The 56,472-nt window shown below is 57.4% G+C and carries 46 protein-coding genes and 1 pseudogene (1 of these 47 cut by a window edge); 29 read left to right on the top strand and 18 right to left on the bottom strand.

Going from position 1 to position 56,472, the window contains the following annotated elements; translation table 11 throughout:
* Positions 1-175, top strand: partial view of a type II toxin-antitoxin system RelE family toxin gene (locus ACRDD5_RS16750; RefSeq protein WP_438677406.1) — the 3' portion only. It extends 122 nt beyond the left edge of the window; only the last 175 of its 297 coding nucleotides appear in the window; the start codon falls outside the window, past its left edge; its stop codon occupies positions 173-175.
* Positions 156-560, top strand: coding sequence for a helix-turn-helix domain-containing protein (locus tag ACRDD5_RS16755; protein WP_271283507.1), 405 nt, complete (start codon positions 156-158; stop codon positions 558-560). The genes ACRDD5_RS16750 and ACRDD5_RS16755 overlap by 20 nt, the downstream gene beginning before the upstream one ends.
* Here ACRDD5_RS16755 and ACRDD5_RS16760 read toward each other — a convergent pair.
* Together ACRDD5_RS16760 and cstA are read right to left on the bottom strand one after the other, a co-directional pair.
* Entirely contained in the window at positions 557-754 is a 198-nt protein-coding gene (locus ACRDD5_RS16760) for a YbdD/YjiX family protein (RefSeq protein WP_271283506.1), read from the bottom strand. The two genes, ACRDD5_RS16755 and ACRDD5_RS16760, sit on opposite strands and share 4 nt — an antisense overlap.
* Before the next feature lie 58 nt (positions 755-812).
* On the bottom strand, positions 813-2,918 hold the full coding sequence (gene cstA, locus ACRDD5_RS16765; protein ID WP_438677407.1) for a pyruvate/proton symporter CstA: 2,106 nt from the start codon (positions 2,916-2,918) through the stop codon (positions 813-815).
* A gap of 292 nt (positions 2,919-3,210) precedes the next feature.
* Here cstA and ACRDD5_RS16770 point away from each other — a divergent pair, with 292 nt between their 5' ends.
* Genes ACRDD5_RS16770 through ACRDD5_RS16780 form a run of 3 tightly spaced genes read left to right on the top strand, consistent with a single transcriptional unit; the run spans position 3,211 to position 5,518 of the window.
* Positions 3,211-3,927: a nucleoside recognition domain-containing protein gene (locus tag ACRDD5_RS16770; RefSeq protein WP_438677408.1), complete on the top strand. Its 717-nt coding sequence runs from the start codon at positions 3,211-3,213 to the stop codon at positions 3,925-3,927.
* Positions 3,927-4,391 carry a YjiG family protein gene (locus tag ACRDD5_RS16775; RefSeq protein ID WP_438677409.1) on the top strand — a complete coding sequence of 155 codons (465 nt, stop codon included), beginning with the start codon at positions 3,927-3,929 and terminating at the stop codon, positions 4,389-4,391. Before ACRDD5_RS16770 ends, ACRDD5_RS16775 begins: the two co-directional genes overlap by 1 nt.
* A 14-nt stretch (positions 4,392-4,405) precedes the next feature.
* The gene (locus ACRDD5_RS16780) at positions 4,406-5,518 is read left to right on the top strand and encodes a M20 family metallopeptidase (RefSeq protein ID WP_438677410.1); all 1,113 of its coding nucleotides are present in this window, start codon (positions 4,406-4,408) and stop codon (positions 5,516-5,518) included.
* A 210-nt stretch (positions 5,519-5,728) separates the two neighbouring features.
* Here ACRDD5_RS16780 and entH read toward each other — a convergent pair whose 3' ends face one another.
* From entH to entC, 5 genes are read right to left on the bottom strand one after another with little or no spacing between them, the layout of a single operon-like run.
* Positions 5,729-6,142: a proofreading thioesterase EntH gene (gene entH / locus ACRDD5_RS16785; RefSeq protein WP_438677411.1), complete on the bottom strand. Its 414-nt coding sequence runs from the start codon at positions 6,140-6,142 to the stop codon at positions 5,729-5,731.
* Positions 6,143-6,898: a 2,3-dihydro-2,3-dihydroxybenzoate dehydrogenase EntA gene (entA, locus tag ACRDD5_RS16790; RefSeq protein ID WP_271283500.1), complete on the bottom strand. Its 756-nt coding sequence runs from the start codon at positions 6,896-6,898 to the stop codon at positions 6,143-6,145.
* Positions 6,898-7,752 carry an isochorismatase gene (locus tag ACRDD5_RS16795; RefSeq protein WP_271283499.1) on the bottom strand — a complete coding sequence of 285 codons (855 nt, stop codon included), beginning with the start codon at positions 7,750-7,752 and terminating at the stop codon, positions 6,898-6,900. The genes entA and ACRDD5_RS16795 overlap by 1 nt, the downstream gene beginning before the upstream one ends.
* Before the next feature lie 10 nt (positions 7,753-7,762).
* On the bottom strand, positions 7,763-9,373 hold the full coding sequence (gene entE / locus ACRDD5_RS16800) for a (2,3-dihydroxybenzoyl)adenylate synthase EntE (RefSeq protein ID WP_271283498.1): 1,611 nt from the start codon (positions 9,371-9,373) through the stop codon (positions 7,763-7,765).
* A gap of 9 nt (positions 9,374-9,382) precedes the next feature.
* A complete protein-coding gene (gene entC / locus ACRDD5_RS16805) occupies positions 9,383-10,558 on the bottom strand; it encodes an isochorismate synthase EntC (RefSeq protein ID WP_271283497.1) in 1,176 nt (391 codons plus the stop codon).
* A 187-nt stretch (positions 10,559-10,745) separates the two neighbouring features.
* On the opposite strand from entC, the gene fepB reads away from it, so the two are divergent.
* Positions 10,746-11,705 (top strand): Fe2+-enterobactin ABC transporter substrate-binding protein, encoded by a 960-nt coding sequence (gene fepB / locus ACRDD5_RS16810; RefSeq protein WP_438677412.1) that lies wholly within the window; start codon positions 10,746-10,748, stop codon positions 11,703-11,705.
* Positions 11,706-11,720: 15 nt separating this feature from the next.
* On the opposite strand, the gene entS is transcribed toward fepB, so the two are convergent.
* The gene (gene entS / locus ACRDD5_RS16815; RefSeq protein ID WP_271283495.1) at positions 11,721-12,956 is read right to left on the bottom strand and encodes an enterobactin transporter EntS; all 1,236 of its coding nucleotides are present in this window, start codon (positions 12,954-12,956) and stop codon (positions 11,721-11,723) included.
* 258 nt (positions 12,957-13,214) lie between these two features.
* Here entS and fepD point away from each other — a divergent pair, with 258 nt between their 5' ends.
* The 3 genes from fepD to fepC are packed head-to-tail and all read left to right on the top strand — an operon-like array spanning position 13,215 to position 16,005.
* Entirely contained in the window at positions 13,215-14,219 is a 1,005-nt protein-coding gene (gene fepD / locus ACRDD5_RS16820; protein ID WP_271265870.1) for a Fe(3+)-siderophore ABC transporter permease, read from the top strand.
* The gene (gene fepG, locus ACRDD5_RS16825; RefSeq protein WP_438677413.1) at positions 14,216-15,208 is read left to right on the top strand and encodes an iron-enterobactin ABC transporter permease; all 993 of its coding nucleotides are present in this window, start codon (positions 14,216-14,218) and stop codon (positions 15,206-15,208) included. Before fepD ends, fepG begins: the two co-directional genes overlap by 4 nt.
* Positions 15,205-16,005: an iron-enterobactin ABC transporter ATP-binding protein gene (gene fepC / locus ACRDD5_RS16830; RefSeq protein WP_438677414.1), complete on the top strand. Its 801-nt coding sequence runs from the start codon at positions 15,205-15,207 to the stop codon at positions 16,003-16,005. The genes fepG and fepC overlap by 4 nt, the downstream gene beginning before the upstream one ends.
* Positions 16,006-16,149: 144 nt before the next feature.
* Here the strand turns inward: fepC and entF are convergent, their stop codons facing one another.
* Genes entF through fes form a run of 3 tightly spaced genes read right to left on the bottom strand, consistent with a single transcriptional unit; the run spans position 16,150 to position 21,445 of the window.
* A complete protein-coding gene (gene entF, locus ACRDD5_RS16835) occupies positions 16,150-20,019 on the bottom strand; it encodes an enterobactin non-ribosomal peptide synthetase EntF (protein ID WP_438677415.1) in 3,870 nt (1,289 codons plus the stop codon).
* Positions 20,016-20,228 (bottom strand): MbtH family protein, encoded by a 213-nt coding sequence (locus tag ACRDD5_RS16840; protein WP_271283491.1) that lies wholly within the window; start codon positions 20,226-20,228, stop codon positions 20,016-20,018. The genes entF and ACRDD5_RS16840 overlap by 4 nt, the downstream gene beginning before the upstream one ends.
* Positions 20,229-20,239: 11 nt before the next feature.
* Positions 20,240-21,445 (bottom strand): enterochelin esterase, encoded by a 1,206-nt coding sequence (fes, locus tag ACRDD5_RS16845; RefSeq protein WP_438677416.1) that lies wholly within the window; start codon positions 21,443-21,445, stop codon positions 20,240-20,242.
* A gap of 256 nt (positions 21,446-21,701) precedes the next feature.
* Here fes and ACRDD5_RS16850 point away from each other — a divergent pair, with 256 nt between their 5' ends.
* The 4 genes from ACRDD5_RS16850 (at position 21,702) to ACRDD5_RS16865 (ending at position 25,773) form a co-directional block, all read left to right on the top strand.
* Positions 21,702-23,942, top strand: coding sequence for a TonB-dependent siderophore receptor (locus tag ACRDD5_RS16850; RefSeq protein ID WP_438677417.1), 2,241 nt, complete (start codon positions 21,702-21,704; stop codon positions 23,940-23,942).
* A 187-nt stretch (positions 23,943-24,129) separates the two neighbouring features.
* On the top strand, positions 24,130-24,519 hold the full coding sequence (locus tag ACRDD5_RS16855) for a GFA family protein (protein ID WP_438677418.1): 390 nt from the start codon (positions 24,130-24,132) through the stop codon (positions 24,517-24,519).
* Between the two features lie 59 nt (positions 24,520-24,578).
* Entirely contained in the window at positions 24,579-25,019 is a 441-nt protein-coding gene (locus ACRDD5_RS16860) for a GNAT family N-acetyltransferase (protein ID WP_438677433.1), read from the top strand.
* A 283-nt stretch (positions 25,020-25,302) separates the two neighbouring features.
* Positions 25,303-25,773 carry a hypothetical protein gene (locus ACRDD5_RS16865; RefSeq protein WP_099216957.1) on the top strand — a complete coding sequence of 157 codons (471 nt, stop codon included), beginning with the start codon at positions 25,303-25,305 and terminating at the stop codon, positions 25,771-25,773.
* A 15-nt stretch (positions 25,774-25,788) separates the two neighbouring features.
* Here the strand turns inward: ACRDD5_RS16865 and ACRDD5_RS16870 are convergent.
* The 3 genes and pseudogenes from ACRDD5_RS16870 to ACRDD5_RS16880 form a co-directional block, all read right to left on the bottom strand.
* A pseudogene (locus tag ACRDD5_RS16870) lies at positions 25,789-26,560 on the bottom strand (hypothetical protein).
* Between the two features lie 384 nt (positions 26,561-26,944).
* Entirely contained in the window at positions 26,945-27,457 is a 513-nt protein-coding gene (locus ACRDD5_RS16875; protein WP_438677419.1) for a hypothetical protein, read from the bottom strand.
* Positions 27,458-27,597: 140 nt separating this feature from the next.
* Entirely contained in the window at positions 27,598-28,710 is a 1,113-nt protein-coding gene (locus ACRDD5_RS16880) for an HNH endonuclease (RefSeq protein ID WP_438677420.1), read from the bottom strand.
* A 255-nt stretch (positions 28,711-28,965) separates the two neighbouring features.
* On the opposite strand from ACRDD5_RS16880, the gene ACRDD5_RS16885 reads away from it, so the two are divergent.
* The 6 genes from ACRDD5_RS16885 (at position 28,966) to ACRDD5_RS16910 (ending at position 34,684) form a co-directional block, all read left to right on the top strand.
* Positions 28,966-29,397, top strand: coding sequence for a DUF6530 family protein (locus ACRDD5_RS16885; RefSeq protein ID WP_054176804.1), 432 nt, complete (start codon positions 28,966-28,968; stop codon positions 29,395-29,397).
* A gap of 330 nt (positions 29,398-29,727) precedes the next feature.
* Complete coding sequence (entD, locus tag ACRDD5_RS16890; RefSeq protein WP_438677421.1) at positions 29,728-30,372, top strand: enterobactin synthase subunit EntD; 645 nt, start codon at positions 29,728-29,730, stop codon at positions 30,370-30,372.
* A 134-nt stretch (positions 30,373-30,506) separates the two neighbouring features.
* Positions 30,507-31,448: a D-ribose ABC transporter substrate-binding protein gene (locus tag ACRDD5_RS16895; RefSeq protein WP_271283484.1), complete on the top strand. Its 942-nt coding sequence runs from the start codon at positions 30,507-30,509 to the stop codon at positions 31,446-31,448.
* Between the two features lie 11 nt (positions 31,449-31,459).
* Positions 31,460-32,068: a DUF2291 family protein gene (locus tag ACRDD5_RS16900; RefSeq protein ID WP_271283483.1), complete on the top strand. Its 609-nt coding sequence runs from the start codon at positions 31,460-31,462 to the stop codon at positions 32,066-32,068.
* A complete protein-coding gene (locus tag ACRDD5_RS16905) occupies positions 32,068-33,594 on the top strand; it encodes a sugar ABC transporter ATP-binding protein (RefSeq protein WP_438677422.1) in 1,527 nt (508 codons plus the stop codon). The genes ACRDD5_RS16900 and ACRDD5_RS16905 overlap by 1 nt, the downstream gene beginning before the upstream one ends.
* Position 33,595: 1 nt before the next feature.
* Positions 33,596-34,684, top strand: coding sequence for an ABC transporter permease (locus tag ACRDD5_RS16910; RefSeq protein WP_271283481.1), 1,089 nt, complete (start codon positions 33,596-33,598; stop codon positions 34,682-34,684).
* Positions 34,685-34,715: 31 nt separating this feature from the next.
* Here ACRDD5_RS16910 and ACRDD5_RS16915 read toward each other — a convergent pair whose 3' ends face one another.
* From ACRDD5_RS16915 to ACRDD5_RS16930, 4 genes are all read right to left on the bottom strand, one after another.
* Entirely contained in the window at positions 34,716-35,732 is a 1,017-nt protein-coding gene (locus ACRDD5_RS16915; protein ID WP_438677423.1) for an ROK family protein, read from the bottom strand.
* Positions 35,733-35,801: 69 nt separating this feature from the next.
* Positions 35,802-37,139: an apiosidase-like domain-containing protein gene (locus tag ACRDD5_RS16920; RefSeq protein ID WP_438677424.1), complete on the bottom strand. Its 1,338-nt coding sequence runs from the start codon at positions 37,137-37,139 to the stop codon at positions 35,802-35,804.
* Positions 37,120-38,505 (bottom strand): MFS transporter, encoded by a 1,386-nt coding sequence (locus ACRDD5_RS16925; protein ID WP_438677425.1) that lies wholly within the window; start codon positions 38,503-38,505, stop codon positions 37,120-37,122. The genes ACRDD5_RS16920 and ACRDD5_RS16925 overlap by 20 nt, the downstream gene beginning before the upstream one ends.
* A 168-nt stretch (positions 38,506-38,673) precedes the next feature.
* The gene (locus ACRDD5_RS16930) at positions 38,674-39,624 is read right to left on the bottom strand and encodes a sugar-binding transcriptional regulator (protein ID WP_438677426.1); all 951 of its coding nucleotides are present in this window, start codon (positions 39,622-39,624) and stop codon (positions 38,674-38,676) included.
* 317 nt (positions 39,625-39,941) lie between these two features.
* Here ACRDD5_RS16930 and ACRDD5_RS16935 point away from each other — a divergent pair, with 317 nt between their 5' ends.
* From ACRDD5_RS16935 to ACRDD5_RS16980, 10 genes are all read left to right on the top strand, one after another.
* A complete protein-coding gene (locus ACRDD5_RS16935; protein ID WP_271283476.1) occupies positions 39,942-40,772 on the top strand; it encodes a transketolase in 831 nt (276 codons plus the stop codon).
* Complete coding sequence (locus ACRDD5_RS16940) at positions 40,765-41,715, top strand: transketolase family protein (protein WP_271283475.1); 951 nt, start codon at positions 40,765-40,767, stop codon at positions 41,713-41,715. The genes ACRDD5_RS16935 and ACRDD5_RS16940 overlap by 8 nt, the downstream gene beginning before the upstream one ends.
* Before the next feature lie 34 nt (positions 41,716-41,749).
* Positions 41,750-43,168 carry an L-fucose/L-arabinose isomerase family protein gene (locus tag ACRDD5_RS16945; protein WP_438677427.1) on the top strand — a complete coding sequence of 473 codons (1,419 nt, stop codon included), beginning with the start codon at positions 41,750-41,752 and terminating at the stop codon, positions 43,166-43,168.
* Positions 43,169-43,183: 15 nt separating this feature from the next.
* Positions 43,184-44,683: an FGGY family carbohydrate kinase gene (locus ACRDD5_RS16950; protein ID WP_438677428.1), complete on the top strand. Its 1,500-nt coding sequence runs from the start codon at positions 43,184-43,186 to the stop codon at positions 44,681-44,683.
* A gap of 641 nt (positions 44,684-45,324) precedes the next feature.
* Positions 45,325-47,211 carry a hypothetical protein gene (locus tag ACRDD5_RS16955; protein WP_438677429.1) on the top strand — a complete coding sequence of 629 codons (1,887 nt, stop codon included), beginning with the start codon at positions 45,325-45,327 and terminating at the stop codon, positions 47,209-47,211.
* Between the two features lie 282 nt (positions 47,212-47,493).
* Positions 47,494-48,396, top strand: coding sequence for a hypothetical protein (locus ACRDD5_RS16960; RefSeq protein WP_438677430.1), 903 nt, complete (start codon positions 47,494-47,496; stop codon positions 48,394-48,396).
* Between the two features lie 1,022 nt (positions 48,397-49,418).
* On the top strand, positions 49,419-50,606 hold the full coding sequence (locus ACRDD5_RS16965) for a TolC family protein (protein ID WP_438677431.1): 1,188 nt from the start codon (positions 49,419-49,421) through the stop codon (positions 50,604-50,606).
* Complete coding sequence (locus ACRDD5_RS16970) at positions 50,606-52,831, top strand: ATP-binding cassette domain-containing protein (protein ID WP_271283459.1); 2,226 nt, start codon at positions 50,606-50,608, stop codon at positions 52,829-52,831. Before ACRDD5_RS16965 ends, ACRDD5_RS16970 begins: the two co-directional genes overlap by 1 nt.
* On the top strand, positions 52,821-54,071 hold the full coding sequence (locus ACRDD5_RS16975) for an HlyD family efflux transporter periplasmic adaptor subunit (RefSeq protein WP_271283458.1): 1,251 nt from the start codon (positions 52,821-52,823) through the stop codon (positions 54,069-54,071). The genes ACRDD5_RS16970 and ACRDD5_RS16975 overlap by 11 nt, the downstream gene beginning before the upstream one ends.
* Positions 54,072-54,148: 77 nt before the next feature.
* Positions 54,149-56,472, top strand: a 2,324-nt coding sequence (locus tag ACRDD5_RS16980; RefSeq protein WP_438677432.1) for a cadherin domain-containing protein, incomplete at its 3' end; no start/stop codon positions are given.

The following is a 56,472-nucleotide window of genomic DNA, read 5'->3' on the forward strand; positions in this document are numbered from 1 at the left end:
TAAGAAATTATCCTCATCCGAAAACCACTATCGATTGCGAATAGGTGACTACAGAGTCATCTACACATTAGCGTATCAGCAGAGTAATACCTGCCACGTTGTGTCAGTTAAACGTCGAACAACCACCACCTATCTTCACGAGGAGCATACGAAATATGACTGTTCAGATAATTAAGGATGAAGAAGGAAAAGCGCAATATGCCGTCATTCCGTACAGTGATTATTTTCGCATGCGCTTAGCCATGCTGGATTATGACGACGATGACGAGAGCGAATGGGAAGACATCCCCTACGAATCAGATATCTATGACAACGTGGGTTTGCCGGGAGAAGTCTGTAACCTGATGCACAGCGAAAATGTCAGCCTACAGGCCGCCTGGCGCATTCACTGCGGCTTATCCCAACAGGACGTCGCCGACAAACTGGGCATCAGCCAGTCCGCCGTGTCACAGCTTGAGGCGGTAGATTCTCGTCCGCAAAAACGCACCCGTGAAAAACTGGCCGCCATTTACGGCTGTAAGCAGGAACAGATCAGTTTGTATTTACCGAAAGAGGGTTAACAGCACTTCGCGCCGCCCTTGCCGCCATAGCGCGCTTCCTGGCGCTCGCGGAAGAACTCCTCGTAGGTCATTGGAGCCTGGTCAGGGTGGGTGATGCGCATATGCTCGACATAGTTATCGTAGTCCGGCACACCAATCATCATTTTGGCCGCCTGGCCTAAGTATTTACCGGCTTTTGACAGGGTATCGAACATAAGGTTACGTCTCGTATTTATCCCCTCTCCCCGCTGGGGAGAGGGTTAAGGTGAGGGATTAATGCGCCCTTTTCACCTGGGTCACAATCTCTTGATAGTTAGCAGGCATCGGCTCATACGGCGTCTCTTTCGCGGTTGGCTTGTCCTGTTTCAGGGCCGCCAGGGCCGTCTTCACAGAGTACAGCGCCAGCACCACAACCACCACCATAAAGAAGATGGTCAGCCCGGCATCCAGACGGTTGTTGAACACCAGCTGTGACAGCTGTGATTTCGTATACTGCGCCGGAATGTTGCCGCTGTCGATCATCGCCTGGAACTTGTTGGCGATCGCGAGGAAGCCCACTTTGGCATCGGCGCTAAAGGCCTTCTGCCAGCCGGCGGTCAGGGTACAGATCAGCAGCCAGGAGGTCGGTACCAGCGCCACCCAGGCGTAGCGTTGCCGCTTCATCTTGAACAGCACCACCGCACAAAGCATCAGCGCCATCCCGGCCAGCATCTGGTTAGCGATACCGAACAGCGGCCACAAGGTGTTGATACCGCCCAGCGGATCGACCACCCCCTGATGGAGGAAGTAACCCCAGGCCAGCACGCACAGCGCCGTCGCCAGCAGGTTGGCCGGCAGCGATTCGGTGCGTTTCAGCCCCGGAGAAATCACCCCCAGCAGATCCTGCAGCATAAAGCGCGCCGCACGGGTTCCCGCATCCACCGCCGTCAGGATAAACAGCGCCTCGAACAGAATGGCGAAGTGATACCAGAAGGAGACGTCCATCAGCCCGCCCAGCGCGCCGTGCAGAATGTAGGCCATCCCTACCGCCAGGGTCGGCGCACCGCCCGCACGGGAGATAATCGACTGCTCGCCCACTTCGTTGGCAATCTGGGTCAAGGTTTCCGGGGTAATGGCAAAGCCCCAGCCGCTGACTACCTGCGCCGCAGACGCCACTACATCCACCGTTCCGGCCGGAGCCAGCACCGCAATCGGGCTGTTCATCGCAAAGTAGACGCCCGGATCGATAATACAGGCCGAGACCAGCGCCATAATGGCGACGAAGGACTCCATCAGCATGCCGCCGTAGCCGATAAAGCAGGCCTGGTTCTCATTCGCCAGCATCTTCGGCGTGGTGCCGGAAGCGATCAGCGCATGGAAGCCAGACACCGCGCCACAGGCGATGGTGATAAACAGGAACGGGAACATGCTCCCGGACCAGACCGGGCCCGTGCCGTCAATAAACTTGGTCAGCGCAGGCATGGTCAGGGTTGGGCGCATGATCAGAATCCCGATCGCCAGCCCAATGATGGTGCCGATTTTCAGGAAGGTAGAGAGGTAATCGCGCGGCGCCAGCAGCAGCCATACCGGCAGCACCGCGGCGACAAAGCCATAGCCCACCAGCATCCACGTGAGCTGCACGCCGGTATAGTCAAAGTACGGCGCCCAGGTTGGGCTCTCAGCTACCCAGCCGCCCGAGATAATGGCGAAGATCAGGAAGAACAGGCCAATCACCGACACTTCACCGATGCGCCCCGGACGCAGATAGCGAATATAGACGCCCATAAAAATCGCCAGCGGGATGGTAAAGGCCACGGTGTAGGTTCCCCACGGGCTGTGGGTCAGGGCTTTCACCACGATCATCGCCAGTACCGCGAGGATAATCACCATAATCATGAAGCAGGCCACCAGCGCAATCACCCCGGCGGTCGGGCCCATCTCCTCTTTCACCAGCTCGCCGAGCGAACGCCCGTCGCGGCGGGTAGAGACGAACAGCACCATAAAGTCCTGCACCGCACCGGCCAGCACTACGCCGGCGAGGATCCAGATCATCCCCGGCAGATAGCCCATCTGCGCGGCAAGCACCGGCCCGACCAGCGGTCCGGCCCCGGCGATGGCGGCAAAATGGTGACCGAACAGCACTTTTTTGTCGGTCGGCACATAGTCCAGACCGTCGTTATGCCGCACCGCAGGCGTCATGCGCGTGGCGTCAACCGCGAGCACGTTATGAGCAATAAACTTCCCGTAAAAGCGATAGGCAATCAGATAAATACAGACTGCGGCAACCACTATCCACAGCGCATTAATCTGTTCCCCGCGATTAAGGGCGATATAGCCCAACGCAAAGGCCCCCACCACGGAGAGCGCAGCCCAGATGAGGTATTTCCCTGAATTAATCATTTTATGGTTTCCATCATCGCAGAAGTGAGATGTTACATTTTGTATCTATAACACTCGCTTAAGATTTAACAACTCAACTACACACAAAAGCAGACATCCAACCAGTCATTTACATAACATTGTTAAGCCGATCACTTTCACCCTGAACGCGGCTCCCGACACCCGCTCTCCAGCTCACACTTCGCGCAAATTCTCCCTTACCCATCATTACAGAATGATTTACATCAGTTTTTTTATGGGTAATCCCACCAGAATGACCGTGCAAGACCACACATTTAACAAGGAAATGAAAATGAAAAGTTCACACCCTGAGGAGTACAAGGTGGGGCCAGGCGCGTATTTTGCGCTGGCCTTTGCAGCGGTCTTTTTCTCCGGCCTGTTAGGCGGAAAAGAGTGGTACGGCGTATTTGATTTCACCACACTGAACGGCGCATTCGGCAAGGTGGTCAGTAAAGCCAGCCTGGACGATGGCACTTTAACGACTGCCACCAGCGCCTTTCGCGGCACCGGCGGCAGCGGCGCGATGGACGGCTTTTTGTTCGCGCTTGGGCTGATCCCGGCGGTGATGTTTGCCCTCGGGATGATCAACGTGCTGGAGCATTACGGGGCCCTACGTGCCGCCCGCAAGCTACTGACGCCGCTGCTGCGCCCGCTGCTGGGGATCCCTGGCACCACTGGGCTTGCGATGATTGGCAGCCTGCAAAGCACCGACGTGGGCGCGTCCCTGACCCGCAACCTCGCCGATGAAGGGCAAATCACCGAGAACGAAAAAGATGTCTTCGCCATGTTCCAGTTCTCGGCCGGGGCGATGATTACCAACTTCTTCTCGTCCGGCGCGATTCTCTTCACCCTGATAGCCGTCGACGGCACAGCGGCGGTGCCCACCTCCATTGGGGCCTGCATCGCGGTGATGTTTATCATGAAAATCGTCGGCGCAAACATGATGCGCCTGATCGTGAGATTCCAGACGAAAGCTCCGGCCACTAACCCGGCAAAAGGAGAAGCCTGATGAGCGCCCCGCAATCGAACCCCGTTATTACCGATGTTTTTGTCGAAGGCGCCCGCAAGGGCTGGAGCATCGCCACCAGCAGCACCCTGCCGAACGTGGTGATGGCCTTTATTATCATCAAAGCGCTGGAGATCACCGGCGCGCTGAAAGGCCTGGGGCTGATATTCGCTCCACTGATGGGGTTGTTTGGCCTGCCAGGCGAAGCCGCCGCAGTGCTGATTGGCGGCTGGATGTCGATGGGCGGTGGGATTGGCGTTGCCATCGGCCTGTTTGATAAAGGCATACTGACCGGTGAGCACCTGGCGATCCTCGCCCCGGCCATCTACCTGATGGGCTCGCAGGTGCAGTATCTCGGGCGCATTCTGGGGGTAATTGGCACCCGCGCCACCCGTATTCCATTGATGATCGGCATTTCGGTTATCAACGCCTTCTTAGCCATGCTGCTGATGCGCATTATTCTCTGAAAAAGGACGTCCCCATGAATCTTGAACACTACATCGATGAACTGAAAATGCTGGTCAACGTCGACTGCGGCACCAAAACCCTCGACGGCGTCGCCAGGGTCGCAGGCATTATGCAGCGCCTCTGGCAGGCCGAAGGCTGGCACACTGAACAGATTGATTTGGGCGATAAGGTCGGCCCCGGCGTGTTGGTCACCAACACGCCGCCGGCCGACCGCTTTGACGTGCTGCTGGTCGGCCATCTGGACACCGTCTTTGCCCCCGGTACCGTGGCGCAGCGCCCGCTGAGTCAGGATGAGACGCGTCTGTACGGCCCCGGCGTCTCGGACATGAAAAGCGGCCTGCTGAACATTCTGTGGGCAATGCGCGGACTGGATGCGGCAGATAACGCACGGCTGTCGATAGCGGTAGCGATGAACCCCGACGAAGAGACCGGTTCCGTGTACTCCCACCACTGGATTGGCGAGCTGGCGAAACGGTCCCGCTGCGTGCTGGTGTGCGAAGCCGCACGCGCCGACGGATCGCTGGTGAAAGCGCGTAAAGGGATGGCGGGTTACACGCTCGAATTCAGCGGCGTGGCGGCCCATGCCGGCAACGATCCGGAGAAAGGCCGCTCGGCAATCGTGGCCCTCGCCCACAGTATTCTGGCTATCAACGGCTTAACGGATCTGGCGCGCGGCACCACCCTGAACGTCGGGGTGATAAGCGGCGGCAGCGCGGGCAACGTGGTGGCAGACAGCGCCACTGCCGAACTCGACGTCCGTTTCTGGGAAAATGACGAGTGCGATCGGGTACATCAGGCACTGGCGTCTTTGTGCGCCAGGGGCTTCCTCGACGGCGTCACCACCACCCTCACCCGGGTGAATCACAAACCGGCAATGGCCGCCAGCGACGGGACGCGCGCATTGATGCAGCTGGTTGAAAAAGCAGGCAGTGAAGAAGGGATCGCCATCACCTGGCAGGCGGTGGGCGGCGGCAGCGATGCTAACCATACTGCCGCGCTGGGCATTCCTACCCTCGACGGCTTTGGCCCGACCGGGGCCGGTTTCCACAGTCCGGCTGAGTGGCTGGATAAAGCCTCCATTGAGCCGCGGATTCGGTTGTTAAAGCGGGTAGTGTCGATGCTGTAAAGGTCCCCTCACCCTAACCCTCTCCCCATAGGGGAGAGGGAACAGTCCGGTGCGGAGTTTTAGATTGTGCTCGCTCTGCTTTTCACCCTCTCCTCTTTGGAGAGAGGGAACAGTCCGGTGCGGGGTTTAAGATTGTGCTCGATCTGCTTTTCACCCTCTCCTCTTTGGGGAGAGGGCCGGGGTGAGGGGCCCAGAGCGCACAATCTCAACTTACCCCAGCACCATCGTACTTAACCGGCAGGTACAGCAGCGCCGTCCCTGCTCGTCAAACACCACGATTTCCCAGCTCTGGCTGGTACGCCCCAGGTGCAGCGGCTGACAAACGCCGCGCACCTTTCCCTGCGACACCGCGCGGTGATGGGTGGCATTCAGCTCCGTTCCCACCACGCTCTGCCCGTCACGGGTCATCAGAAAACCGGCCATCGACCCCAGCGTCTCCGCCAGTGCCGCGGACGCCCCGCCGTGAAGCAGGCCAAACGGTTGATGGGTGCGGGTATCCACCGGCATCTCGGCTTCAAGCGTGTCGTCGCCAATCTGCGTATAGACAATCCCCAGATGCGCCACCATCGTGTTCAGGCTGGTGGCGTTGAGCGCTTCCAGCGATAAATGCCGTTTCCAGATCATCTAGGCCCCCAGCGTCGAGCCGCCATCAACCACGATATCCTGCAGCGTGATGTGGCTGGCGTGGTCAGAGGCGAGGAACAGCACGGTGCTGGCGATCTCTTCGGGACGGGCGATTTTGCCCAGTGGAATGCCCAGCTTGAACTGCTCGCCAAAACCGCGAATGCGCTGCTGTTCGGCATCATCACTCACCCACAGGGTACGCTGCATGTCGGTATCGGTTGAACCCGGCGACACCAGGTTACAGCGCACGCCGCTGCCCGCCAGCTCCAGGCCGACGGTCAGCGCCAGGCTTTTCAGCGCCGCTTTCGAGGCGCCATAGGCGCTCATACCGATACGCGGCGTGTGCGCGGCATCAGAGGCGACGGTGACAATCGCCCCGCCCTGCTGACGACGGAACTGGCCCATCGTCTGCTGGAACAGGTTGAAGGCCCCGCCAACGTTGACCGCAAAAGTCTGCTGCCAGTCGTCCTGCGACAGCTGCTCGGTGGCCCCCATGCGCAAAATACCGGCGGCATTGACCAGCACATCCAGACGGGTCAGATCGTTGAGCAATCGGCCGCAGACATCAGCCACCTGCTGCGCGTCCGCCACGTTCAGCGTTTCAGTTGCAAACGGATAGCTTGCCTGCGGGAAGGCGATGTCAAAACCGGTCACCTCTGCGCCCGCTTGTGCGAAGGCCTGCGCGGTGGCGTAGCCGATGCCTTTTCCGGCCCCGGTCACCCAGACGGTTTTGCCGCTAAAATCCAGCCCGGCCATTATTTCACCTCGCGGGAGAGCAGTGCCCACCAGGCATCGAGGGTCGGGTTTTTCGCCAGCATCACAAAATCAATGTCGCCGTGCACTTTGCGCCAGCGCGCCGCCAGCGCCATCATGCGCACCGAATCCAGACCGTAGTCGATCAGGTTTTCGTCATCCATTGGCTCGTCGGACTCGTCCAGCAGCGGCAGGATCAGCGCCCGCAGCGCCGCCTTGCTGGCCGGTACCGACGGCAGCAGTTCGTCAGTCATCACCACCCGACCAGAGCGCCCGGCCACGTAGTTGAGCGACATCAGGTGCTCGTCGCGGCTGAAATCTGCCAGCGCATCGGCGACGAAGAATGGCTGGATGTCGCGCATAAAGGCGTCGGTGGCGGTGGTCATGCAGCCGATGTGGGCATACACGCCGGTGATGATCAGCTGGTCGCGACCGCTCTCTTTCAGCATCTGCTCCAGCGGCGAGCGGTGAAATGCGCTGTAGCGCCACTTCACCAGCACGGTATCGGCCTCGTCCGGGGCCAGCGCGGCCACGATGCGCTGCTGCTCCGGCGAGCGGGTCAGGCCCGGCCCCCACATGTCGTTCAGCAGGGCGCGGTCTTCATCGCTCTGCTCTTTTGGCTGGGCGGTGTAATAAACCGGGATATTGTGCTTTTTGGCATAGTCACGCAGCGCCGCGATATTGGCGACCACCTGCTCCATCATCGGGCAGTTATCGCCCCAGAAGTTGAGAAAATACTCCTGCATGTCGTGGATCAGCAGCGCCGCGCGCGCGGGCTCCAGCGCCCAGCTCACTTTATTGGTCGGGAGATCGCTTGCGCCTGGCAGCGCGTAGCCGGTTAATTTTGGAATTGCCATTGTATGCTCCTCAGCCCTGCGCCCGTTCGGCCAGCCACAGGCGTAATTGTTTTTTATCGACTTTGCCCACCGGCGTCAGCGGCAGTGCATCCAGGCACTCCACGCGATCCGGCAGTTTGAATTCAGCCACGCCCTGCTCGCGCAGGAAACGGCGCACCTCGACTGCGCGCAGGGGCTGTTTCACCACCAGATACGCGCAGCTCTTCTCGCCCAGCAGGCTGTCTTCCATGCTGACGAGGGCTGCGTGGATCACCGTCTCATGGCGCAGGAGCAGGTTTTCGATCTCTTCGGCGGCGATCTTTTCCCCGCCGCGGTTGATCTGATCTTTCTCGCGCCCCTGCACGGTAATGTATCCCTGCTCGTCGATGGCGATCAGATCCCCGGAACAGTAAAAGCCGTTCTCATCAAAGGCGCTGGCGTTGTGCTCCGGGCTTTTGTAATAGCCGCGGAAGGTGTACGGCCCGCGCGTCATCAGGCGGCCCACCTCGCCGCGCGGCAGCGGATTGCCGTGTTCATCGGCCACCCAGACTTCATCGTCCGGACACATCGGGCGGCCCTGGGTGTTGGTGATACGCTCCGGGGAATCATCCAGGGCGGTGTAGTTCACCAGCCCTTCAGCCATGCCAAATACCTGCTGGAGCTGGCAGCCGATCTCCGCCGGAATACGCGTTGCCAGGGTCGCGGAGAGTCGCGCCCCGCCCACCTGCAGCAGCTGCAACGACGCCAGTTGGGCGTTACCCGCTCCTTCGTTGATGGCCTGCAGCCACAGGCTCACTGCAGGCGGCACCAGCGAGGTGACGGTGATCTGATGCTGTTCAATCAGCGGGAAGCAGATCGTGGCGCTGGGATCGTTTGCCAGTACCACGCAGCCACCGGCCATAAACACCCCCAGCGAGCCGGGGGAGCTCATCGCAAAGTTGTGTGCCGCAGGCAGCGCATTCAGATAACGGGTATCGGCGGTAATGGCGCAGATCTCGTTACTGCGCAGGATGCTGTAGTAATAATCGTTGTGGGTGCGCGGGATCAGCTTTGGCGTGCCGGTACTGCCGCCTGAAAGCTGGAAAAACGCCACTTCATCAGCTGGCGTTGGGGTGGCGACAAAATGTTCTGACGGACGCGCAATGGCGGCTTCCAGCGCGTACTCGCCAGCATCGCCGCGCAGCAGCACGCTGCGCACAGAGCGGTGTTGACTGACAAAGGTATTCAGAAACTCATCGCCCGCAAACAGGGCGTGGGCGCGATCGGCTATCAGCAGCGTGGGTTCAATCTGCAACGCGTAGGCGTTCAGCTCGCTGCGCTGATGGCTGAAGAGCGCATTGACCGGTGCGACGCCCACCTGCAGCAGGGCAAAAAAGGTGATGTAAAACTCGGCGACGTTGCCCAACTGCACCAGCGCGGTTTCGCCACGCTTCACACCCTGCGCCTGCAGGGCTGCGGCCAGATTGTTGACGGACTGGTGGAACTGACGCCAGTTCAGGTGGCGCTCGCCGTCGACTATCGCCCGCGCGTCGCTGTCGGCGTGGCGGGTCAGAATATCGGTCAGGGGCAGATCCTGCCAGTAGCCTTTTTCACGGTAGCGTCGGGCTAAATCGTCGGGCCAGCGGGTAAAGGGAAGGGTCATGGTTAATCCTTAGTGCAAGCCAAAAACGTTCAGCATGGTGGACAGTTTGACGCCGGTTTCGCGCCACTCGGCGACCGGGGAAGAAGCAGGCACGATGCCAGCGCCGGCAAACAGGCGCACACTATTTGCGTGAATGCGCGCGCAGCGGATCGTCACCACCCACTCGCCGTTGCCTTCGCTGTCGCACCAGCCCACAATGCCGCCAAACAGTTCGCGATCGAATGGCTCCAGCTCGGCAATCAGTTCTTTCGCCGCCAGGTGCGGGAAGCCGCTCAGCGCCGGGGTCGGGTGCAGCAGACAGGCCAGCGTCAGGGCATTTTCATCGTCACGCGCCTCGCCTTCCACCGGGGTTGCCAGGTGCCACAAGGTCGGGGTGTTCACCAGCTGCGGGGAGGACGGCATGGTCAGCTGATGGCTGCGCGGGGTCAGCACCGCGTTCATCGCCTGGGTCACCAGCTCGTGTTCATGGCGATCTTTCTGCGAGGCCAGCAGCTTATTGCCCGCCTCGCGATCGAGCATGTCATCTGGCTGACGACGGGCCGAACCGGCCAGCGGCAGCGAGCTAAAATGCCCCCCCTCTTTGCGCAGCAGCAGCTCCGGGCTGGCACCGAGCAGCACGCCGCCATCTTCCAGCGGGACGTGGAAGTTAAAGCTGGCCGGGTTCTGGGCAATCAGCCTTTCCAGCAGGGCGCTGCTGTCGATGTTCTCAACGGTGGCAATATCAATCAGGCGCGAGAGCACCACTTTATTGACGCGCGGGGTGGCGGTCAGCGCCGCGGCGCGGGCGACCATATCCTCAAACGCCAGCTGGGCCGGGATCTCCGTGCGGGTTTTTACCGTCAGCGACTGCGACTGGCTGGCGTAGCGGGCAGACTGCTGGCGCGCCGGTCGGGCAAAACTCTGCCACTGCTGCGGAATAAACAGCGACGACGGCTGGCGGGTATCAAACGGGATCGCCCCCACCATGACGGGGTTGGCAATGCCGTTAGCTTTGGCGTCGGCAAAGGCCTGGGCCAACTGCTGCTGGAAGGCGCTCGCCAGTGAGTCGCCGTCCACCGCCGGGGCAGAAAAGCGGGCAAAACAGCCAGACGTGGTAAAACTGCGATAAGGCGACATAAAAAAGAAGCTGTCAGATTGCAGCGTGGTCGCGATGTGCTGAACATCCTCAGCCAGTGACGTATCCATATCATCCTCCTGAAATGATAAAAGCAGTAAGAATTATTATCATTTATATTTTCGCTCGCTAACCTAATCCCAGCGCGCGGCGCTGTCAACCGCAGACAGTGCAAGTTGTGCGACTATCGCTTGCATCCATCCGACTCATTTATGAAAATGAGAAGCATTAACCTCAACGAAAACAGGATCTCCCTTAGTGAAACTGCCTGCCGTTTGTCGTAACACCCTGCTTTTAACCGGACTTTTACTTTCAGGATTAACCTCAGCCCTTGCCGCCGACTGGCCGCGCCAGGTAACTGACAGCCACGGAAGCCATACTCTCGAGAGCAAACCGACGCGGATTGTCTCCACCAGCGTCACCCTCACCGGCTCGCTGCTGGCAATTGATGCGCCGGTGGTCGCCAGCGGAGCCACCACGCCAAATAACCGGGTGGCGGACGATCAGGGCTTCCTGCGCCAGTGGGGCGACGTCGCCAGACAGCGTCAGCTCACGCGTCTGTACATCGGTGAAGCAAGTGCTGAAGCGGTGGCCGCGCAAATGCCGGACCTGATCCTGATAAGCGCCACCGGCGGTGATTCAGCCGTGGCGCTGTACGATCAGCTCTCGGCCATCGCCCCGACGCTTATCATCAATTACGACGATAAAAGCTGGCAGGCGCTGTTAACCCAACTGGGCACCCTTACCGGGCAAGAAAGCCAGGCCGCGGCGCGTATCGCAGAATTCGATAAGCAGCTCGCACAGGTGAAGCAGAGGATTAAACAGCCGCCGCAGCCGGTGAACGCCATCGTCTATACCGCCGCCGCGCACAGCGCCAACCTGTGGACCGCCGAATCCGCGCAGGGCAAGCTGCTGCAACAGCTGGGCTTTAGCCTTGCCACCCTGCCCGCTGGATTAAACGCCTCGCAAAGCCAGGGCAAGCGTCACGACATTATTCAGCTGGGCGGCGAAAACCTGGCCACCGGGCTGAACGGCGAAGGGCTGTTCCTGTTTGCCGGGGATCAGAAAGACGTGGACGCTATCTACGCCAATCCGCTGCTGGCACACCTGCCCGCTGTGCAAAACAAGCGCGTCTGGGCGCTGGGCACCGAAAGCTTCCGTCTGGATTATTTCAGCGCGATGCGGGTGTTGCAGCGTCTTAACACACTGTTTGGCTAAGGGTATTGCCCCGGATTAAACCGGGGCAGCTTCCTGACGGAACCGACGTAACTCCGCCAAAACCCATACCAGCATCGCCCCGACAATCGCCAGCACAAAACCGCTGCTGCTGGCCGAAGCCACCGGGGTCATCATCGCCCCCAGCCCGCCCAGGATCGCCGCGCCAATCGCATCGCCGGTGACGTTCTGCGCGGTCCACAGCCCGTTAATACGCCCGAGCATCGCTTCCGGGGTCTGGGTCTGGATCAGGGTGTATTGCAACAGGGAACTCACCGCGCTCAGCCAGCCAAACAGTGCCAGACAGACCACGCCCAGCGCCCATACCGGCATCAGGCTGAACAGCCCAATTGCAATAAACGACGTAAAGGTGGCCAGCAGCATAATCATCCCCGGCCGCGCACTCTGCGCCAGGTTGCCGCTGGTCAACGCCCCCAGCGCCGCGCCAAGCGGAATGGCGGCGTACAGGAATCCAATCTGCGACACGCTCATCTGCCACTCCTGCGCCAGCGCCGGATAGAGTACGCGCACCGCGCTCGCCATCGTCAGCAGGCCACCCAGCAGGGCGATCCCGCCGATCAGCGGGCTGTTGAACAGAAAACGGATCGCCGCCAGCAAGGATTTGAGCGGATGCTCGCGCGGCTGCGGCGGAGGCGGCAGCAGCGGCAGGCGCAGCAATGTTAAGGTGGTGATAAAGGTCCCCGCGGCCGCCAGGCCGTAGTTCCAGGCCACATTGCCGGTGCCCAGCAGCAGGCCGCCGACCATAGGCGAGATAACCGACCCCAGACGCACGGTCAGCATGGTGATGGCGCCTGCCTGCATCAGATTTTCTCGCCCCACCAGCGCAGGCGTCGCCGCCAGCAGCGCCGTCACGCCAAGGGAGGCAAAAAAGCCGTCCCACAGGCCGAGGGCATAAATCGCAATTAATGAGGGCTCAGGCAGCATCGCGTTCAGACATAAGCCGACAAATCCCACCCCGCAGGTGCCACGCGCCAGCAAGATCAGCTTCTTACGCTCGTAGCGATCCGCCAGCACCCCACCGACCATCAGGCCGACAAACATCGCCCCGCCGGTTAAGGTGACGGCAAGCCCCACCAGCCAGCTGGAGCCGGTCATCATCTGGATCTGTACCGGCACGGCAACGCCCAGCAGGCCAAGCGAAAGGATGGAGATAAAGCGGGCGATAAAGACGGCGCGGAACGCCGGGTGGGTCTTCAGCAGGCTCAGATTAAGCAGCCAGGATTGTCGGGTCATTACAAAGCCTTAGAGCCTATTCCAGTAGGCGTCATAGTCGCAGCCAGTTTGAACACGGACAGCGCGCAGCAACCGGAACGTACATGTCGTACGTGAGGATTGCGAGCACTGCCCTGGTTCAAAATGGCAAGTAAAATAGCCTAATGGGATAGGCTCTTAATGGTTTCTTTTATACCAATTCAATGGCCGCACATGCTAACATAGCCAAATAAGATAGATAACGATAATTACTATCATTATCAAATCATGGACGTTGCTATGTCGTACTCCTCTTCCGCGCCACGCGCCCTTGCCGTGCCCGGTTTACTGTTACTGCTCCTCCTTGCGATCGCCCTCAGCCTGCTGGTGGGCGCTAAACCGCTGCCGCTTTCCGTGGTGGTGGATGCCTTTTCTGCCACCTGTCAAAGCGCTGACTGCACCATCGTGCGGGATGCCCGCCTGCCGCGAACCCTTGCCGGACTGTTGGCCGGGGCGGCACTGGGCCTTGCCGGGGCGCTGATGCAAACCCTGACCCGCAACCCGCTGGCCGATCCCGGTATTCTGGGCGTCAACGCGGGGGCCAGCTTCGCCATCGTGGTGGGTGCGGCGCTGTTTGGTTTCTCCTCCCCCAGCGAGCAGCTGGTGATGGCGCTCTGCGGTGCCTTTGCCGCCTCGCTGCTGGTGGCCTTTACCGGCAGCCAGGGCGGCGGCCAGCTCAGCCCGGTGCGCCTGACCCTGGCGGGCGTGGCGCTTGGCGCGGTGCTCGACGGCCTCTCCAACGGCATCGCTCTGCTCAATCCGGACGTTTATGACCAGCTGCGCTTCTGGCAGGCGGGCTCGCTGGATATCCGCACCCTGCAAACCCTGCAGGTGGTGAGCGTACCGGTACTGATTGCCGCCGCCGTGGCGCTGCTGTTAAGCCGGGCGCTCAACAGTCTGAGTCTCGGCAGCGACACCGCCACCGCGCTGGGCAGCCGGGTCGCGCGCACCCAGCTCACCGGATTACTGGTCATCACCGTGCTGTGCGGCAGCGCCACGGCGGTGGTCGGCCCCATCGCCTTTATCGGCCTGATGATGCCGCACATGGCCCGCTGGCTGGTGGGAGCCGATCACCGCTGGTCCCTGCCGGTGACCCTGCTTGCCACCCCTGCCCTGCTGCTGTTTGCCGATATTATTGGCCGCCTGCTGGTGCCCGGCGAGCTGCGCGTCTCGGTGGTCAGCGCCTTTATCGGCGCCCCGGTACTGATTTTCCTGGTGCGCCGTAAGCGCGGAGGTGCCCTGTGATGGCCCCTTCCCGCCGTTTAGTCTGGAGCTGCCTGCTGCTGGTGCTGGTGAGCCTGGGCGTGGCAATCATCAGCCTGCGAAGCGGCGCCGTGACGCTCGATTTCAGCCAGGTCTTTAATGCCCTGACCGGCAGCGCACCGCGCAATATCACCCTGGTGGTGACCGAATGGCGCTTGCCGCGAGTGATGATGGCCCTGCTGGTGGGGGCTGCGCTGGGGATCAGTGGAGCGATTTTCCAGTCGCTGATGCGTAACCCGCTCGGCAGTCCGGACATCATGGGCTTTAACACCGGGGCCTGGAGCGGCGTGCTGGTGGCGATGGTGCTGTTTGGTCAGCATCTGACGGCCATCACCCTGGCGGCGATGGCGGGCGGGATCCTGACTTCGCTGGTGGTCTGGGCGCTTGCCTGGCGCAACGGAATCGAAACCTTCCGCCTGATTATTATCGGCATCGGGATGCGCGCGATGCTGATGGCATTTAATACCTGGCTGCTGCTGCGGGCATCGCTCGAGACCTCGCTCTCTGCCGGGCTGTGGTTCGCGGGCTCGCTCAACGGCCTGACCTGGGCCAAAACCCTGCCCGCCGCACCGCTGATCCTGCTGATGTTTGTCTGCGCACTGCTGCTGGTGAAACGCCTGCGTCTGCTGGAAATGGGCGACGACAGCGCCTGCGCGCTGGGCGTCGGCGTTGAGCGTTCACGGCTGATGCTGATGCTGGTGGCGGTCGTCCTCACCGCCGCCGCGACCGCCATCGCCGGGCCGATCTCCTTTATCGCGCTGGTGGCACCGCACATTGCCCGCCGTCTGAGCGGCACCGCCCGCTGGGGATTAACCCAGTCGGCGCTGTGCGGGTCACTGCTGCTGCTGGCCGCCGATCTCTGCGCCCAACAGCTGTTTATGCCTTATCAACTTCCGGTGGGCGTGGTGACGGTCAGCCTTGGCGGGATCTACCTTATCGTCTTGCTTGTTCAGGAGTCCCGCAAGAAATGACACACATCGCAACCCGCCTGCGCGGCGACGATTTAACCCTTGGCTACGGCAAAAAAATCGTGGCCGAGAACCTGCAGGTGGCGATACCCGACGGCCACTTTACCGCCATTATCGGTCCCAACGGCTGCGGCAAGTCGACGCTGCTGCGCACCCTGAGCCGCCTGATGACGCCCATCCACGGCAACGTGTTTCTCGATGGGGAGCAGATCCAGCGCTTCAACAGTAAAGAGGTAGCGCGACGGGTCGGGCTGCTGGCACAAAACGCCACCACGCCGGGGGACATTACCGTGCAGGAGCTGGTAGCACGCGGACGCTATCCCCACCAGCCGATGTTTACCCGCTGGCGCAAAGAAGATGAAGCGGCGGTCACCCAAGCCATGCAGGCCACCGGTATCACCTCGCTGGCGGCGCAGAGCGTCGATACCCTGTCCGGCGGACAGCGCCAGCGCGCGTGGATTGCGATGGTGCTGGCGCAGGAAACGTCGATTATGCTGTTGGACGAGCCGACCACCTGGCTGGACATCAGTCATCAGATCGATCTGCTGGAGCTGTTAAGCGACCTGAATCGCACCCAGGGATACACGCTGGCAGCGGTGCTGCACGACCTCAACCAGGCGTGCCGCTATGCCACCCACCTGATTGCCCTGCGCGAGGGTAAGATTGTGGCCGAGGGTGCGCCAAAAGAGATTGTGACCCCAGATCTGATCGAGCGGATCTACGGGATGCGCTGCATGATTATTGACGATCCGGTGGCGGGTACGCCGCTGGTGGTGCCGCTGGGGAAACGTGCGGTCTGATCCCCTCACCCCGGCCCTCTCCCCAAAGGGGCGAGGGTGAAAAGACAGCTCCGTGCGATCCTCTCTCCCCAAAGCAGCAGGATGAAAAGACGGCTCCGTGCGATCCCCTCTCCCCTATGGGGAGAGGGTTAGGGTGAGGGGAAACTACCCCAGAATCCCCTTCAGCACCGGTCCAATCGTCTCAAACGCCTGCGGGGAAATGATATCCACGTGGGCGCAATCCTGACGGTACACCTCCAGCTCCCCGACCCATGGTGCCCAGGCGACCTGAGGATCCACCGTTCGCGTGCGTTCGGCAACAAACAGCGTGGCTTTGCCGTCAAACCTGGCACTGTGGGCCGTGGTCAGCAGACGCACTGCATCGGCGTAGTTGCCTTCAATTGCCGTGAACAGCTCGCTGGAGGCCTGCCCCTGCTGGGCGGCAATAAACGCCTGTCGCTCACGTTCAATCTCAGCCAGAACTGCCGGATCGAGTCCGTTGGCCTCTTTTTCGCTCCAGTTTTGCGTCTCCGGCGGCCAGGTATCCAGCAGGCCGAGGAAGGCCACCGCTTCACCCTGTTCGCGCAGACGCGCGGCAATACCCTGTGCCAGCGTCCCACCCAGCGAGTAGCCAAACAGGTAATACGGCCCCTGCGGCTGCTGAGCTAAGAGCGTCGCCAGATGCTCATCGATCACCGCATCCAGCGTGGCGCACTGCTGCATCGGGCCCGTTGGTCGCGGCGACTGAATACCCGTAATCGACCAGCGCGGGCTGAGGTAGCGGGCCAGCACGCTGAACTGCCAGGCAAAACCGGAGGCCGGATGGAAGCAGAACAGCGTTGGGCCGTCACTTTCGCGCAGCGGCAGAATGGTCTCGTAACCCAGGCGCTGGGCCTGCTCGTCGCTCATCCCTGATGCCAGTAAGGCGCTCAGTTTACGCACCGTCGACGCCACCATTACCTGACCGGGCGTGACCTGGCGGGCAAAGTGGCGGCTCAGGCTGGCGGCAAGACGCATCGCCAGCAGCGAGTGACCGCCGAGGGCGAAGAAATCGGCCTCGATATCGTTGATCTCACAGCCAAGCAGCGTGGAAAACGCCGCCGCAATTGCGTGTTCCGCTTCGCTTTCCGGCGCACGTCCTGGGGTTTTAACGGTCAGTTCCGGCAGCGGCAGCGCCTTGCGATCCAGCTTACCGTTGGCGCTGAGCGGCAGGTCGCTGAGTTGCAGCAGCACCACCGGCACCATATGCGGCGGCAGCTGGGTTTTCAGCTCCGCCAGCAGCGCGTCGCGATCCAGCGGCAGGCCGGACTCAGAGACGAGGTAGCCCACCAGCTGGCGGGCATCGCCGCCGGTGGCTGTCGCCTGGTTAATCACGCAGGCATGAGTCACCGCCTGCGCCACGTCCGGCAGGGCCAGCATCGTCCGGTCGATTTCGCCCAGCTCAATGCGCTGACCACGAATTTTTAGCTGATCGTCGCTGCGACCCAAATACTCTACCGCGCCGTTGTCCAGCCAGCGGGCCACATCGCCCGTGCGATACATGCGCTCACCGGGGGCAAACGGATCGGCAATAAAGCGACTGGCGGTCAGATCCGGGCGGCCAAGATAGCCCTGCGCCAGCTGAATGCCGGTGAGATACAGATCGCCCGCCACACCGAACGGCACCGGGCGCATCATTGCGTCCAGAATGCGCAGGCCGGTGTTCCACAGCGGGAAACCAATCGGCACACTGTTGCCCTCGACGGCGGCCAGTTCCGGGCCATATGCCGGATACCAGCTGACGTCCACCGCCGCTTCGGTCGGGCCATACAAATTATGCAGCGCCACCTGGGTGAGCTGTTCCCACTCGCGACACAGCCCGGTCGGCAGGGCTTCGCCGCTGCAGAACACCTGTTTCAGGCTGGCGCAGCAGGCCGCATTTTCCGGCGTCAGCGAGGCGACAAACGCCGCCAGCATCGATGGCACAAAGTGGGTGGTGGTTACGCCGTACTGCGCAAAGAATGCCTGCATCGCCAGCGGATCGCGGTGCGCCTCCGGCTCGGCCATCACCAGCTTCGCACCGGCGATGAACGGCCACCAGAACTCCCACACCGATACGTCAAAACTGCACGGCGTCTTTTGCGCCACCACATCCTGTGCAGTGAGCGGATAGTGGTTTTGCATCCACAGCAGGCGGTTGACGATGGCGGTTTGTCCGACCATCACCCCTTTCGGGCGGCCGGTGGAGCCAGAGGTAAAGATGATATAGGCGGTCTGTTCCGGCGTGCTCAGGTGCAGCGGTTCGCTACCCAGCGCAGGTAATAGTGTGTTGTAACTAAAGCTGGCCAGCGGAAGATGGCTAAAGCGCGCGAGCTGGTCGTCGGTGGCGATCAGCAGCGACGGCTTCGCATCCTCGAGCATCATCTGCAGGCGGTCGTCGGGATACCCGGTGTCCAGTGGCAGCCACGCGGCCCCCGCCTCGACGATGGCATGCAGCGCCAGGGTCAGGAACACCGAACGCGGCAGCGCCACCGCCACGCTGTCGCCGGGTTTGACGCCGCGTGCACGCAGGAGCGTCGCCAGAGCCACCACCTGCTCGCGCATCTGGCGATAGGTCAGGTTGTACTGGGCATCAGCCAGCGCCGGGGCGTCCGGGGTTTTCGCAGCCTGCTCCGCTACCAGCGTGCTCAGGGTGGTGAGCGGCAGCGGGACCGCAGTCTGGTTGATGTTCTCCAGCAGTCCGTACTCGTCATCAGAGAGAGTTTCCGCCTCGCCGCAGCGCAGGTCGCTGTTGGCGGCAAACTGGGCCAGCAGGGCATGCAGGCGTTCGACATGGCGCACCAGAGCGGCCTCATCGTAACGCTGTTTGTTGGCGAGGATCTCAATGCTCAGCCCGCCCTGTTCGTCCGGGAATAGCGCCATTTCGAGATCATTCACCGGACCGGTCGCCAGGGTATGCGTCACCGCCTGTACGCCGTCGAGATCCAGCTGGTAATCGAACACTTTGACGTTAAACACCGGGCCAAACAGCGCTTCATCCCGGGCAGCTCCCCCGCTGTCGCGAACGATCTGCTCGGCGTCGTAACGCTGGTGGCGGCGCATTTTTTTCATCTGTCCGGCCAGCCGCTGGGCCAGCTCCGGCAGGGTTTCCTGCGGGTTGATGTTCACGGCCAGCGGCAGCACGTTGAGCACCGGGCCGGTGGCGGTCAGCGCCGCAGAACCCATTCGGCGCATAAAGATAAAACCGGCAGCATAATCAATGCGCCCGGTCAGACGGGCGAGCCACAGGGCCACCAGCGCCAGGGCCAGATCGGTTGGCTGGGTCTGGCTGGCATGGGTCAGCTTGCTGAATGCGCGGCGGTCAGCAGTCAGCTTCAGGCGCAGAATGTCAGTGGTGGCAGCGCGTCCCGGCAGCGGTGCGCTGGAGAGCGACACCGGCGGCGGCAGATGTTTGCGCTGCTCAGCCCAGAATGCGCCATCCCGGGTATAAGCCTCGCTGTCGCGGTAGCGCTGATACTCTTCCACCACTTCGGCAAACGGGGTAAACGGGGACGCTGGCGTGGTTTCGCCTTGCGACCAGGCGCGGTAAATAGCCACGATCTGGCGGGTAATGGTCGGGAAACTGAAGCCATCCACCACTAAATGGTGATAGCGCTGATACCAGTACCAGCGGTTATCCGCCACCTGAATCAGCAGATGGAAGGCCAGCGGCTGCCCGCTGTCGACGCGCAGATTCTGGTTGAGATCGGCGTGCATTGTCGCCAGCGCGGCACTGTGCGGATCGGCGTCGGCACGCAGATCGACAATCTGCGGCTCCGGCAGTTGGAACGCGTCGTCCACCCACTGCCAGATTTCGCCGTTATCTTCGGCAAAACGGGTGCGCAGGGTATCGGCCTGCATCATGCCCGCCACCACCGCTTTCGCCAGCAGCGGGGCGTCAAGCGGGCCGTTCAGCTCGACGTAATGCGCCACACTCCAGGCATTGGGCAGGTCGGAAAGCTGTTCCGCCATCCAGATCCCCGGCTGGGCGGCAACGAGAGGATGTTGTGCGCTCATGATTTCACCTGTGCAAAATGGGCCGGGATAAGGGTTTGCCAGTGGGCGACAAGCCACTGCTGACACGCCTCCTGCGACTGCGGCTCGCACACCACGCGCCAGCCGTCGGGCAAGGCGCACTGCTGCGGCCACAGGCTGTACTGCTGCTGACCGTTTTGCACAATGGCGAACAAACCCTGCGGATCGTCGAAGGGGTTACTGAATTCCATACCAGACTCCGTTATTGAATAAGCGGCTGCCAGAGAGTCATCAGCCCCTGCGTCAGCCCTCCCCGCCAGCAAAGTGCATCATGTCCACCGTCAACCGGACGCCAGACAACCGGCGGCTGCGCGTGCTGTAGTTCGGCATACAGCGCCTGAGCGGCGCGGTAAATCAGCGGTTCACGTCGTCCCGCCTCCAGCACGATGCGCAGGCCCTGCACCGACAGGTTTTGGTTTTTAAGCTGTTCGATAATCACGCCGTCCTGGTTCGCGCCGCGATGCGGCCACCAGAAGGAGCCCGACTGGCTGAGCACACAGCCAAAGCGCTGGGGCCAGTTTAGCCCGGCGTACAGCGCGGAGAGGCCGCCAAAGCTCTGCCCTGCCACCACCGTGCGGTCGGCGCGGTCGCTGAACGGGGCGAGTGCATGAATTTTTGGCAAAAGCTCTTCCTGCACCGCCAGCCAGAAGTCGGGGTTACAGGGCAGCTCGCGGCTACGGTGGGCGGTGTCGATAACGTCAATTAAGACATAGACGGCGGGCGGCAGTTGATTGCTGTGAGTGAGCGCGGTCAGCGCGGGCCATACCGGCATGCTTTCGGCCCAGAACTGCCCGTCAAGCAGCACCGCCAGCGGGCGCTCGTGCGGGGTTTCATCGCCACTCGTGAAGATCCACACCCGGCGCGTATTGCCCAGTCTTTCGCTGGTCCAGGAGATACACTGGGGTGGCGGGTACGACGCGTCGGGTCGGTCCCAGCCGGGCTGCAGCGGGGCCTGCGGCATTTCGAGCGCCGAGACCGGGTGCCCGCGTCCACCGCGCCAGTGCTGTGGGTTAAGCGGATCGGCAATGGCGTTGGGCAGCAGTTTGCGCCAGCCTTCGCGCAGGGCCATGCGGTCCGGCGGATCGGTGGCAAACACTGACTCAATGAAATCGTCGTCATGTTCGGAGGGGATAAAACAGTAGCTTCCGCGCCAGCTGGGGCTGAACTCACCCTGCCACTGCCAGATGTCAGTATCGGCAATGCGCACCAGCGTCTGCGGGCGGGCGTTGTGGTGGTGATCGGTCACACCTGTGATGTAGAGCCACACCCGTTTGAGCGGCGAGGTGTGCTGCGTTCCACCGGGGTCACGCCACCAGAACGTGACTTTATAATGATCCCCTTCCGGCACCCTTTCGGGCCCTTTTTTTGCCTGCCACCAGGCATTGCTTCCCGCTTCCAGCGTTGTCACCGAGTTAACCCCAAGACCTGTTCTGTTTTTTTGATAAAAGATAAACAATATCGATAATATTATTGATAACTATTTTCATTTGCAATAGCGTATGGGCGCGCTGTGGGAAGCGCAAACAATTTCTTAGCCATGCCCTGCACTGCGTACGGACTCAGGAACGAGGCGTTTTCGCAAATTGCGGGCGATATCATGCCGTCTCCTCACCCGTTAGGGAATGGAGCCATGGGGAATACGGCACCGAAAAGCAGGACATACAATGAATAACAAGCTTCACTCTCTGGCCTTACTGGTCAATCTGGGGATCTACGGTGTTGCACTGCCGGCCATGGCCGCCGACACCGCCGCAACAGAAGATACGATGGTGATCACCGCCGCCGAGCAGAACCTGCAGGCGCCGGGCGTGTCGACCATTACCGCCGATCAGATCCGTAAAAACCCGCCTGCACGCGATGTGGCTGAGATCATCCGCACTATGCCGGGCGTGAACCTGACCGGCAACTCCACCAGCGGCCAGCGCGGTAACAATCGCCAGATTGATATCCGCGGGATGGGCCCGGAAAACACCCTGATCCTGATTGACGGCAAGCCCGTCACCAGCCGTAACTCCATCCGTCTGGGCTGGCGCGGCGAACGTGACACCCGCGGCGATACCGGCTGGGTGCCGCCAGAGATGGTTGAGCGCATTGAAGTGATCCGTGGTCCGGCCGCCGCACGTTATGGCAACGGCGCCGCGGGCGGCGTGGTGAACATCATCACCAAAAAAGTCAGCAACGAGTGGCATGGCTCCTGGAACACTTATCTGAATGCCCCTGAGCATAAAGAAGAGGGCTCCACCAAACGCACCAACTTTAGCCTCAACGGCCCGCTGGGCGGGGATTTCAGCTTCCGCTTATACGGCAACCTTGATAAAACCCAGGCCGACGCGTGGGATATCAACCAGGGCCATCAGTCTGAACGTACCGGTGCCTATGCCGATACGCTGCCCGCCGGGCGTGAAGGGGTCGAAAATAAAGACGTTAACGGCGTCCTGCGCTGGGACTTTGCCCCGATGCAGTCCCTGCAGTTTGAAGCGGGCTACAGCCGTCAGAACAACCTCTACGCCGGTGACACGCAGAACACCAACAATGACAACAGCAGCAGCGGTCTGGTGAAGCAAAACTACGGCAAAGAGACCAACCGTCTGTATCGGCAGAACTTCGCCGTGACCTGGAACGGCGGCTGGGATAACGGCATTACCACCAGCAACTGGGCACAGTACGAACACACCCGCAACTCGCGTCTGGGCGAAGGGCTGGCGGGCGGTCTTGAAGGGCTGTTCAACAGCAACCAGTTTACCGATACCGACCTGTCCGACGTGATGCTGCACAGCGAAATCAACCTGCCGATCGACTTTATCGTGAACCAGAACCTGACCCTGGGCACTGAATGGGATCAGCAGCGCATGAAGGACATGTCCTCCAACGGCCAGGCCCTGCAGGGTGGCGCGGTTCCGGGGATCGACAACAACCGCAGCCCGTATTCCGATGCGGAGATCTTCTCTCTGTTTGCCGAAAACAACATGGAGCTGACCGACAGCACCATGCTGACCCCGGCGCTGCGCTTCGATCATCACTCGGTGGTGGGTAACAACTGGAGCCCGTCGCTGAACCTGTCTCAGGGCCTGGGCGACGACTTCACCCTGAAAATGGGTATCGCCCGCGCCTATAAAGCGCCGAGTCTGTATCAGACCAACCCGAACTACCTGCTGTACAGCAAAGGCCAGGGTTGCTACGCCAGCGCCGACGGCGTCGGCTGCTACATGCTGGGTAACGAGGATCTGAAAGCAGAAACCAGCATCAACAAAGAGATTGGCCTGGAGTGGAAACGCGACGGCTGGCTGGCGGGCGTGACCTGGTTCCGTAACGACTACCGCGACAAGATTGAAGCCGGTTACGCGCCAGTGGGTCAGACCTCACTTGGCAAAACCAAAACGGATATCTACCAGTGGGAAAACGTGCCGAAAGCGGTAGTTGAAGGTCTGGAAGGCACGCTGAACGTGCCGGTCAGCGATGCGGTTAACTGGACTAACAACATCACCTACATGCTGCAGAGTAAGAACAAAGAGACCGGCGACCGTCTGTCGATCATCCCGGAGTACACGCTGAACTCGACCCTGAGCTGGCAGGTACAGCAGGATCTGTCAGTGCAGTCTACGTTCACCTGGTACGGCAAGCAGCAGCCGAAGAAGTACAACTACAAAGGCCAACCGGCGACCGGTTCTGAGCTGGACGAAGTCAGTCCGTACAGCATCGTGGGCATGAGCGCGACCTGGGACGTGACCAAATACGTCAGCCTGACCGGCGGCGTGGATAACGTCTTCGACAAGCGCGTATGGCGTGCGGGTAACGCCCAGACTACCGGGAATACCGCGACTGGCGCGTACATGTACGGTGCGGGGGCTTATACCTATAACGAGCCAGGCCGTACGTGGTATATGAGTGTCAATACGCAGTTCTGATGAGAGCGTTAAGGCAACGTGCGTTGTCATGCTCATCAGTTAAGTATTGAGGAATGATCCCTTCACCTTATGTTCAGCAGAATATAAGGTGAACGGGTGAACCCCTGACCTGCTCCCTCCGCTGTGAGCAAGGAGCTGACGATGCTATCTTTATCACTCTCTGAGCGTTGATAAGGTATCGACTGATATGGAATTGACACTGTCAGGTGGGTGTTTATGTGGGTTTATCAGATTCACAGCGATTAACCCTGCTTCCTCTCATTCCTGCTCCTGCGATATATGCCAGAAGCATTCCGGTTGTCAGACCGCAGTATGGCTTGAATTCAACTCGGCGGACGTTAAATGGACGGGTGAAGGGGGCACGCCTTCTCTGTTCCGCTCATCTTCGACTTCATCCCGAGCATTTTGTGCCAGGTGTGGCAGTTCAGTCGGTGCTATCGATGACACTCCAGTGACTGCGTTGCTAAGCGGTATTTTTGATCACAATGAATGCGCCATGTTTTCGCCACAATCTCACTCATTTCAGGATATGAAACCTGAATGGTGGAGAAAAATCATGCCCGATACCGCTCAATAAATAACGAAGTGCCGCGCAATATTCTCAATGTTTATGTTGTCATACATGGAATGAGACTTATGAATATCTCTACAAGATCAGCTCTACTTTCTGATATTGATAGTATTTTCGACGTTATAACCTCGGTTATCGAGAATCATCTGAGCCGCGAAGAAATGCAGCAGATGGGGATTAACGAAAGCGTCGTTGCCGATCTGATACAACAGAGTCGATGCGCATGGGTTGCAACCGTAAACGACAACGTCGTGGGCTTCTCAATGATTTTGCCGGATGAAGGATGTCTTTTTGCGGCGTTTGTTCTGCCGGAATATGAAGGCAAGGGTATTGGCCGAAGCCTTGTTGAGCTGGCCGAGCATGAATTGTTCAAACATCATGAGATTGCCTGGCTGGAAACGGATAAAAATAGTCGTGCGGCGCGATTCTATTTGCAACTCGGCTGGGGTAATAAAAAGGTTATCAATGGTACTGATATCAGATTAGAGAAATGTCGCAGTGTTTAATCCGCAATAATACTTGTGGTGTCCGTTTCTGGCGCGAGGTGGAAGGAGGTCTGCTGTGAGCGAGGAGCGGACGTTTTTATCTGAGCTGCTCATGAGCATTTGATAGCGACTAGATGTGATCCCTTCCATCTATTGTCCATTGCCGGAGTTTAGGTAACAGCTGCTGCAAAGTTGTTGGTGTCACCCACCATCGATGCACCAGTAGAGCCGCAGAACTGCTGGAAGAGCAGGATCTAAACCTATAATATGGTTTTCCTTCCCTCATTTACATAGGTATGTGTATATGGCTGAATTACTCACAAAAGAAGATATTATTGCTTTGGTTCAGAATGGATTGGAAATCTATAAAGAAAAGGAATTTCTAGAAGCCTACGGCATCTTTATGGGCAAAGCGCAATTGCTTGAATTTGGTCTAAAGAAAGTGCTTTTATCAATGCCAGGCGTTACTATTACCTCTGATAAACTGGAAAAATACACCCTGGGTCGCACACGTGCTGCATTAGAAGACAATAATTTACGTTCTGATTACATTCATTTATTAAAAATATTCGTCGAAAAGCGCAACAATATGGCGCATGATTTCTTGGCAGACTTTGCTCTCACACAACATATTCTTCAGCAGACAGGATTGCAGCATATGTTCATGGGTGATTTGTTCAGAGCCGCATATGAATTAGAACAACTCATAGTGCTATTTGATTACATCAATGAAGCAAATGATATTACTGCGTGGCTCGAACCAGAAGCGCAGTAATACCTTCACAGCCAATCACAGCGGCGTTCGTGATGCTCCTATCGGGAGCGGAACGTCGTAACGGCCATGCTCGCTCTCATATCGACGGATGAAGACGTTCACCTGCCTGTCCAGTAGGTCAAACAGTGAGGTAAGCTCAGCAATAAGCTCTGCCACATAGCCCCCATCAATGACGATACGGTGTCGGATCAACCTAATACTTTTTTTTTGCTTACAGTAGTTTTCTATATCAGCTAGCCGCTCTGCCCTGTGTTTCTCAATCTCACCTTCGGAGTGAACCAGAACATGCCTGATTTGTTCCACTTTCAGCATATCCTCCCATCGTTTCCACAATAAATTTCCCTGATTCATATCAAAACAGGCTTCACGCCTCAAAAATTGACGATACTTTTTAATGCTTACATCATTGAATTTATACTTAGCACTCATATCCTGCGGAAGCAGCATGTTTATTTCGGCGCATAACGTTTTAATCTGATGCTCGAAGAAGTTGTACAGCGTTATCACCATTGCCTTGCGATGTATAGGGGGTAAATATCACCAAACTCCTGAATCGCCTGACTGTAACTATCAACAATATCCTCATGATACTCTTCACTGTTTTTTTCAGTCGTTTGTTTATTTCATCACAAAGCATATCATTGCTTTGTTCAATATTATTTTCTGAGTATTTATTATATGCAGCGTAATTATGAAGGTCTAATGTTGTGAAATGACAAAGATGAAAAAGGGTCGTGCCGAAGAAATCGATAGCATTGGGGTAGCGAAATTCAGTTTCCAGTTCCATGCACATCCTTCATCATATGACAGCCTTAAGCTGTTGCCGGTCGCATCGTTAAAGTACGCATTTATCATAATTCCCGCCCGGATTGGACGTACAGCACTTTCTGTCCACTGCAGGCATTCCGTCACCAGCAGCTGCACGACCATCTGAATTACTGCTGACACAATCCGCCATCGAGACGCCGCTGCGGTGGCTGAACTGCTGGCAAACCTTCCCGTTTACTCAAGATTAGCTCTTCCTGGACGTACAGCGTATTCAGCTCAGACATGCAGAACTGCTACCGATACACCTTCGGAGTTCAAAGTTTCTGACTTGCAGCTTTGAGCGAACAGCGGAAGTTATAATGCCTAATAAACAACTCGTCCAAACTCTCGACATTAAACTCACCTAATAATCACTCGTTTTATATTTACACAGTTCGCTTTGAATTTTGTCCAATAACTCATCGGTTAAACCGTATTTTAGTGCAGCGTTACGTGCTATAGGATAGAGGATATCTTCAACAGAATTAAATAATTCGATTAAATCATTAAGCTCCTTAATCATTTGATCTCGTCCATTTTTATTAATGAAATCTACTGCATGGTCGACAAAAAAAGAGTGCGCTAGCCAGTTTCTTTTTTTTAAGGTTGTTGAAAGCATAACTTCAATATTACTATCAAGAAGTTCAAGTTTTCTAATCAGGCCTAAAAGCTGCCCCATTGTTTTCTCAGACAATACCTTATCAAACTTGTCAAACTCTACTTCCCATTTATCGCGGGTAGTAAATGTGGGCACATTTTTTGTAAAAAAATCGAAGAAAATGAGAAGTTGAACTATCGACTGCTCTACACATTGTGCTCTATACATCGCAAGACCAAAGTATGCGTAGACCTCTTTACAGTGTTCAGAAGTATCCATGGTGTGACCTTGCCTAATCAAATTATCTTCATTCTGTGCACTAACATAGCATGATGTTAGCAACTTCTGCTCCTGGCACGGAGCGGACGAACCAACTGAGTTGAAGATCCGCTATGAGCGAGATGCAGACAGTAGTAGCGTTAAGCACCTTCAACATCATTACGATTTTCAATCCAATATTGCCGATGATTTATCAGATGAGTTGTTAACGGCCAGTTTTGCTTATCTTTAGGTAACCTGAGATATCGGCCATCTAACTCTGCATATTCTGTCCCGGCCAACTGTTCTGATATCCTTATTTTCAACTCGGTATCAATCCAGAGCAAACCACGGTCAAATAGAGTATGGATATCTGTTTTCAGTAACAGGCCATGCTGAGCACGGGTATGCCAAGCTCCTGCGTAGGGGGTGATATGTGCAGCTTCAAGCAACACTTGGATTGAACAGCCCGTTACTGCGCATTTACCCTCATAAGCTTCAATGAGCTTTCGTCTAAATACTGGTTGCCCTTCTCGAATAATGACCTCACGTAGTGCTTTGAGGCGAAAGTCACCTTCATCGTCAGGCAATTCATTGAATAATTCATCTCTCGCTTCAACTACCATCCGATCGCCTGGCCTTGGGGCGGCAATCTGAATTGGCGTCCTACTATCATCGCCAATGTCCCATATGCCATGCAGCTCCTGCACATACTGTTCATACCGTGTATTTCGTAGGTTTCCGCTACGAAATAACAAGTCGTATGGGCTACCCAAGTCAGTTCGGGCGCTTTTTCGGCTACCAAGATATCGATATCGGGAATTGCTATTAACGGTTAATGCATCCAGTTGGATACGAATCTCGCTCTCTTTCAGGGGGGCGTTGCTGTTACGGATCCACTGAACAATATTTTTAGCAGAAGCGGAATTTAGTTGTGTCACGGCATACCATACGCGGAGATATTGCGGATAATGCATTTCTTCAGGAATTATACCTGGAACATCAACAACATACGTTGATAAATTATGATGACGCATCCACTCTCCCCACTGGCGGGAATGGGTGCTAATACCTATGCGATGAGGTTCGCGTTTGCCAATTTCATCATTGAATTCCTGTCGCGAGGGTGCTCGACCTAGTTTCTGATAAAGCTCATCACAGCAGTCCCACACAGCTCGTACTAACGGGCCCTGTGGGTATCCATCTTTGCTCTGGTTCAAAGTATTCTCCGTCAACGAACATATCATGAGAATAGCATTATCCAATTCTGACACTAAATCCCCCGCATAGCATCAGGCGGTTATGAGCGAGGAGCTGACGTTGCGCCTACCGTCCTAAGTCATCATAAATATTCTGAGCGTCCTGTTCAGGCCAAAGTAACTCACAAGTTGCTTCGGCCTCAATCTTGACAGGAATTATAACTATCTTTTTGATAAAAAATAAAATACATAAATTGTTTCATTTACTAAATTTACTAATTAAATAATTTATATATTTTATTAATCACCTAATCATAGAATGAGATTTACATGAAAATCCCGGCGCATTTAAAACACAAACCTATTATTCAGGTTGAAAACTATGACCGCATTGATGGCCCATATGCTGATGATACTGATGCCATGGGCCTATCCGTTGGTATTGCTCAGTGGAACGGTCCAGGCTGGACAGAGCTTTCAGCCAAAGTCTGGCGGAACACTGGAGAAAAATGGTCACGTCAGTCTGAAGAACTCCCCCTTCACCGGGTTATCGACCTGGCAACACTTATCTGCATCACAATGGACTACAGCAAAAATGGCAGATTGTCTTCGAGTGATGACTTTCCTGTAACCCGCTCAGCAGATAACGCTGATCTAACTCATCACATTGGGTTAATGAAAAAGGAGCTGAAAGAAAATCATGAGAGTCTTGATCAAAGCCTCAAGCGACTGTCGTTAGAACTTAAAAGACTCGGGTACTAACTCATTTTATTGAGTATTAGGCCGCTTGAGCGGCCTTCTTAATGATACGTTCCATAGTATCCCTGACCTGTTCCCTGTTAATGACATATCTCCCATGCAACAACTTCCGCTTCTGGCACAAAGCAGACAGACTCAATTCGCACCGATTGACGTACCGGCCTCAGTAAACGCGGCCTTAATCTCTGTGGTTGCGTCCACCGCGGCTGTACTGAACCCTGGCTCCTGAACGTTGTATCCAGCGTCGGGAGGTTTTAAACGATGAAATACCCTGTATCAGCCCGGCAGGCATTGCTAACATAGCTCTCCCCTTTTGTCCGTTACGAGAAGCCCATGCACACCACTCACGTCACCTTTCTTCTCGCCGGAAAGACTGTTCACCGCATCACCTTCGATCCCTCGACCTTCAACGACGCCGATCTGCTTTGGCTCCCGCACTATCATCAGTTGGCAGACGCCGGGCGCAAGCGCAAAGCCGATCACCTGGCCGGGCGCATCGCCGCCTTTCATGCTCTGAACGGGCAGACCGTTCCTGGCATTGGCAACAATGGGGAACCGCTGTGGCCGACAGGCATCACCGGCAGTATTTCCCATAGCGGCACGCAGGCCGTGGCGATATGTCGCCAAAATGGGCTGGCAGGCATCGATTGCGAAGCGATCATTGACGAAAAAGAATCGCGTGAAATTCAGGACGGCGTAATTAATCCGCAGGAAGCGCAGCTGCTGGCTCAAAGCGGTCTGCCTTTCGATCTGGCCTTTACTCTCACCTTTAGCGCCAAAGAGAGTCTTTTTAAGGCGCTGTTCCCACAGGTGCAGGCGTGGATGGGCTTTGACAGCGCACGCATCACCGCGCTGAATGCCGACACCTTGACCCTCACCCTGACCCGCCCTCTCCCGCCCTTTGCACAAAATCAGCCATTTACCCTGCACTGGTGTCGCCTTGACGCGATGGTGGTGACCCTGATTTGTGATGAATAACCGCTCAGGATCGTGATCGTTTTCTCCTTTTAAGAAATTAGCTGCCTAAACCGTAGACAGTTTAATCAGGCAGACTTATCGTTACATTGAATAATAAATCATTATTGAATAAATATTCAATGTGGAGAAAAAGAATGAACAAGACCTTTGTAAAATCCGCTTTACTGGCCTCAATGATCGCCGCTTCCGGCTCCCTGTTTGCCGCCGATAACGGACTCATTGCGATTATTACCCCTTCTCACGACAACCCGTTCTTCAAGGCTGAAGCCGACGGCGCGGCGGCGAAGGCGAAAGAGCTGGGTTACACCACGCTTGTCGCCTCGCACGACGATGACGTGAACAAACAAAACCAGCTGATTGAAACCGCCATCGCCCGTAAAGCGAAAGCGATTATCCTCGATAACGCCGGGGCAGATGCCACCGTCGGTCCGCTGGAAAAGGCCAAAGCGGCGGGCGTCCCTGCCTTCCTGATCGATCGTGAAATCAACAAAACCGGCGTCGCCGTGGCGCAGATTGTGTCGAACAACTATCAGGGCGCGCAGCTCGGTGCCGAGAAGTTCGTCAAGCTGCTGGACGGCAAAGGGAAATACGTTGAGCTGCTGGGCCGTCCGTCGGACACCAACGCTGGCGTGCGTTCGCAGGGCTACCACGACGTTATTGATGATTATCCGGACATGAAGATGGTGGCGCAGCAAACCGCCAACTGGAGCCAGACTGAAGCCTTCACCCGTATGGAAGCCATCCTGCAAACCAACCCCGATATCGTGGGCGTGATCTCCGGTAACGACACCATGGCGCTGGGTGCCGAAGCGGCGCTGAAAGCCGCCGGGAAAAACAACGTGATTGTGGTCGGCTTTGACGGCAGCGACTACACCCGCGACTCGATCCTGAAGAAAGGCAACATCAAAGCCACCGTTCTGCAGCCGGGCTGGCAGCAGGCGCAGATGGCCGTTGAGCAGGCAGATTACTACCTGAAAAACGGCAAAGCGCAAAAAGATGAGAAACAGCTGATGGACTGCGTGCTGATTGATGAGACCAACGCCAGCAAGTTGAATCTGTTTAACCTCAGCAAATAAGCGGAGGCAGTATGCGTTTAACACAATGGGGCGCTGCGCTGACAGGCGCAGCTGCCCTGTTGCTGACGGCCTGCACGGTGGTGGACCTGGATGAGAACGGCAAGCCGATAATGCCTGCCGATCCCAATGCCAAAGCCAGCTTTGACAACCAGACCCCCGAGCAGATCGCGCAACAAACCTGGCAGCCCCGGATCCTTGATGCCGCCAAAAATCATGCGCTGGACGCCAGCGCGCTCTCCACCCAGCTGAACACGCCCTCTGAGAAACCGCAGAGCGTCTTCGTCCGGCTGACCGGTAAGGTCGAGCGCGTGGATGCCAGCAGCGAACGTGAACAGAAGCTGGTGATGACGGTAAACGGTCAGCCACTGGCCATCCAGGCCGGGTCGGTGATGCGCGGCAACGCCATCCGCGATGCCGCCGGATTCCGCTTCGATGAATTTACCAACCAGGTGCAGTATGCCCAACTCTCCCGCGCGTTAAATCGCGAGGCGGTGAAGCATCTGCCGAAGATCGATGACAGCTGGAGCGGGAAAAATGCCACCGTCCTGTTCGCCACCACCCTGACAGCCGGGAAAGCGAGCGAGGCGACGGCGCTGGAACTGAAACAGGAGACGCCGTGATGAGCGACAACCCGGCAGAGGACATTATCCTCAGCACCCACGGCATCTCGATGCTGTTCCCCGGCACCGTGGCGCTGGACAAGGTCGATTACCGCGTCTGGCGCGGCAAAGTGAACGTGATTATCGGCGAGAACGGCGCCGGAAAATCAACGCTGATGAAAATCCTCGCCGGGGTACAGCAGCCAAGTCTCGGCGAGATGTGGCTGAACGGCAAGCAGGTGAAGATCGCCAACACCCGCGATGCCGCCGCGCACGGGATTGGCATGGTGCACCAGGAGCTGAACCTGTTTGAAAATCTCAGCGTGGCGGAGAACATCTTCCTTGGCCGCGAGCTGCAAAAAGGGGTGATGCCGATTAACGAGGCCGAGCAGGAGAGCCGCGCAGCGGAGCTGCTGAAACGCCTCGATCAGCCTATCTCCCCGCGCGAGCTGGTCGGCAATCTGAAAGTCGGTCAGCAGCAGCTGATCGAGATCGCCAAAGCGCTGGCCGAGGACGCAGACATCCTGATCCTCGACGAGCCCACCTCGGCGCTGAGCAAAACCGAAGTCGATATTCTGTTTCGGGTGATCCGCGAGCTGACCCGCCAGGGCGTCTCCATTATCTATATCTCCCACCGGCTGGAAGAGCTGATGGCGATAGGCGATGTGATCACCATTCTGCGCGACGGCAAATTCCAGGCCGAGGCGAAGGTGCAGGACATCGACGTGCCGTGGATTGTGCGCGAGATGCTCGGCAGCGACCCGGTGAGTAACTTCCTCGAGCCCGGCCGCACCTTCGGTGCCCCGGTGCTGGAGGCGGAACACATTACCTGCGTCAACGGGGCCGGCAATACGGTGGTTAACGACGTCAGCTTCCAGGTGAATGCCGGAGAGATTGTCGGGATCTACGGCCTGATGGGCGCCGGGCGTACCGAGCTGTTCGAGTGCATGCTCGGCACCGAACGCAACTATCTGGGCAAGCTGTGGCTCGACAGCAAGCCGGTGCCGCAGCGGCTGACCACCGCCGAGCGCATCCGCATGGGGATGAGCCTGGTGCCGGAAGACCGTAAACGCACCGGGATTTTCCCGGGCTCGTCGGTCGCCAGCAACCTGACCATCGCCAGCCTGTGGCGGCGTCTGCAGCGTGGCTTTGCCATCGAGCAAAAAGCCGAGCAGGAAGTTGTCGCCAGCACTATCGGCAACCTGTCGATCAAGGTCTCGGCCCCGGAGGTGGAGATCCAGGCCCTCAGCGGCGGTAATCAGCAAAAAGTGGTGATTGGCCGCTCGCTGCTGACCAACCCGAAGGTGCTGTTTCTGGATGAACCGACGCGCGGCATCGACGTGGGTGCCAAAGCGGACGTGTTTCGCATGATGGTGCAGCTGTCGCAGGAGGGGATTGCGGTGGTGTTCTCCACCTCAGATTTGAAAGAGATTATGGCGGTATCTGACCGCATTCTGGTGATGTCCGGCGGCAAACTCACCGCCGATATTGTTCGCGATCGGGCCGAAGAATCGGCACTGGTAACCGCAAGTGCTCAGGGGTTCTGATATGAAAACAACACAATCTGTCGCGCTGATGCCGCAAAAAGGGGCCGCGCCTTCCCGGGAAAAATTACTCCTGCTGTTGCTGAAGATGCGCACCTTCATTGCGCTGTTTTTAATCGTCGGCTTTTTCACCATGACCGTGCCCGGTTTTCTCTCCCCGGGTAGCCTGGTGATTATGATTAAACACATCGCCATCAACGCCTTCCTGGCACTGGGGATTACCTTTGTGATCATCACCGCCGGAATCGACCTGTCGATTGGCGCTACGCTTGGGCTGTGCGGGATGATCGCCGGGTGGATGATCACCAAAGGCATTGTGCTGCCGATGTTTGGCATCGCCATCTTCCCAAGCGTGTGGGTCATTGTGCCCATCGTGCTACTGATTGGCGCCTTTATCGGCTCGATAAACGGCTGGATCATCACCCGCTATAACGTCGCGCCGTTTATCTGCACCCTCGGCACCATGTACGTGCTGCGCGGTGCCGCGATGCTGACCTCCGACGGGCAGACCTTCCCGGGGTTGTCCGGCAATCCGCAGTTGGGCAATACCGGTTTTGATGAAATAGGCGCGGGAACGCTGCTCGGCATTCCGTGGGCCATCTGGATGATGATTGTGCTGGCGCTGGTGATCGCCTATATCGCCCGCCGCCTGCCGTTTGGCCGCCACGTGTACGCCATCGGCGATAACGAACGCGCGGCGGAGCTTTCCGGGGTGCGGGTCAAACGGGTGAAAATCCTGGTCTACACCCTGTCGGGTTTCTGTGCCGCCATCGCCGGGATTGTGGTCTCCGCCCAGTTGCTGGCGAGCCATCCGGCCAACGGTACCGCCTTTGAGATGAACGCCATCGCCGCGGTGGTACTGGGCGGAACGTCGCTGGCCGGCGGGCGTGGCACCATTCTTGGCACCCTGATTGGCGCTTTTGTGATTGGCTTTTTGGCCGACGGACTGGTGATGATGGGGGTCAGCGAGTTCTGGCAGATGGTGATCAAAGGGCTGGTGATTATCGTGGCGGTGATCATTGACCAGATGCAAAACCGGATGCAGCAGAAAGCGGCGGTGGTCGCGCAAAAGGCGGTAATGGAGGGCAAATAGCGACTCTGTGCGGCGGGGCACTGCCCCGCCGTTACACCAGTAGATCGGTAATGCTGTCGGCACTGAGCTGAACCAGCCCCTTCACCCCATAGTGATAGCCCGTCTTATAGTGACGGATGCGAATCTCACTGATGTGCCGATCCGAAGAGTTGTCCAGCATACTCTGCGCCAACGGCAAAATGGCATCACCGTAATCTTCGAACAGCTCCCCGGTGACAATAACGGTTTTGATATTATGTACCGGCGCGGTGCAGCAAATCGCGAAATAAAGCGCTTTGGCGGTGGTGAGCAGCGTCTCCTGCTGGCGATTTTCATCGACGTTAAACGCCTGCTCAATCCCCCCTTCCCACGGCAGATGCACGATTTCCGGGTAGAAGCCGTTTTCCCCAAGCCCGGTCTGGCCATTCATGCAATAGCCATAGCCCAGGCTGCCAAAGCCGGGCATAAACGCCACCCAGGACATACCCGGAGAAAGCTTCGCCAGCAGATAGGTGGTGCAGTGGGCAATGTTATATACCCGGGTCGGGATGCCGGTGCTCTCCTCCACTAATGCCCTGAGATTGACGTTGTTATCAACAAACAGCGGGCAATAGCGCACAACGCCGGTGAAATGTTCAATGCCCCCCTGCAGTGCCACGCTCACAACCTTGATTCTGGACATCGGCAGCTGCGACGATTCGCACAGGGCTTTCACGCACGCCACCAGTTCAGCGGTTAACCCAGCCGGGGTCATCACCTCTGGCAACATGCGGGTGTGGGTGGTCAGGGGCGGGAGTTGGGTGTTGTAGTCGTTGAGGCTGGCCTGCACATTGCCTCTGCGCAGCATGATGTTGACGCTGTACCAGGCGTAGCTTTTAACCGCCAGCATCTGCTGCGGACGGCCAAAGGTGACGTCTTTCACCTCCCGCTCCTCGATCAGGCGCTCTGCCAGAAGATGGGAGGTGAGTTTAGTAATGTATGCTTTGGTGACGCCGAGTCGGCGGGTCATTTCCGCCCGCGACTCGTTTTCACTGTGCAGGATATTGAGGATCTGCTTTTTATAATCCATGACGTTAAGCCTCTGTGCGCGTCAATGCCTCATCGCGCCGCTATCATAACATCATGGAGCACGGCAACTTCAGTTCTCTTTTTTGCTTAACACCAGCACCCAGTCCGTCCCGGTATCAGGAGGATCGATACTGAGGAAAAAGGTCTCCGAGATATCGCTGCTAACCCGGTTCATCACCCCGTAGCGGGGATCGAACCAGCTGATGGTAAAGCCACTGTCGGCAAAATCCCGCACATCGACCACCACGTTTTGTTGCTCGGGGATGTAAACCGCAATCCAGCCCCGCTGGCTATCACGCATGGCGCGACAGTGCTTGTGGTCGGTGGGGTTGGCGTTCAGCAGCAAGGCTTGATCCGGCTCACGTTGCCACCAGCGCGGCAGGGATTCGATAAACCGGCGCAGAGTGCCAATATTGAACGCCCCAGGGTAATTGAGCACCTCGAACCAGTAAGGGATGGTATCCCCCTGATAGGTACTGGCAGCACTTTCCGGGATGGCGACAGCGTCATCTTCCGGGCGGCGCATCTGCCACAGGCTGTAGCAACCATAGGTAATGCCCGCCCCACCGGCAAACACGGACCAGTAGCTGGTGCGACGCACTTCGCGGTCGGTAAAGCGGCTGGCATCCTGCGAACGTTTGAACTGGTGCTGGCACATCACCGGGTGGGCTTCGTAGCATGGCTCGCTGTCGAGTACCGGCTTTTGCTGGCGCTGATAATCCATCTCAATGGGCCGCCATGACGGATAAGCCTGGCCCATATGCCCGGTTTGCCAGACCACAAAATCGTGCCACGGACGATCGCCTGTCATATCCAGCGTGCTGCGCCCCCCCTGGCTGTGAACGGTGATTGGCGCATCTCCGCTGCTGCCCGACCGCAGACCGCTTGCCATCTCCTCCAGCAGCTGGCGTTGGTCATCACCGGCTATCGCCCTGTCGCCGCCAATCATCCAGATAATGCCGGTGCCTTCCAGTTTATCGCTCAGATAACGGCAGAAGGTTGCGACGTTATGTCGATTAAACAGCGGGGCTTTATCCTGCCCCCAGCTGTTATTGACGCTCCAGTGCGAACCCCACATCGGCACCAGCGCCAGGGTGATGCCGAGCTGGTTAGCCAACACCGTGACGGCGCGCAGATGGTCGAAGTAGGCCTCATTGGGCTTAAGCGTTGTCAGGTCGCTAAACGGCAGATGCCCGCCTTCATAGGTTGGGGTGTGCAGCCCGTCCAGCTCGCATACCGCCACCGCCTGCACCACGTTAAACCCTTTTTCCGCACGATTACGTAAATAGCGCTCCGCCTCCGGGAGGGTTAATTTATGGAACAGTTCCCATGCGGTGCATGCCGTCCAGAAAAAAGGCTGGCTGTCACCGTCATAAAAGCTTCGTCCCTCAATGTGCAGCTTTTTCATAACCCACTCCTGATGTTGAATGTTCACTGTCCTGAATAAAGGTCTGGCACGCCTTTTCATCGAGTTTGTAGCGAGAGAATAATGCGGCGGCCATAAACATGCAGACCGCGGGCAGCCAGGCATAAAGCAGCATAAACGCGGATAATTGATTTTCAGAGGCGCTGCTCATGGTGTCGGGGTTATAGCCAAACCAGGCCAGCACATAACCAATAATCGCGCCGCCAATCGCCATCCCGGCCTTGGTGGCAAATAACATCCCGCCGCCAATCATGCCGTTAATACGTACCCCGAAACGGTGGAAACCGTAATCGGCAACGTCGGCAACCGTGGCCCAGATAATCACCGCGATAAGTTCTACGGCCAGCGTCGCCAGCACAAACAGCAGCGCATGGAACCAGATAGCGCTAACCGGCGTCAGGCCGATGGCGAGGGTGATCATACCGCCGACGATCTGGCTCCCCACCAGCAGCGGGATCCGTTTAACCCAGCCCTTTTTCAGAAAATAACCGGTTAATAAAGGGGCGAGGATCCCGGCAATTGAACCGGCGGTAAGCAAGAGACTTAAAAATGAGGTCGGCATACTCAGCACATATTTAACGAAATAGGCTGCCGCACCAAATTTGAGGGTATTCATCACCATCACCACGGTTTGCGCGGCAAAGACAATCATCGCCTGGTCATTTTTAAAGACATATTTCACCTGCTGCTTCAGGCTCAGCACGTCGTTATTATCGGGCAGCACGCGCTCGGTGGTATTGAAATAGCAGATAAGCACCAAAACGGTAGACAAAATACCGATGCCGCACATCACCACGCGATAGCCCACCACATCGTTATCGAACAGCGCAATTAAGGCAGGCACCAACAGGGAGCAAATTAAATAAGAGACTTTGGCCAGCGGGAAACGAATGGCATTAATCTGGATACGCTCTTCGCTGTCGGCGGAAATCGCCCCCAGCAGCGAGACATACGGCACCACCACCAGGCTGAAGCTCAACACCAGAATAATGTAGGTGATGTAGGCGTACAGCGTGCGGCCGGTTTCACCCAGTTCCGGCGAGAAGAAGACGGCCGCGCAGCTCAGGCCATAGGGAATGGCAAACCACAGCAGCCAGGGGCGGTAGCGGCCCAGGCGTGAACGGGTGCGATCCGAGAGCGAACCAATGATCGGGTCGCTGATGGCATCAATCAGCCGCGTAATCAGAAACAAGGTTCCCATTGCTGCGGGGCTGAGTTTAAACACGTCGGTATAGTAAATGGACAAGAACATCATCGTCATGCCCATAAAGATATTGGCCGAGGTATCTCCCAGGCCGTAGCACACTTTCTCTCGAAAACTGACAGGGGTTATGGCGGCGTTTTTCATTTTTTTTCACCTTCCGATTGTGGACTGTAGGGGACAGCGACCCAACATTAGTAAACACAGGAAACAAAGTGAAGGTCATTAAGTTTCATTTGTGAACTTAGTCAATATTAATTTAATGCCCGAGGGTTCGGGCATTTTTTAAAATAAGATAATTCAACAGGATAGACTTTATGCTTTGAGCAGGTCACGTGCTGTCGGGTAATCAGTGATCAAGACATCGATATATTTTCCCTCCAGCGCACCGAGGATCGCATTCCGCTTTTCTGCTCCACCCGCGAGAGCAATCACCTGCGGACAGGCGCGGATCTGCGCCAGTTCCATGCCGATCACCGGGTCCTCTTCTGGCGTGAGTACCGGCTCGCCTTTGGCGTCGTAATAGTGCAGGCAGATGTCACCCACCGCCCCGCGCTCGGCCAGCAGCGTGAGCATATCTTCGTTGTAGTAGTTACCGGAGTTTTTCAGCAACTGAGAGGGCTCCAGCTCGCCGATACCGACAATCGCCACGTCCACTTCGGCAAATTTGCCAACCACATCCGCCACGTCCGGACTGCTGACCAGCCGGGCACGCTCTTCTACCGAGTGTTCAATGCTCTGGGACGGCAGCAGCCCCGCCGGGCAGCCAAGGTGCGCCGCCAGCTGCTGCGTCAGGATCGTGGCCTGCACGTTACCGTTCGGCCCCACCCCGCCCAGCAGCTGGATCACCCCGGCCGCGCGAATATTTTGCGGATGCATCTCATCCACCATGCAGCGGATGGTGCTACTCCAGGAGGAGATGCCGACCAGGTCTTCCGGGCGCAGACGGGTTTCAACATAGTGCGCCGCCGCGCTGCCGATGGCGTGCTTAATCTGTGCCCCGGTCGGGTCTTCGCCCACGTCCACCACAATCGCCTGACGAATGCCGTACTGCTCTTCCAGTGCCTTTTCCAGCGAGACAAAAATGTTGGTCGGTTGGACGACGGTAATTTTGACCAGCCCCTCTTTCTGGCAGCGCGTTAACGCCCGCGACACAAAGGACTGGGAGAGATGCAGCAGCGAGGCAATCTCGGACTGCTTTTTGTTCTCGCTGTAGTAAAGTGTCGCGATCTTGACCAGTAATCGCTGTTCATCCTGCTTAGACATAACGTTCCCCTCAATCGGCTGTCGTTATTTTTATTCATCCCTGAATATTTAACAAGCAAGGGCGATCGCGATCGGCCAGCCAAATGTGATCCTTTTCTCCTTTCTTCGAAATTTGCCTGCTCAAACCGTAGACAAACCCCGGAGCAAGGCATATCTTACATATCATGAATAATAAATCAGCATTGAATATATATTCAAAGCGGTCATAAGATCCCTGCTGTAGCACCGGTTACGGTGTTTCAGATCCTGCAAAGGGGGATTGCCTTACCCGGCTGGAATAATTATTCACAACAGATTATAAATTCAGGAGGTATGTTATGAATCCGTTCTCGCTCTCTATCGCGGAGCTTGAAACCCGAGCGCGCTCGATTCGTCGCCGGATCATCGTGCTGAATGCCGAAAGCCCGGCAGGCGGCCATACTGGCGCCGATCTCTCGCAGGTCGAACTGCTTACCGCGCTCTACTTCCGCATTCTGAACTGCTCTCCTCAGCTGAAGGACAGCGACGAACGCGACATCTACATTCAGTCGAAAGGCCATGCGGTTGGCGGGTACTACTGTGTGCTGGCCGAGGCCGGGTTTATCCCCGTCGAATGGTTATCCACCTATCAGCATGCCGACTCGCACCTGCCCGGCCATCCGGTGAAGCATAAAACACCAGGTATCGAGCTGAATACCGGCGCGCTGGGCCACGGCCTGCCGGTGGCGGTGGGGATAGCACTGGCGGCGAAGCGCAGCAACAGTAAGCGCCGGGTGTTTGTGGTGACCGGTGATGGCGAACTGGCAGAAGGCAGCAACTGGGAAGCCGCGCTGGTGGCCGCCCACTATCAGCTGGATAACCTGTTCATCATCAACGACAAAAACAACCTGCAGCTGGCGGGCTCAACCAAAGAGATCCTCAATACCGACCCGCTGGACGAGAAATGGAAAGCGTTCGGGCTGGAAGTGACCGCCTGCAACGGTAACGACATGGCCGACGTGGTTGCCACCCTGGAAGGCTTGCAGCCTGGCGGTAAACCCCACGTGGTGATCGCCCATACCACCAAAGGCGCCGGGATCTCGTTTATTCAGGGGCGTCCTGAATGGCACCACCGCGTGCCAAAAGGCGAAGAAATTGAACTGGCGCTGGAGGAACTGAAAGATGAGTAAAAGCGAACATCTCGCTACGGTGATGGTTGATGCCTTTATTGATGCCGTCGATCGCGGCGTGGACCTGGTGCCGGTGGTGGCGGATTCGACCTCCACGGCTAAAATTTCTCCGTTTATGCAGCGCTTCCCTGGCCGGTTAGTGAACGTCGGGATTGCCGAGCAGACGCTGGTCGGTGCCGCCGCCGGGCTGGCAATTGGCGGTAAAATTGCCGTCACCTGCAACGCCGCACCGTTTTTGATCTCGCGCGCCAACGAGCAGATCAAGGTCGACATTTGCTACAACAACACCAACGTTAAGCTGTTTGGCCTGAACGCGGGCGCCAGCTACGGCCCACTCGCCAGTACCCACCACAGCATCGACGATATCGCCATCATGCGCGGCTTTGGCAACATCGAGATTTATGCGCCGTCGAGCCCAAACGAGTGCCGCCAGATTATTGACTACGCCCTCGACCACGTTGGCCCGGTCTATATCCGTCTTGACGGTAAAGCCCTGCCGGAACTGCATGACGAAACCTACCGCTTTGCGCCAGGCAAGATTGATGTCCTGCGTGCAGGCCATGACGTGGCGCTGGTGGCAATGGGCTCCACCGTACATGAAATAGTGGAAGCCGCCGCACAACTCGCGCAAGAAGGTATTGACGCTACTGTTATCAACGTTCCATCTATTCGTCCCTGTGATACCCAACAGCTGCTGGCGGCGATTGCGCCCTGTAAGGCGGTGGTTAGCGTCGAGGAGCACAACGTCAACGGCGGTGTCGGCAGCCTGGTGGCTGAAGTGCTGGCCGAGGCCGGGTGCGCCATCCCGCTGAAACGTCTGGGGATTATGGATGGACAATACGCGATTGCTGCCGACAGAGCATCAACGCGGGCACGCCACGAAATTGATGTCGCCGGGGTGGTGAAACACGCCCGGGAAATGCTGGCGCGACGAGCTTCCTGAAAATAAAAACAACATCTTACTGGAGAGAAAAGCAATGTCCCGAATTCCTCAACAACTCACCATGGGCGTAGTTATCGGCAACCGCGGGTTTTTCCCAAGCTATCTGGTCGCAGAAGCGCGCGAGCAGGCGATTGCCCTGTTTGCCCGCCTGGGTATCAACACCATTATGCTCGACCCGAGCCAGACTGAGCTCGGCGGGGTTGAAACCCGTCAGGATGCCAAAACCTGCGCCGAACTGTTTCGCGCCCATCGCGACCGCATCCATGGCGTGGTGGTCCTGCTGCCTAACTTTGGAGATGAAAAAGCAATCGCTGAAACCCTGCGTCTCTCGGGCCTGAACGTACCGGTGCTGGTGCAGGCACAAGAAGATAACCTTGATAAAATGGGGCTGGCCACCCGCCGCGACAGCTTCTGCGGCAAGATCTCCCTGTGCAACAACCTGCGCCAGTACGGTATCCCCTTTACCCTGACCACCCAGCACGTCTGCGCCCTCACCGGCGACGTGTTTGAACAGGATTTACGTCGCTTCGAGCAGGTTTGTCGCGTGGTGACGAGCATGCGCGGCGTGCGCGTGGGTGCCATCGGCGCACGTCCTGCGGGCTTCAATACCGTGCGCTACAGCGAGAAATTACTGGAACGCCTCGGCATTGCCGTTGAAACCCTCGATCTGTCCGAAGTCTTTACCCGCATTAAAACGCTGCGCGATGACGATATCCGCGTGGACGAAAAACGCCGCATCCTGATCGATAACGCCGACGCCAGCGGCATTCCGGCTGACAAGCTGGTCACCATGGCGAAGCTGTTTGTGGTCATCAGTGAATGGGTGGTCGCCAATGATATCGACACCACGGCCATCCAGTGCTGGACGTCGCTGCAGGAGAACCTGGGGATTAACGTCTGCTCGATCATGAGCGTGATGTCCGGCCAGCTGATGCCAAGCGCCTGTGAAGTGGATGTGATGGGCGCGCTGTCGATGTTCGCACTGGCGAGCAGCAATATGAATCCGGCCTCCATCGCCGACTGGAACAATAACTTCGGCGACGATCGCGACAAGTGCGTGCTGTTCCACTGCGGTAACTTCGCTGCCTCAAGCCTTGAATCCCCGCATATGGGCACCGCCGATATCATCGGTACCACCGTCGGGAAAGAGAACACCTGCGGCGCCGTTCACGGTCGCCTGAAGAGCGGCCCGCTGACCTACTTCCGCCTGAGCACCGACGATCTTACTGGCGAGATCAAAGCCTACGTAGGCCAGGGCCAGTCGGTGGACGATCCGCTGGACACGGTCGGCTGCCGGGCGGTGATTCAGGTGCCACATCTGGAAAACCTGCTGAACTGGATCTGTCGCAACGGCTTTGAGCACCACGTGGCGATGAACCACTCGGCCAGCGCTGAGATCCTGCACGAGGCGTTTACCCGCTACCTCGGCGTCTCAACCTATCTCCACCACTAAAGGCAGGAGGCCGCTATGTCGGTGAGTAAGGACATCATCATCGCCCTCGATGAGGGCACCACCAATGCGAAAGCGGTGGCGCTGGACGCGAAGGGCCACGTGGTGGCCAGCTTCTCGCGGGCGCTGGCGATTCAGACCCCGCATGAAGGCTGGGTTGAACAATCTGCCCAACTGCTGGTTGAAGCCTCTCTTGAGGTCGTGGCCCGCGCCATTGCCACTGTTGGCGTGGACCGCGTTGCCGCGCTGGCGATCAGTAATCAGCGTGAAACCGTGGTGGGCTGGTACCGGGCAACGGGTAAACCGATTGCCCCGGCGCTTAGCTGGCAGTGCTCGCGCACGGCGGCCTTTTGCCATCAGCTGCGCGAAAACGGCAATGGCCCGCACATTAAAGCGGTAACCGGTCTGCCCGTCGCCCCGCTGTTCTCGGCGTCGAAAATGCGCTGGCTGCTGGATAACACCCCCAGCGGTGCAGAGCTGGCCGCAACGGGGGAGATCTGCCTTGGCACCGTCGACAGCTGGCTGCTGTGGCAGTTTACGCAGGGTGAGGCCTTCTACTGTGACTATGCCAACGCGGCCCGCACGCAACTGATGAGCCTGCACACCGCCGACTGGGATCCGGAAATGCTGGCTTTGTTTGGCATTCCGCGCGCGGCGCTGCCGACCATCAAACCCTCCAGCGGCCTGTTTGGCTACACCCGTGGCTGCCCGTCGATCCCCGACGGACTGCCGGTAATGGCGATGATTGGTGACTCTCACGCCGCGCTGTTTGCCCACGGTCTGGGTGCCGAAGGGTGCGTCAAAGCGACCTACGGCACTGGCTCGTCGGTGATGGCGCCGGTTGCCTCTGCCCGCTGCGACGTGAGTGCCCTGGCGACCACCGTGGCCTGGCATGACGGTGAGACGCTGGTGTACGGCCTGGAAGGTAACATTCCGCATACCGGTGATGCCGTGGCATGGATGGCGGACAGCACCGGGCTCAGCGAGCTATCGCAGGCAGAGCTGGCCCATGAGCTGAACACCCTCCCCCGTTCGGTAGACTCGACGCTGGGGGTCTATTTTGTGCCGGCCCTTACCGGACTTGGTGCCCCCTGGTGGGATGAGAATGCGCGCGGCATGATCCACGGCCTGAGCCGGGGCGTGAAGCGGGCGCACCTGATCCGCGCGGCGCTGGAGTCCATCACCTACCAGATTGCCGATGTGATACAGGCCATGCGCGTACATCCGGGCTTTACCCTCAATGCTCTGATGGTCGACGGCGGACCGACGAAAAATGACTGGCTGATGCAGTATCAGGCCGACCTGCTTGGTTGCCCGGTGATGCGCAGCGACGTCGCAGAACTGTCGGCGATGGGGGCTGCCCTGCTGGCACGTAAGGCGCTGTTTAACCTGACCACCTCGCAGCTGCGCCAGTATCTGCCGGAACATGTCACCTTCAGCCCGGATATGGCGCGTCATGCCCGCCTACAAACCCGCTGGCAAGCCTGGCAGGAGACGGTTGCCCTGTTGCGGAAGTAAAAAAAACCGTCTGGCGTATCACCCGCAGCGCGGTTCAATCAGTGAGTACGGACGGATTCTCTCCCCACAGGGGGACATTTGTTGCTCAATGGGTTGGCAAAGAAACTGCCAGCTGGAACGAGGAGCATCACTTGTCTCTCTGTCGCCTTTCCTTCATCAATCACACCATTACCAGTCACTGACTTTTACCAGAATGCAAAAACAAGCACACTCTACCAATTAACTAACCAAAGTCTGTTTGTAACCCTTTATTTCACCCGCAACATGATTAAATATTAAAAATCAGTCGGTTAAAAAATATTTTATTATTTCAATTAAAAGTCATTTCAACAGTCATAAATTAGTCATACAATTGCCGCAATAAAGCAGTTTAAAAATAACCCAATCTCAGGCACATGATGATGACTAACAAAGTGACTATACAGACAGTTCTGGCCAACACCACTCAACAATCCGAGGGTTTGTGGTCTATTTTTTCACCGAAATACAAGCGTGTTATCAGCAATATCATAAAACTGACTAACGGCAAGTACAGAACTACGCATGACATGCTGGAACATAAATCCTTTATGTCTTCTATCTCCAGTCTACTGCCCTTGTTCAAAACCCCCGCAAGCGTATCTCCCTTTAAACAGGCAATCATGACTGTCACAGCCGCCTTGATACTGTCACCGATGATGGTTGCGCATGCTCAGGACCTGTCTCAGGCTCAGGAGCATTTCTCACATGCAAACCGGATAGCAGGTTCCATCACCCTTGAGAACATTCGGGATAACGTACAATCCCAGGGCTCAACCAATGGGGTAAACAGTGTTGCACAGAACATGTCAAACGAGCGCAATCAGGCCCATAATGACCTGAAATCAGCGCAAGATGCGCAGACTGTCGCGGACGTACAGGCTGAAAAAGCCGCTAAGGATGCAGTTGCCAGACAAGCCGCTAAAGATGCTGCTGATAGTGCTCAGGTCATGCGTGAGAACCAGGCGTACAGCTCAAACCTTAAAAACATGCACACCACACAGGACCACCTTGATGTTGGTGCGCCGGGTATTACCAAAGAATCTAACCCCACAGGGCATCCAACAGGCCAGATCAGCCCGATGGACCCCAAAGGCTGGACTATGCAACCGGCTGTGACTAAAGAGTCTAATCCTCTGGGTCACCCAACAGGCCAACAGCCAACGGTGGGCGGTTATACTCAGGTACAATCTGCAGCCACTCACGCCAGCACCGGTGTGGCATCTAATTTGACAGCACAGGGCGCAGTTCAGTCGAATGCCGTGCAGACCCAGAGCGTGACCAGCACGCAGGTTCAGTCCGGCTCGGCTTCCAGCGGTACCACCCCGGCAAGTGTCAGCACCGCTCAGGCCCAGGCTCAACCTCAGACAACCGGAACCGTCACGCAGACTCAGGTTAATGCCCCGCAGCAGAATACAAGCACCCCGGCGGAGAGCTTATCTGCTCAGGGCGCAGTTCAGTCAAATGCTGTGCAGACCCAGAGCGTGACCAGCGCGCAGGTTCAGTCCGGCACGGCTTCCAACGGCACCAACCCGGCAAGCATTAGTACGGCTCAGGCTCAACCTCAGACGACCGGAACCGTCACGCAGATGCAGGTTAATGCGCGACAGCAGCGTACGAGCACCCCGGCAGAGAGCTTATCTGCTCAGGGCGCAGTTCAGTCGAATGATGTGCAGACCCAGAGCGTAACTACCGCGCAGGTACAGTCCGGTACGGCTTCCAACGGTACCACCCCGGTAAGCATCAGCACGGCTCAGGCTCAACCTGAGACGATCGGAACCGTCACCCAGACGCAAGTGAATGTCCCGCAGCAAGTTGGCAGCACCACCACTGCAGACATCTCTGCTCAGGGCGCTGTAGAGTCTGATGCTCCGCAGACCAGTGACATCTCCACCGTTCAGATTCAGTCCGGCGCGGCCACCAGCGGCACTACCCCGGTAAGCATCAGCACAGCTCAGGCTCAGGCTCAACCTGAGACGATCGGAACCGTCACCCAGACGCAAGTGAATGTCCCGCAGCAAGTTGACAGCACCACCACTGCAGACATCTCTGCTCAGCCTGATCAGCAACAACCCGTGCAGACAGCAGGCGTCGTAACTACTCTGCAGAACATCGCAGCCGCTAAACCTGGTACAGTGACAGCCGTCGCTGACATTGACGCGAGTAACGTATCCGCCTCTGTCAACAGCACCATCAATGTCGCAGTGACCAGCATGAAACCCTCCCAGCCGGTAACTGCAACTGTTAATGGTGTATCCATGACGACCACTGCCGGGGAACTGGCGAAGATGCAGCCTCTGGCTCAGGTCTCTGTGCCGATGTCCAGTGTGTTTGTCGGTGTCGTGCGAAATGGCAACAATCACGATCGTAACCCTTCAGCGGGTGAACATGGCACGGGTAACGGCGCAAACAACGCCGCTAACTCGAACTCTGCTCATGGGCTGGGTGGCGGGAACCATATTGGCGGCGGCTCTGCTGAGTCTGGTTCACGCAGTATCGGTCACTGGTAAGCATTAATTGTAACGTTACCGCCTGATTGACCCGTTCATCAGCGGTAATCACAACATGTTCAGATTCGTTTTAATGCAGGTCGGATCTGAACATGTTTTCAACGCGGATTCAGGCAGTCAACATACTGTCAATTACACAGGGAGAGGTTTAGCTGTCAACATTGTGTTACATGGGGGGAAATAGTGTCACCTTATCAAGGTTAAGTCTCAGCCCGAATTAATGACTTATTTAAGTGATTGATGATAGGCTGTTGACACACAACACAATGAGACCCACCTATAATGACCCACTTCTTCTTTGAGCATTCACAGCTTGATCCTGGCGTTAAAGATGTGAACGATCTCAACCACGTGCTGCGCAAACCTGACGAAAACAATGCGTTTGTCATCTCTTCGCAGGTGGCTACATTTGTCACCAATGCGATGATTTTTGATGGCCCTAAACTGGTCTTTGCCGACTGCTGCTTTGCCCTGAATGATGCGGCAGAGTTTGTCGAGTTCGATGCTGATGGCAACGCTATTCGCTACAGTGAACCCGTACCTGACTGGTATCAAACCCCGGGTGAATTTGTCTCGGGTGAGTGGCTTAAAACACATGGCTTAGATGACATGACCGCCGCCGAATTCATAAAAGAGATCAAAGAGGGCTTTCCTGACCTTGAACAACGCCGCCAGCATGTCGGACTGATGTTTGATCTCCGACTGGAAACCTTAAATCCGGTGTACGCTGCTCGACACCAGGTAACAAAACCGGGCAATACAAACCGTGTATCTACCGCGCCAAAAGTATCAGATATAGGTTCTTTTGAAATCTTCGCCCAGATGGTTACCAGACTTCGCGAGGTGGTCACGGAGTCGAAAAGATTGCCAACGATGCTTGATCTCTGCGGTACTAACAATATTGCCCGTACCGATGTCAGGCTTAAGGCAAGTGTGCGAACCTGGTTTAAGGGGATAACCGGGGAACTCCCACCCAACAATACCAGACAGGCGGTGATTGATAAGCTCATCGAGGCTGGCAGCCCTGAAAAAGCAGCCCTGAAAGTGCAGCTATTCTGCGCGCCGATACGTGACAGGCTCCAGGAAATTGACGCCTTCGGGCTTGAACTTTGGTATAAAGCCCTCTCTGAAGCCATTGCTCAGGCCGGCGATCAAAATGTCTCGGATTTCAGTTTCAGAATCTAAATCCTTAAGGCATCAAGCTAACTCAACGGTCATGCAGCAGGTCGGGATATCGTTTTTATCTGTCATATCATACGCAGATAGAGGCAAATTCCCCCCGATGCACCCGTTGAGCATTACCTGTATTTGAGATAAGTAGAAGTCATTGACGGTATTTTAATCGTCTGTATCTGATATTAGGTTTTTCTAAATCAGTACATCAATTAATCGACGCATAGGTTATGGATTTACCCAGGGGAGGATATATTTATTCAAAAACCTATAGCTACAGATAACCCCCTAAACGCAACAGCATATTTATTACACTGTTTGATAAAGATATATTAAAGCTGATAGCAATAGATTTAATAATACCCCTCAAATTAGTAAGTCTAATATCGCAGGTTCGACGCCTTTACCGGCACCCATTCAAACCGTTGAGGTTGCCATCAAGCGTCACGCCTTCTAAGGGGCCAGCGACACTCTCATGCGTAACTGGACGAACAACCCTCCCACGTCACGGCCGCTTCCGGATTTGACCCATTATCCACTGCCACTTTCTGGTTCTGACCCATTATTCACTGACTTATCCAATGGCCCGCCGATAATATTTTTTCCTCACTCTGCGGATATTTGAGTTAAGTGAACTTATCTTCTTAATTAACCATAAATTACAGCTTTTATTACACGATTAGACATCTTGACACAGATGTTGCCGATCGGTAATTATTACGTAAAGCAATAAGGTTTATCTTATTTCTTGTTCGTTATTCCGGCCGTGCCATTTATCAACTCATTGTTATGTCGGGATATCCTGAGAAAAATCATGATCGGCGGGTCTTTTAATCTTTCTTTAATAAAGGTCTCTTCAGTCAATGGGGTTTCTTCCAGGTCGATACGGTTGCCACATCCTTCCTGCAATCATACTTTCTTTACCCTTTGTCATTTCTGTGGCGATGGCTCAGGCGAGGGCACCTTCGTCCCCCTCGCAGCATATTTCTGACGACACCTCGCCGGGCGGTTTGTTTGCCGCACTGCGGAGCACAATGCTCCATCACCCCAGTCTGGCCAGTCAGCAGGCGCTTGTGCGTTCCAAAGAGGCCAACGCCGACAGCGCCCGCGCGGCACGTTTGCCCACGCTTGGGGCCAGCGCGGGGACGGGGCAAATTTCGGGTTACAATGATTCCAGTTCGACCACGCTAAGCGTATCGCAACCGTTATGGGCGTTTGGGCGTATCGACAGTGCCATTGACTACGCCGACACTGACACGGTTGCTCAGCAAGCCACGGCCTGGGCTGCGCGTCGTGAATTGCTGGAAGAGACCGCAGTGGCCTACGCGAATGTGCAGGGTGTACGCGAGCGTCTTACCGTTGCTGAAGCGAACGTTAACAACCATCAGGCGTTGCAGGAACAGATCCAGCGCCGTGCGCAGGGGGGACTGGCTTCTTCGGCTGATGTCAGCCTGGCGAAGGCCCGATTGTTGCAGGCACGTTCCTCGTTCGAACAGGCAAAATCGGACCTGCTAACCGCCGAATCCACGCTGTTATCCTTGACTCAGGAGCCGATCGCAAGCGATCTGCCGGTGCCTGGCAGCATCCTCAAACTGCCTGCCGCTCAGTCTATCCAGGAACAAATCCTTGCGCAGAGTGCGAGCGTGCGAGCACGCGAAGCGGGGGTCACGCTGGCCGAAACGGATGTGGAACGTCAGCGTACCTCATCGCTGCCGACCGTCTCCCTGCAAGCCTCTCGCAACGACTACTCGGGTATCCCCAACCAGAGAAATGACAATACGATCAATGTTGTTGTGACCGGCACGATGGAAGGTCTGGGACTGGTGAACCGCGGCCTGCAGAACGCGGCACTGGAGCGGGTGGAGTCCGCACGACAGGATCTGGCCCAACAACGCCACAGCGAAGAGATTGAGACACGCCAGTTGCTCGATCGGCGTGATGCTAACCAGACGCTGATAGCCGGTTATGAGCAGTCTGTCATCGAACTCAGCGACACGCTGGCATCGTTCCGTCGCCAGTACGAATCGGGCTATAAGAGCTGGCTGGATGTCCTCAACGCCGTGCGTGAATTAACCGAACAACAACAAGCGCTGGTATCGGCACGCTCGGCATGGCGGGCCGACTCTCTGCGCCTGGCCGCACGCACGGGCCGTATGGACGATACCACTGGCGCCCTGCCCACGGGCACACAATTAGCTAACACGTCTGCGAGCCATCCCTGATGATACCTGTTCCTCTCTCTGAATTACTGGCCCTGCTGGACAAGCTACACGCCCCGGTGAATAAAGCGGCATTAACGCAGGCGTATGCGCGTGCGCAGACCGTTCCTCCGCTGACAGATCGCCCACAGGATCAGGTGCGCGGTTTACTGTCGGACGCGGGGATGAAAGATGTCCGGCTGGCGTTGCTTCCCTGGCGGCGATTTGATCCCCGCCATCTCCCGGCACTGATGTGGCACGAACAGGCATGGTGGCTGGCCGAACGTCACATTGAGGGCGGGAATACCGATACCCTTACGCTGACCCGTGAAGGTGCCGAATCCCGAACGCTGGCGCCAGACGACATTGTGACCGGTGCGCCGGGTACGGCTGCGGGTGACGAAACGGCGGTACTCTGGTTCAGCCTTGCTTCACATGTACAGTCAGAGAACCTCTCTGATAGCGAAAACCCGGCCATGCGCCTGGTCTGGCGGGAACTGTTGCGCGACCGCAGCTGGGTATTCCGGGTCGTAGCCGCCACGCTGCTGGTGAACATCCTGGCGATTCCCACATCGCTCTTCGCGATGCAGGTCTACGATCGCGTGGTTCCCACCCTGGCCTGGGCAACACTGACCACTCTGGTGGTGGGGATGGTGCTGGTTGTGGGGCTGGACTGGCTACTTAAAACACTGCGTGCCCGCATCATGGACAGCGTTGCCAGCAGTGTGGATAAACGCCTTTCCCAGCATGTCTATGAACACCTGCTGCACCTGCAACTCGACCAGCAGCCCGGCAGTCTTGGCACGCTGGCCGCACAGGTGGGGGCCCTGGATTCGGTACGCCAGGTTGTCTCTGCCGGTCTGGTCTTCGGTATCGTGGATCTGCCGTTTGCCTTTCTGTTTATCGGGCTTATTGGTTTGATCGGTGGGCCCGTTGGCTGGGTTTACCTCGGAATGCTTCCTGTCGCGCTGGCGCTTGGCCTGTATACCCGACTGCGCTTACGCCGCCTCACGCGCCAACAGATGCTTCGCAGCAACGAGCGTCTGGGCCTGTTAGTGGACAGTATTCGCGGCGCCGAGACGCTGCGTGCCAGTCATGCTGGCTGGCGCTTTGCACAAGACTGGCAGACGCTCAGTAATTCCATTGCGGGCTACAGCATTCAGCAAAAATCGCTTACCCAGTTCTGTACTAACACCACCGGCAGTCTGTCGACGCTGGCGTATGTTATGGGGATTGTGGTGGGAGTCTGGGGCGTCGAGGCCGGATATTTGACCACCGGGGGCATGGTCGCGTGCAGTATTCTGGGTGGTCGTGTCATCGGGCCGGTGAGTCAGGGCGTTCAGTACCTGATGCAGTGGCAGCAGGTCAGAGAAGCGCTGGATATGGTGAACAACCTGCTGCGCAAACCTACGGAGCGCCGCCCCGGACAGACCCTGTTGTTACCCGATCGCCTGCCACAACATATTGGTGTGGAAAAGCTGCGCTTCGCCTTTCCGCAGTCTCCGGTACAACAACTCAATATTCCCGCACTCCACTTTCACGCCGGTGAACGCGTTCTGCTGTTAGGGCCCGTTGGCGGCGGCAAATCGACGTTGCTGAAGATCCTGGCCGGGCTGTATCGCCCCGGTGAGGGCCGCGTACGTCTGGGAGATGCCGATTTGTGGGAGATTGATCCCCAGTTGGTCAGCGCTCAGGTTGGCTATCTGCCACAAGCGGTGCAGCTCTTCAAAGGTACGCTGCGCAGCAATCTTATGCTGGCGGGTGCCGTCAGCGACACCACGCTGACGGAGGTCACCCGCGATCTGGCGCTGGATCAGGTGGCTGCCGGTAATCCGCTGGGAATGGATATGGCTATCAGTGAAGGTGGCTCGGGTCTTTCTGGCGGTCAGCGCCAGCTGGTCGGCCTGGCACGTGTGCTGATGTCTCGTCCACGTATCTGGCTTCTGGATGAACCGACGGCCTCGCTTGATGGCGAAGCTGAGACCCGGGTCTGGAAAGCCTTGCAAGCCAGGCTGCAGCCAGAAGATATCCTCATCGTCGCCACTCACCGTCCGATGGCTGCCGTTAATTTTGCCACCCGCGTACTGGTCGTGCAGGAAGGTACCGTCGTACGCGATGGTGCGCCAGACAAGGTGATGCCAGGACTGATGGCCCGCGCCACGGCCTCCCGGCCCACCGTTGAGGTAATGAACGTAAAAACACGTATGCCAGCAGCATCAAATTCAGCAGGAGTCCTTAATGGCCGTTGAACTGTTTGACGACGAGGTCGCTGACGCCGCGCGCGTGCATCGACTTGAAAACTACCACCGTAGCCGAATCTCCGCCGGGCTTATCTGGAGCATCGTTGCACTGGTGCTGGGTTTTGTCATATGGGCTATGTATTTTCACATTGATGAAGTCGCCCGGGCACACGGTGAAGTTATCGCCAGCAGTCGGGTGCAGATCATCCAGACCGTGGACGGGGGCGTACTTTCCGAGCTGCATGTCAAAGAGGGTGACCATGTTAAGGCGGGGCAGATTCTGGCTCGCCTCGATCCCACCCGCGTTGAGGCAGCGGCGGGTGAAGTGGACGCGCGGATCGTCGGTCTCAGGGCACGTATTGCCCGACTTCGCGCAGAATCAACGGGACAGTCAACTCCCCGCTTCCCTTCCGATCCCGGCCCGGCATTGCGCGAGCAGGCAGACATTGAACGCGCACTGTTTCTGCAACGCCGTCAGAGCCTGCAGGAAGATATCACCGCGCTGCAAACTGCGGTGAATTTAGCCAATCAGAAGCTCAACCTGGTGAACGGGCTTGAACGCTCAGGCGATGTTAGCACCAGCGAGCGGCTTAACGCGCAGCGCGATCTCAATGATGCCCGTGCCCGCCTGCTGGGTCGGCGCAATAAGTTTTTAGATGACTCGCGAGCCGATCTCACCAAGGCAGAAGATGAACTGAGCCAGACACTGCAGCAGATGGCCGGTCGTCGCCAGCAGGTGCACGATACGGTCTTTACGGCCATGGGGCCTGGGATAGTCAAAAACGTCCGCGTCACCACCCTGGGCGGGGTATTACGTGCCGGGGATGAGATCATGCAGATCGTCCCGTCAGATGATGCCCTCATCATTGAAGCTAAGGTTCTGCCTGCTGATATCGCCCGCGTGCAGGTTGGACTGCCGGCCACCGTCCGCCTTGATCCCTTCGATTACACCATTTATGGCGCACTGCAGGGTGAAGTGATTTATGTGTCGGCCGACACCCTCAAGGAAAACACACAACGTGGCGAGGAGATCTACTACCGCGTCCATGTTCGCTTGAAAAACCATGCAGAAGGCCAGTCAGACCGTCAGGAAGACGGACAGTTTGTGCGCAGTACGACGGGTCGCCAGCTGGACATCCTGCCGGGCATGACATCTCAGCTCGACATCCGTACCGGCGATCGCACGCTGATGGACTTTTTACTTAAACCTTTGCGTAAAACACTTAGTGAATCATTCCAGGAGCGATGACACCGCAGGTTGTCGTTGCACCCGATTTTCCTGTTCGCCCCAATTGGACATAACACACAATGCAATCCGAGGCCCAGATGAAGCCAAGCCAATATACGCTCAGTACCGGTAAAACTCGTATCTCCCTGCAGGCCGGGCAGACCAACATTCACAAGGCTGCACCGGGTGAAACTTACCGGGTGCTCAAGCGCAAGGGCGAAAAAGACCAGGAAAATCTGGCTGATGACGTCGTGGCTTCGCGTCACGGGCAAGATCTGCACCTGGATTATGCCGACGGCACCACGCTGACCCTGCAGGACTGGTTTACGCAAAGCGATACCAGCGTAACCCTGCCTGCTGATGGCACCTCTACCCAACTGATGACGCCCGCCAGCACCGAAGGGGCGGCGTTGGCCGACGGCAGCCATGTTTTCTATGCGCACGGTTCGCCGGACGCGCTGGCCAGCATGACCTCAGGCCATCCGGGGCTGGAGAGTATCTTATCCGGCCTGCAGAATAGCTCGGTCGTGTCTGGCCATCCGGTCACCTACCTGCCTCAATCGCATTCTTACACGGGCTACCTCGCCGGAGTGGTTGGACTGGGGGGCGTGGTCGGGGTTGCCGTAGCGAGTGGCGGTGGTGGCGGTGGCAATGGCGACAAGCACGACAACGGTGGAGGAGAAGCCACGGTACAGAACAACGTCGAGCTTAATTTTGTCGGCGGCCCGGCGCTCAGCGGTAACGATTTAAACGTGGAGATTTATCAGGCCGATGGCAAAACGCTGATTGGCACGGGGACGCTGGGGCCAAACGGCTCGGTAACCGTGTCTGCGGGCAGTTACAGCGGCGTGGTCATTGTTAAGCTCGTCAACAGCGGCAGTGCGGCGGACTACCTGGACGAAGCGACTGGCGCGGGCAAAGACCTCTCTGCTCAGCTCTGGAGCATGGGTGTTATCTCCGGGGACAACAGTACCCTCGTTCTCAATATTAACGTATTGACCACCCTCGCCTATACCAAGGCCCAGCAAGCCATCGGCGGCACGCCTGACAGTCCAGCCACCCTGAGCGCGACGCAGGTGGCCGACACCTCCGCCGCCGTCAGCAGCCTGTTTGGCGTGGATGACATTCTGAACACCACGGTCGTCGCTACCAACGGCGGCAGTTATGACGCGACCGATGGCTTGAGTGCCGGTGAAAAATATGGTCTCCTGCTGGCGGCATTCTCCGGCGCAGAAGCCAACGCCGGTGCGTCCACCCAGACCATCCTTGACACCATCACTGCCGGAACCACACTCGGCAGCGGTAGCAGTCTGTCCGATGGGGTGCAGTCGTTGCTGATTAAAGGCGCAGCGGCCGCCACTGACACGTCCGGCGGCCTCAGCCTCATTATTGACACCCATGCGCCTGTCTTCACCAGCGCCACGACCGCCAGCGTAGATGAAAACATCGGGGCAGGCCAGGTGGTCTGGACTGCTGTCGCCACCGACCCCAGCCAATTTAGCTACAGCCTGGGCAGCACCGGTGATAGTGCGCTGTTCAGCATCAATGCCTCCACCGGTGCGGTCACGCTGACCGGCAACCCGGATTATGAGAGCAAAGCCAGCTACAGCTTCACCGTTGTCGCCACCGATGCGGCTGGCAACGCCAGCAGCCAGACGGTCACCCTGGATATCAACAACCTCGATGAGGTTGCCCCGACCATCACCAGCGGCGCGACGGCCACGGCGATCGACGAAAACAGCGGTGCGGGTCAGGTGATTTACACCGCCACGGCGACCGACACCGGCGATATCAGCGCAGGCGTCACCTTCTCGCTGAAAGCGGGCAGCGACGCGGGCCTGACTATCGACCCTGTCACCGGGGCGGTCACGCTGACCGGCAACCCGGATTTTGAGAGCAAAGCCAGCTACAGCTTCACCGTTGTGGCCACCGATGCGGCGGGTAACGCCAGCAATCAGGCGGTCACCCTGGGGATCAACAACCTCGATGATGCCGCCCCGACGATCACCAGCGGCACAACCGCCACGGCGATTGAAGAAAACAGCGGTGCGGGTCAGGTGATCTACACCGCCACGGCGACCGACAGCGCCGATATCAGCGGGGGCGTCACCTTCTCGCTGAAAGCGGGCAGCGACGCGGGCCTGACCATCAACCCGACCACCGGGGCGGTCACCCTGACCGGCAACCCGGACTTTGAGAGCAAAGCCAGCTACAGCTTTACCGTTGTCGCCACCGATGCGGCGGGTAACGCCAGCAGTCAGACAGTTACGCTCGGGATCAACAACCTCGATGAGGTTGCCCCGACCATCACCAGCGGCGCGACGGCCACGGCGATTAACGAAAACAGCGGTGCGGGTCAGGTGATCTACACCGCCACGGCAACCGACACCGGCGATATCAGCCATGGCGTCACCTTCTCACT

It is taken from the genome of Silvania sp., assembly GCF_051656365.1.
GTDB lineage: Bacteria > Pseudomonadota > Gammaproteobacteria > Enterobacterales > Enterobacteriaceae > Enterobacter > Enterobacter hatchlandensis.

Coding starts and splice junctions, on each gene's coding strand:
- ACRDD5_RS16755 (WP_271283507.1), top strand. CDS start 156: ATGACTGTTCAGATAATTAAGGATGAAGAAGGAAAAGCGCAATATGCC.
- ACRDD5_RS16760 (WP_271283506.1), bottom strand. CDS start 754: ATGTTCGATACCCTGTCAAAAGCCGGTAAATACTTAGGCCAGGCGGCC.
- cstA (WP_438677407.1), bottom strand. CDS start 2,918: ATGATTAATTCAGGGAAATACCTCATCTGGGCTGCGCTCTCCGTGGTG.
- ACRDD5_RS16770 (WP_438677408.1), top strand. CDS start 3,211: ATGAAAAGTTCACACCCTGAGGAGTACAAGGTGGGGCCAGGCGCGTAT.
- ACRDD5_RS16775 (WP_438677409.1), top strand. CDS start 3,927: ATGAGCGCCCCGCAATCGAACCCCGTTATTACCGATGTTTTTGTCGAA.
- ACRDD5_RS16780 (WP_438677410.1), top strand. CDS start 4,406: ATGAATCTTGAACACTACATCGATGAACTGAAAATGCTGGTCAACGTC.
- entH (WP_438677411.1), bottom strand. CDS start 6,142: ATGATCTGGAAACGGCATTTATCGCTGGAAGCGCTCAACGCCACCAGC.
- entA (WP_271283500.1), bottom strand. CDS start 6,898: ATGGCCGGGCTGGATTTTAGCGGCAAAACCGTCTGGGTGACCGGGGCC.
- ACRDD5_RS16795 (WP_271283499.1), bottom strand. CDS start 7,752: ATGGCAATTCCAAAATTAACCGGCTACGCGCTGCCAGGCGCAAGCGAT.
- entE (WP_271283498.1), bottom strand. CDS start 9,373: ATGACCCTTCCCTTTACCCGCTGGCCCGACGATTTAGCCCGACGCTAC.
- entC (WP_271283497.1), bottom strand. CDS start 10,558: ATGGATACGTCACTGGCTGAGGATGTTCAGCACATCGCGACCACGCTG.
- entS (WP_271283495.1), bottom strand. CDS start 12,956: ATGACCCGACAATCCTGGCTGCTTAATCTGAGCCTGCTGAAGACCCAC.
- fepD (WP_271265870.1), top strand. CDS start 13,215: ATGTCGTACTCCTCTTCCGCGCCACGCGCCCTTGCCGTGCCCGGTTTA.
- fepC (WP_438677414.1), top strand. CDS start 15,205: ATGACACACATCGCAACCCGCCTGCGCGGCGACGATTTAACCCTTGGC.
- entF (WP_438677415.1), bottom strand. CDS start 20,019: ATGAGCGCACAACATCCTCTCGTTGCCGCCCAGCCGGGGATCTGGATG.
- ACRDD5_RS16840 (WP_271283491.1), bottom strand. CDS start 20,228: ATGGAATTCAGTAACCCCTTCGACGATCCGCAGGGTTTGTTCGCCATT.
- ACRDD5_RS16850 (WP_438677417.1), top strand. CDS start 21,702: ATGAATAACAAGCTTCACTCTCTGGCCTTACTGGTCAATCTGGGGATC.
- ACRDD5_RS16855 (WP_438677418.1), top strand. CDS start 24,130: ATGGAATTGACACTGTCAGGTGGGTGTTTATGTGGGTTTATCAGATTC.
- ACRDD5_RS16860 (WP_438677433.1), top strand. CDS start 24,579: ATGAATATCTCTACAAGATCAGCTCTACTTTCTGATATTGATAGTATT.
- ACRDD5_RS16865 (WP_099216957.1), top strand. CDS start 25,303: ATGGCTGAATTACTCACAAAAGAAGATATTATTGCTTTGGTTCAGAAT.
- ACRDD5_RS16875 (WP_438677419.1), bottom strand. CDS start 27,457: ATGGATACTTCTGAACACTGTAAAGAGGTCTACGCATACTTTGGTCTT.
- ACRDD5_RS16885 (WP_054176804.1), top strand. CDS start 28,966: ATGAAAATCCCGGCGCATTTAAAACACAAACCTATTATTCAGGTTGAA.
- entD (WP_438677421.1), top strand. CDS start 29,728: ATGCACACCACTCACGTCACCTTTCTTCTCGCCGGAAAGACTGTTCAC.
- ACRDD5_RS16895 (WP_271283484.1), top strand. CDS start 30,507: ATGAACAAGACCTTTGTAAAATCCGCTTTACTGGCCTCAATGATCGCC.
- ACRDD5_RS16900 (WP_271283483.1), top strand. CDS start 31,460: ATGCGTTTAACACAATGGGGCGCTGCGCTGACAGGCGCAGCTGCCCTG.
- ACRDD5_RS16905 (WP_438677422.1), top strand. CDS start 32,068: ATGAGCGACAACCCGGCAGAGGACATTATCCTCAGCACCCACGGCATC.
- ACRDD5_RS16910 (WP_271283481.1), top strand. CDS start 33,596: ATGAAAACAACACAATCTGTCGCGCTGATGCCGCAAAAAGGGGCCGCG.
- ACRDD5_RS16915 (WP_438677423.1), bottom strand. CDS start 35,732: ATGGATTATAAAAAGCAGATCCTCAATATCCTGCACAGTGAAAACGAG.
- ACRDD5_RS16920 (WP_438677424.1), bottom strand. CDS start 37,139: ATGAAAAAGCTGCACATTGAGGGACGAAGCTTTTATGACGGTGACAGC.
- ACRDD5_RS16925 (WP_438677425.1), bottom strand. CDS start 38,505: ATGAAAAACGCCGCCATAACCCCTGTCAGTTTTCGAGAGAAAGTGTGC.
- ACRDD5_RS16930 (WP_438677426.1), bottom strand. CDS start 39,624: ATGTCTAAGCAGGATGAACAGCGATTACTGGTCAAGATCGCGACACTT.
- ACRDD5_RS16935 (WP_271283476.1), top strand. CDS start 39,942: ATGAATCCGTTCTCGCTCTCTATCGCGGAGCTTGAAACCCGAGCGCGC.
- ACRDD5_RS16940 (WP_271283475.1), top strand. CDS start 40,765: ATGAGTAAAAGCGAACATCTCGCTACGGTGATGGTTGATGCCTTTATT.
- ACRDD5_RS16945 (WP_438677427.1), top strand. CDS start 41,750: ATGTCCCGAATTCCTCAACAACTCACCATGGGCGTAGTTATCGGCAAC.
- ACRDD5_RS16950 (WP_438677428.1), top strand. CDS start 43,184: ATGTCGGTGAGTAAGGACATCATCATCGCCCTCGATGAGGGCACCACC.
- ACRDD5_RS16955 (WP_438677429.1), top strand. CDS start 45,325: ATGACTGTCACAGCCGCCTTGATACTGTCACCGATGATGGTTGCGCAT.
- ACRDD5_RS16960 (WP_438677430.1), top strand. CDS start 47,494: ATGACCCACTTCTTCTTTGAGCATTCACAGCTTGATCCTGGCGTTAAA.
- ACRDD5_RS16965 (WP_438677431.1), top strand. CDS start 49,419: ATGCTCCATCACCCCAGTCTGGCCAGTCAGCAGGCGCTTGTGCGTTCC.
- ACRDD5_RS16970 (WP_271283459.1), top strand. CDS start 50,606: ATGATACCTGTTCCTCTCTCTGAATTACTGGCCCTGCTGGACAAGCTA.
- ACRDD5_RS16975 (WP_271283458.1), top strand. CDS start 52,821: ATGGCCGTTGAACTGTTTGACGACGAGGTCGCTGACGCCGCGCGCGTG.